Raw genomic sequence first — 57,518 nt, forward strand, 5'->3', positions numbered from 1 at the left:
TGTGGGAGCTTCACCATGTTGAACACCCTTCTTCCGATTCTCCTGTTTGCAGCCCTGGGCCTCGCTGTCCTCGGCGCTCTGCGCCGGGTGAACATGTGGCGCCGTGGCCGTGCGGCCAAGGTCGACCTACTGGGCGGCCTGCTGGCCATGCCCAAGCGCTACATGGTCGACCTGCACCACGTGGTTGCCCGCGACAAATACATCGCCAATACCCACGTGGCCACGGCCCTGGGCTTTGTGTTGTCGGCGTTGCTGGCGATTCTGGTGCACGGTTTCGGCCTGCACAATCGCATCCTCGGCTACGCCTTGCTGCTGGCCTCGGTGCTGATGTTTGTCGGCGCCACCTTCGTCTACCTGCGCCGGCGCAACCCACCCGCGCGCCTGTCCAAAGGCCCGTGGATGCGCCTGCCGAAAAGCCTGATGGCGTTCTCGGTAAGTTTCTTCCTGGTGACCTTGCCGGTGGCCGGGATCCTGCCTGCCGACTTCGGTGGCTGGCTGCTGGCCGCGCTGCTCGGTGTGGGTGTGCTGTGGGGCGTGTCGGAGATGTTCTTCGGCATGACCTGGGGTGGGCCGATGAAGCATGCGTTTGCCGGTGCCCTGCACCTGGCCTGGCACCGCCGCGCCGAACGTTTTGGGGGTGGCCGTTCCACCGGCTTGAAGCCGTTGGACCTGAGTGACAAAAGCGCGCCCCTGGGCGTGGAAAAACCCAAGGACTTCACCTGGAACCAACTGCTCGGTTTCGACGCCTGCGTGCAGTGCGGCAAGTGCGAAGCCGCGTGCCCTGCATTCGCCGCCGGCCAGCCGCTGAACCCGAAAAAACTGATCCAGGACATGGTGGTCGGCCTGGCCGGTGGCACCGATGCCAAGTTCGCCGGCAGCCCGTATCCGGGCAAGGCCATTGGCGAGCACAGCGGCAACCCGCACCAACCGATCGTCAACGGCCTGGTGGACGCCGAGACCTTGTGGTCGTGCACCACCTGCCGTGCCTGCGTCGAAGAATGCCCGATGATGATCGAGCACGTGGATGCCATCGTCGATATGCGCCGCCACTTGACCCTGGAAAAAGGCGCGACGCCGAACAAGGGCGCCGAAGTCCTGGAGAACCTGATCGCCACCGACAACCCTGGCGGTTTTGCCCCGGGCGGGCGGATGAACTGGGCGGCGGACTTGAACCTGCCGCTGCTCGGCGACAAGAAGACAACTGACGTACTGTTCTGGGTTGGCGATGGTGCCTTCGACATGCGTAACCAGCGGACCTTGCGCGCCTTCGTCAAAGTGCTGAAGGCAGCCAAGGTCGATTTCGCCGTGCTGGGCCTGGAAGAGCGCGACAGTGGCGACGTGGCCCGGCGCCTGGGGGATGAGGCGACTTTCCAGCTGCTGGCCGCACGCAATATCCAGACCCTGGCCAAGTACAGTTTCCAGCGCATCGTGACCTGTGACCCGCACAGTTTCCACGTGCTGAAAAACGAATATGGCGCCTTCGACGGCCATTACCTGGTGCAGCACCACAGCACCTACATGGCCGAGCTGATCGACGCCGGCGCGCTGAACCTGGGCCAGCACAAAGGCAACAGCGTGACCTATCACGACCCGTGCTACCTGGGCCGTTACAACGGCGAGTACGAGGCACCGCGCCAAGTGCTGCGGGCGCTGGGGATCGAGGTCAAGGAGATGCAGCGTTCGGGCTTCCGTTCCCGTTGCTGTGGCGGCGGGGGCGGCGCGCCGATCACCGATATTCCCGGCAAGCAGCGCATCCCCGACATGCGCATGGAAGACATCCGCGAGACCGGCGCCGAGCTGGTGGCCGTCGGTTGTCCACAGTGCACGGCGATGCTCGAAGGGGTGGTCGAGCCACGCCCCCTGATCAAAGACATTGCCGAACTGGTGGCGGATGCCCTGCTCGAAGAGCCTGCACCGGCCAAGACCCCGAATTTGCGTGAACCTGCGGAGGTGCATTGATGAGCGACATTATCCGCCGCGACCCACGGGCCGAATGGATCGCCCGCAACCGCCTGCACCCGCTGCATGCGGCAATGCAACCGGAGCAGCACAGTTGGATGGGGCCTAACGGCATCATCCGCAAGAATGTGCACGGCATGGGTTTTATCGGCCCCAACGGCATCAAGCGTATCGACCGCAGCGGCGCCCAGCAGGGTGGCGCCACCAAGCGCACGGCAGCGGTGCAAGTGCAGTTGCCGCTGCACCAGGTGCCAGCCCCGGCGTTCTACATCAACGTGGTGCCGGATATGGTCGGCGGCCGCCTGAGCAGCCACGACCGCGACTTGCTGGGCCTGGCGCGGCAACTCGCCGGCAGCGACGGCGCGGTGCTGGCGGTGGTGTTTGGCGAACACAAGGAAAGCGCGTTCGACACGGCCGGCGTGGACCGCCTGCTGGTGTTGGATGGCCGCGAATTCGACGGTTATTCACCGGAGCAACGGGTCCATGGCCTGCGGGCTGTGGATAACCAGTTCAGCCCGCGTCACTGGCTGCTGCCCGACAGCCGCAGTGGCGGTGGCGAACTGGGGCGGCGCTTTGCCGCGAGCCTCAAGGAACGCCCGGCCACCCGGGTCTGGCAGATTAAGGGCAGCGAGTGTATCGGCCGTGCCGGTGCGGGCCGGGAGGACCTGGCGCGAGCGCTGCCAAGGCTGATCCTGGCCGCGGTGGAATGTGCCGATCCCGTCAGCGATACGCGCCATGAAGTGTTGCCGGTGGAGTTATCCACAGCGCTGGCGCGCAGCTTGCCGCGTATCGAGGACCTGGGCGCGGTGGCGGTGGACCCGGGCGCGATTCCCATGGCCGAGGCCGAGTTTATTTTCTCGGGCGGCAATGGGGTCAAGGACTGGGAGCTGTTCCACCAGACCGCTGCCGCCCTGGGGGCTACCGAAGGTGCGTCGCGGGTGGCCGTGGACGATGGCTTCATGGCACGGGACCGGCAGGTGGGCGCCAGTGGTATCTGGGTCACCGCACGGGTGTATGTGGCCGTGGGGATCTCCGGGGCGATCCAGCACCTGCAAGGCATTGGTGCCTGCGACAAAGTCGTGGCGATCAACCTCGATCCGGGTTGCGACATGATCAAGCGCGCCGACCTGTCGGTGATCGGTGACAGCAGCGAAATTCTCCGGGCCTTGATCGCAGCGGTCCAGGCCCACCGCAACGGCGCCAAGCGCGATGCGGCTTAAGCAAAGGATATGGCCATGACGACCCATGTAATCAGCCTGGTCTCCATAGGCGCCCACCCGACCTCCGGCCGCCCCCGTCGCGCCGAACAGGATGCCCGCGCCGTGGAATTGGGGTTGCAACTGGCTGGAGATAACCTGCAAGTGCTGCATGCCGGCGACATCGCCGAACCGACCCTGCGCGCCTACCTGGGCATGGGATTGGCGCAGTTGCATGTACTGGAGCAGCCGGCCGGCGCCGATGCCTTGCCGGTACTCGGTGACTATCTACAGGACGCTGGTGCCCAGGTGGTGCTTACCGGCAGCCAGGCAGAAACCGGCGAAGGCTCGGGCATGCTGCCCTTCCTGTTGGCCGAACACCTGGGCTGGCCGCTGATTGTCGGGCTGGCCCAGGTGGAGTCCATCGACAGCGGTGTGGCCCATGTGCTGCAAGCCTTGCCGCGCGGGCAGCGGCGGCGCCTGAAGGTGCGCCTGCCGTTTGTGGCCACGGTGGATAACGCTGGGCCCAAGCCGCGGCAAAGCGCCTATGGCCCGGCCCAGCGCGGTGTGCTGCAGGAGCACGACGTGCAGGTGGTGGACGATGAGTTATTCACAGGCGCCGTGCTGCAACCGGCCAAGCCTCGACCCAAGCGTCTCAAAGTGATCAAGGCCAAGAGTGGCGCCGACCGCATGAAGGCCGCCACGGCCAAGGCCAGCGGCGGCGGTGGCCAGGTGCTCAAGGGCCTCAACCCCGAGGCGGGCGCCGAAGCCATTCTCAAGCTGCTGATCGAAGAAGGCGTGGTGCGCTGACCCCCTGTAGGAGCGAGCTTGCTCGCGAAGAACCTGAGCGCGCAGCGTTAAACCAGACACGCTGCGTTACCGTTGGCCTTTTTCGCGAGCAAGCTCGCTCCTACAAGGCGTGTGCGTGGGTGTTTACCCACAATCCCTGTTAACCCACCTGTGGATAACCTGTTCGCGGCTGTCCACACCCCATGTAAATCAAGCGCTACAGCCCTCTGTACGAAAAACAACCAACCTAAGCGCCGGTTTTTACTGGGCTTTTTCTGTGGATAAGGAAAAAGCCCGGCCCGGAGTTGCCCCCAAAGTCTGTTGGTGCTTCTGTGGATAAGATGTTCGCTACCCGCTACAGGCCTTATAAATAGAGGCGTGCAGTGGCTTGGTTGAAATATGATCAATGTGGCCGTTTCCGCTTGAATCATCGCGCTAGGCCTCGATTTTGCTCGGTTGCAGACGGTTTTCCACAGACAGGCCAAAGTTGCCCCCAAAGTCTGTTGGCGCTTCTGTGGATAAGGTGTTTGCGTTCCGCTACAGGCTATATAGAACGTGGCTTGTAGGCTTTAGGTTAAAAAATGATCAATGTTGGATAAAACCCGTTGCTTTGAATAAGTCACGGATTTTCTTGGTTTTATTTCGAGGTAAGAGCGCAGTTGCCCACAATTGCTGTGGGTGGGTTTGTGGATAAGTTGTTGGAGGATGGCTGCGGGGCAGGATAACAGTGGGCTGACGGCCCTATGCTCAATTTTTGACCAGATGCGGACCCAAATGTGGGGGCGAGCAAGCCCGCTCCCACATTTTTTGATCCCGGGTGGGTCAGTTACTCGTGTGCGGCAATGCCCTTGAGGTACGGGGCCGGTGCCGCTCCCAGGTTGTTGAGCATGCGCTCGCTGTACCAGTCCACAAAGTTCACCACGCCAAACTCATAGGTCTTGGAGTAAGGCCCCGGCTGGTAAGCGGTGGAGTTGATCCCGCGCTGGTTCTCTTCGGCCAGGCGCCGGTCCTGGTCATTGGTGGCATCCCACACTTGGCGCATGCGGTCGACGTCGTAGTCCACACCTTCCACGGCATCCTTGTGCACCAGCCACTTGGTGGTGACCATGGTTTCCTGGGCGCTGATCGGCCATACCGTGAAGACGATGATGTGATCGCCCATGCAGTGGTTCCACGAGTGGGGCAGGTGCAGGATGCGCATCGAGCCCAGGTCGGGGTTCTGGATCCGGCCCATGAGTTTCTTGCAGCCCTGCTTGCCATCCAGGGTCATGGAGACGGTGCCCTTGAGCAGCGGCATGCGCACGATGCGGTTCCGCAGGCCGAAGCTGGCGTGGGCGTAAGGGATCTTCTCGGCGTCCCAGGCAGCGGCGGATGCGGCGACGTGGTCTTTAAACGCCTGGTCGGCCCGTGGGTCGGTGACGTCGTCCCATTCCAGCAGGGTTTTCAGCAACTCGGGGTGCGAGGCGTTGCAGTGGTAGCACTCGCGGTTGTTTTCCAGCACCAGTTTCCAGTTGGCTTTTTCAAACAAGGTGGTCTGGATCGCCACCTTGGTGTTTTCCATGTCGTAGGGTTCCATGTAGTGGTTGAGCGTCGACAGAAAGTCATCGATGGCCGGTGGGTTTTCGGCCAGGCTGATGAAGATGTAGCCGCCGGCGGTCTTCACGTTTACCGGCTTGAGGCCGTACTGCTTCATGTCGAAGTCGGCGCCCATCTCGGTGCCGGCGAACAATAGGCGCCCGTCCAGTTCGTAGGTCCACTGGTGGTAATGGCAAACCAGTTTGGCGACCTTGCCCTTGTCGCTGGTACACAAGCGCGAACCGCGGTGGCGGCAGACGTTGTGAAAGGCATGCACCACGCCTTCGGCGCCACGGATCACGATGATCGGGTTCTTGCCGATCTGCAGGGTCAGGTAGTTGCCCTTGGTGGGGATTTCGCAGGTCATGCCGGCGATCAACCATTCCTTCTGGAAGATCTCCTGCATGTCGATATCGAACAGCCGCTGGTCAGAGTAAAACGGCTGGGGCAACGAAAAAGTGCGCTCGCGCTCTTGCAACATTTGCGCGGTGGCCTTGCGTGCGGGTTCCAGCGGATCGCCCAAGCTCAAGGTTGCGGTGACGTCCATCGTATGTGTCCTCAAGGCCATTCTGTGTGGCCGCGATAAGTGGCTAATCAGGTTTGCAGCAAGGCGTAAAGAAAGCGTCGTTGTTGGCTGCGAGTGTGGGCCCGGCGCTGCCCGCAACCTTGTCCATTAACGACATGGCCCACTCTGTTCCCGACGCGCAACCCCAGTGGTATGGGGGCTGGTCGCGATAAGTATGCGAATGTCGCAGATAGGTAAATGGCAGGTCGCGGCGTTACGCAGAATCGCCAGCATCAAGCCGAACTACGGCCGTGGAGAACAGCATGTCCAACACCTTCCTGAATCCTGTCACTACCCAGACCTGGGCCAATGGTCGGCACATCGTCCGGTGCGTCAAAGTCATCCAGGAAACCTGGGATGTGCGCACCTTCTGCTTTATGGCCGACCAGCCGATCCTGTTCTTTTTCAAGCCGGGGCAGTTCGTCACCCTGGAGCTGGAAATCGACGGCCAGCCGATCATGCGGTCGTACACCATTTCCAGCTCGCCATCGGTGCCCTACAGCTTCTCGGTGACCATCAAGCGCGTGCCGGGCGGGCGGGTGTCGAACTGGCTGCACGACACCCTGCATGAAGGGCAAGAGTTGGCGGTGCACGGGCCGGTAGGGCTGTTCAACGCCATCGACTTCCCGAGCCCTAAAGTGCTGTACCTGAGCGGCGGCGTGGGGATCACCCCGGTGATGTCCATGGCCCGTTGGTTTTATGACACCAACGCCAATGTCGACATGACCTTTATCCACAGTGCGCGCTCGCCCAAAGACATCATTTACCACCGCGAGCTGGAGCACATGGCCTCGCGCATCGACAACTTCAGCCTGCACCTGATCTGCGAGAAACACGGCCTGGGCGAACCCTGGGCCGGGTATCGCGGCTACCTGAACCACAAGATGCTGGAATTGATGGTGCCGGACTTCCTTGAGCGGGAAGTGTTCTGCTGCGGGCCGACGCCTTATATGAACGCGGTCAAACGCCTGCTCGAAGCGGCGGGCTTCGACATGGCGCGCTACCACGAGGAATCCTTCGGCGCCACGCCAGCGGAAGCCCGTGCCGATGCGGTCGAACAAGCCGAACAAGCCGCCGACGCGCCGCAAATCGACCAGGCGGATTTGCATCAAGTGGAATTCATTGCGTCGGGCAAGAGCATCCGCGTGGCACCGGGCGAAACCGTGCATGCCGCCGCCGCCAAGCTCGGCCTGCTGATCCCCAAAGCCTGCGGCATGGGGATTTGTGGCACATGCAAAGTGATGAAGCTGGGCGGGGAGGTCGAGATGGAGCACAACGGCGGCATCACCGAAGAAGACGAAGCCGAAGGCTACATCCTGTCGTGCTGCAGCGTGCCGAAGGGGGATGTGCGGATCGAGTTCTGACGCTCAGTACAACTGCGGCCGCCGATCCTGATGCACATGGTTGTGTGCGCTGATGAACTTGTCCCGAGCCTGGGCCAGAGGTAGGTCGACCACCAGGCACTGTGCTTGTTGATGAGAGGTTGCACCTGCCTGGGGGTAGCCATCGGCATCGACGATAACTGAGCCTCCCACCCAGTTGACGCCGCGTTCTTCGCCATGGCGGTCGCACGCGGCAATGAACCGGCGGTTGACGGCCGCATTGGCCTGGACCCGGACGATTTCTGCCGGCCTTTCGCCGGCGGGGCGCGGGCCATCTGGCCAGTTGACGGGCGCACACAGCAGGTCGGCACCGGCCAGGGCGGCCAGGCGTACCCACTCGGGCAACTCCAGGTCGTAGCAGATCATCACGGCGATGCGGCCGACGGCGGTGTCGACCACCGGCGGGGGCTGGGTGCCGGGGGTGAAGATCAACGTTTCGCGATCCCACAAATGCGCCTTGCGGTACACCGTCAGCCTGCCGTGCGGCTCTATCAGGGCGGCGCTGTTGGCCACCTGCGTTGCCGTCAGCCGCTCACAAAAGCCGGCCACGACAATGATGTTTAGTGAGTTTGCCAGGGTTTTCCACAGGGTCAGTGTCGGGCCATCGAGGGGTTCGGACACCCTGAGGGCTTCCTGCGTGTCAGTGAACACATAACCGCTTTGGGCCAACTCCGGCAGCACCACCACCTGCGCGCCCAGCGCCGCTGCACTGCGGATGGCCTCGGCGCTGAGGGTGCGGTTGTACTCGGCGTCGCCGATACGGGGGGCCAGTTGATGACAGACGACACGTACGCTGTTCATGGGGTGTTGCCTTCCAACATGGCTTCGCTGGCGGCAATCGCACGGCGCTCGGCGTTATGGTCAAGGTTGCGGTTCATTGCACAGTAGACGAGCGCGGAAACGGCCAGGCCGATCACAAACGCAATGTCGGCACCGCCCAGTGCCACGGCGACCGGCCCCACGTAGAAGCTCAACGACATGAACGGCACCATCGAGGCCATGCCCAAGCCATAGGCGACCAGGCCCGCTTTGCCCCACTGGCCATAGATGCCGGCGGAGTTGAAGATGTCGCTGATGGCGTATTGGCCTTTGCGCACCAGATAAAAGTCCGCGAGGTTGACGGCGGTCCACGGCACCAGGAAATACAACATCAGCAGCACAAACGTATTGAAGCTGGCCAGGTAGCTGTCAGGAATGCTCAGGGCGATCAGGAAAATCACCACGGCCACCAGGCCGATGCCAATGATCCGGCTCTTGAGGCGCGGCTGGATCTTCACGAAACCGTCGATGGCACTGATGCCGGTCAGCATGGCGCCGTAGCAGTTGACCGCCATGATGCCAATCAACGCCGGCACCGCGATCAGCACGGTGAAGGTGCCGAAGCCGGGGATCACCTGGTTGCCCACGGTGCGCACGCTGGTGATGGCATCCGGCGAAGGCAGCGCCGAAGCGAGGAATGCGCCCAGGGACATCAGCCACAAGGCAGAGCCGGCAGCGCCCAGGTAAGTCCAGAAAATCACCCGGCGCGACGGCGTTTGGTGGGGCAGGTAGCGCGAGTAGTCCGAGACGTACACGGCGTAGCTGATCTGATAACCGGCAGCGGCGCTGAGCTGAATCAGGAACGCCGACCACGAGAAGTGGGCATCGGCCACCGCTGCGTCGGCCGACAGGCTCATCAGGGCGGCGACGGTCAGCACCGCGAATACGCTGATCATCACGTAGGTCAACCAGCGTTGCACCGTGTGCAGCAGGTCATGGCCGATCACGGCGATTACCACCGCGAGGATGATCATCAGCGCATACCACGGCGCGCGGCTGCCCGGCAGGACCGTGTTGATGGCATCGGTGGCGAGAATCACGTTGAACACGTTGAAGCCGATGTACACAAAGATCACCGCGATAAACGGCACGATGGCCCCGCGCAGACCGAACTGGGCGCGTGACTGGATCATCTGCGGCAAGCCCATGCGCGGGCCCTGGTTGGCGTGGAACGCCATGGCGAAGGTGCCCAGGCACACACCAATGACAATCGCCAGCACGGCATAGACCAGGCTCAAGCCCAACGCAGCCCCGGTGAAGCCGGTGACCATGGTGGTGAGGACGAAGTTGCCCGTGAACCAGAACGGACCCTGGTGCCAGACTTTGCCGTGGCGTTCGCTACGCGGAACGTAGTCAATGGAGCGGGTCTCGATTTTCAGGCCGGGAGCGGCGCGGGGAGCGGTCTTGTCGGATAGGGCGTTCATAGGTTCACGGCTTGTTTTTATAGGGGCTGAGTGCCGGAGCATCGGGTAACTGGCGGGCCAATTGAATCGTGATCTATAAATAATTACTTCAGACTTTCCTTAAGTAATGCTTTTTCGTGGGCGGCGACGGAACCGCTTTGTCTTATTGCAAAGCGATATAACCAGGGTGCGGTCGGTCTTCTAGTCTGGTTTTTAGTCCCGTCGCAGTCGCCTTTAGCCTTGTCGTAAAGGGTGGACGCTCACCCTATCTGCAAGGAAGCCACCATGTCTGCGATTCCCTCCCGTTCCCAGGGGGCCCAGCGCCTGTTGAACAAAAACGTCACGGCGCTGATTCCTGATTTTCCGTTCCATTACGGCCGCTATCTGTGGCAGGCGGCGATCCTCAAGAAACCCCTGGGCCATGTCGCACCACAGCATTATGGCGAGCAGGTGTTGATCGTCGGGGCCGGCGTGTCCGGTCTGGTGGCCGCCTACGAGGCGATGCGCATGGGCCTGCATCCGATTGTGGTGGAAGCCTCCGGGCGCATTGGCGGGCGGCTCTACTCCCAGGTGGTGGGTGATCGCAACGACCCGCACGCCCGGGTGATCTGTGAGCTGGGGGCCATGCGTTTTCCCAAGTCCGGCAAGGCGTTGATGCACTACTTCAATAAGGTCGGGATGGACGCAAACTCGACGGACTTCCCCAACCCCGGCTCGCCCGCCGCCCCCAGTACGGTTGTCGATTACGAGAACGAACAGACGTACTACGAACGCAATGACCTGCCGGAAAAATACAAACGAATCGAAGACATGTTCTTCGGCGACTTCCTCGAGCAGGCTCCGATCCGTTTTACCGACATGGAAAATGCGATGCAGGAAACCGCGGTCGATCAGGGCGAAATCAAGGCAATCTGGAACACGATCCTGAGGGCGGGCTGGGATGACCTGAGTTTCTATGCGGCCATGGTCGAGCAAGCCAGGTGGAGCAGGGAGGACATTGACCTGTTTGGCCAGATCGGCTTCGGCACCGGCGGTTGGAACACCGACTATCCGAACTGTTTCCTGGAAGTGTTGCGGGTGCTTTATACCGGCCTGGATACCAACCACACGTTGATGTATGACGGCTCCAGCGAGCTGCCCCTGCGTTTATGGAGCCGCACGCCGACTTCGTTCGGCGACACCCAGGTCCATTGGCCAGCGGACGCGACCGTGGAGAGCCTGACGCGGCGGGAGATTGCCGACCCTCTCAATCAGGAAGTCCGGCAGATCCACCGCCTGGCCGATGGCACCTTCGATGTGTACCTGCATGACAACAAACTGGGTCGAGACACCCTGCGCAACTTTAAAAGTGTGGTCTATACGCCTCACGTACGGGTGCTCGACAAGTTCCGCTATATGGATGGCAAAGATCGCTTTACGCCGATGAACAGCTTGTTGCCCCAGGCTACCTGGGAAGCGGTCATGTACACCCATTACATGCAATCGGCGAAGATCTTTGCCAACACTCGACGGCCGTTTTGGAATGATGTCGAGAACGGTCGCTACAAGATGAGTGTGACCTTGTCGGACCGGCTCACCCGAGGCACCTATCTGTTGGACTATGCCCCAGGTGCTGGGGTGAACAAAGGCAGCGGCCTGTTCCTCTCCTATACCTGGAACGATGACAGCCTGAAATTCCTGGGGGACCGTAGTGCGCCGTTGCCGACCCATGTGCAGTTGTGTACGACCTTGCTCGATACGGTGTATGCCGACACACAACTGGACCTGGCGGCCGAGTTCGGCATGGTTGACCCCTTCATCGAAATCAACTGGGAAGATGAGCCGTTTTACTTGTGCGCCTTCAAGATGAACCTGCCGGGGCAGTATGAGTATCAGCGCCTGCTGTTTTCCCAGTTCATGAGTGGTGTAAGGGAAGGGGTGCCGGACGGTTTCATTCTGTCTGGCGATGATATTTCCTGGACCGGGGGCTGGGCCGAAGGCGCTGTGACCACGGCCTTGAATGCGGTGAACAAGCTGGCGGTCACGTTTGGCGGTGGGACGCTTGAACACAATCCCGGGCCGATTGACCAGTGGGATGCGTTACAGCCTCTCCAATTGTAGGAGTTTGCCGGCGGAGGCGACCTCAGGATCGCCATCGCCGGCAAGTCGGCTCCTACAAGGGGATCAGGCGCCCATCACTTCGCGAATATCCGCCGCGAGTTCACGCACCCGTTCTTCCTCGGTATCCCACGCACACATGAAGCGTGCGCCGCCCTTGCCGATAAAGGTGTAGAAGCGCCAGCCCTTGGCCGTCAGCGCGGCGATGGCCGGCTCCGAGAGTTGCAGGAACACGCCGTTGGCCTGCACCGGGAACATCAACTCCACGCCGGGAATATCCGCTACCAGGCTGCTGAGCAACTGCGCGCAGTGGTTGGCGTGGCGTGCGTGTTTGAGCCAGGCGTCGTTTTCCAGCAGGCCGACCCACGGCGCTGACAGGAAGCGCATTTTCGAGGCCAGTTGGCCGGCCTGTTTGCAGCGATAGTCGAAGTCTTCAGCCAGTTTGTGGTTGAAGAACAGGATCGCCTCACCCACCGCCATGCCGTTCTTGGTGCCGCCAAAACACAGGACATCCACCCCGGCTTTCCAGGTCAGGTCGGCTGGCGAGCAGCCGAGGAAGGCACAGGCGTTGGAGAAGCGTGCGCCATCCATATGCAGGTTCAGCCCCAGCTCCTTGCAGGTGACGCTGATGGCGCGGATTTCATCCGGGGTGTACACGCTGCCCACTTCGGTGGCCTGGGTCAGGGTCACGACGCGGGGCTTGGGGTAGTGGATATCCTGGCGCTTGAGGGCGATCTCACGGATCGATTCCGGGGTCAGCTTGCCATTCTCGGTGCGCGCGGTGAGCAGTTTGGAGCCATTGGAGAAAAACTCCGGTGCGCCGCATTCGTCGGTCTCGACGTGGGCGGTTTCCGAGCAAATCACGCTATGGTAGCTCTGGCACAGCGAAGACAGGGCCAGGGAGTTGGCCGCTGTACCGTTGAAGGCGAAGAACACTTCACAGTCGGTTTCAAACAGTTTGCGGAAACCGTCGGCGGCGCGGTGGGTCCATTCATCGTCGCCATAGGCGCGTTGATGGCCCTGGTTGGCGAGTTCCATGGCGGCCCAGGCTTCCGGGCAGATACCGGAATAGTTGTCGCTGGCGAATTGTTGGCTCTTGTCGGTCATGGCCCGTTCCTGTGGTCGATGTTGGTGCGCACTTTAACCAAGAATATCCGGCGGGCGCACGCACTGTTAATGCAAAGTCTCTGGGGAATTATGCACGGTACTGAAACGATTCCTGTAAGGCGTGGCCGCGATGGCGCGCTGGACCTGCTCAAATGGCTGGCGCTGCTGAGTATGGTGCTCGATCACCTGCGCTATGTCGGTTTGAGCCTCGATGGCCTGTACGTGCCGGGGCGCCTGGCGTTCCCCTGGTTTTGCCTGGCGATTGCGGCGAACCTGCACCGGGTCAAGGCGGGGCCGGCGACCTTTCAATGGCGTTACCTGGGCTGGTTGCTGCTGTTCAGCGTGATCAGCGAGGTGCCCTATCGGATGTTTATCGAGGATGCCGATACATTGAATGTGCTGCCGACCCTGGCGCTGGGTTTGCTGATTGCCCGGGGATGGCAGCAGAAGACGCTTTTTGATCGAGGATTGGCGTTGATCGCCTTGTTATTGGCGGCGGTATTTTCGTCGAGCCTGATGTTCGGTTTTTTTGGTGTATTGCTGCCGTTGGCGATGCTGTTGGTGTTCAGTCGCCCCTGGTATTTCAGCATTGTGCCGGGGGTGGTGTGCGTGGCTGCCAATCAATGGCAGGTTTTGCTTGATAGCGGCAACCTCGTGGCGCTGCTCGGGTTGGCGACGTGCCTGATTGCGCCATTGGCCGGGCTGGTCTTGTTGCGACAGGCCAAAAACACCTCGCCCCCGGCCATGCGCCGCTGGGCCTACGCGCTCTACCCCCTGCATTTCCTGCTGCTATTACTCGTGCGCCAGGCCATCGCCTAACCCCCTGTAGGAGCGAGCTTGCTCGCGAAAAACGTCAACGATAACGCGGGCGGCCTGATGGAACGCGGCGCCCTCAGGTTTTTCGCGAGCAAGCTCGCTCCTACAGTTTTCGACCTCCAGTCAGCATTTGCTCAGGCCATGTCGTAAACGCACCTTTGCGTGGCGTGCGTAGGCATTTGACCTGTCTGCGCCAGCCCTACCATCGCATCAAAGGGCCCTGCACGGGCCTCAACAATACGAAAGGCTGGGAGAGACGCGATGTTCAGCAAACAAGACCAGATCCAGGGATATGACGACGCACTGCTGGCGGCCATGAATGCCGAGGAGCAGCGTCAGGAAGATCATATCGAGCTGATCGCGTCGGAGAACTACACCAGCAAGCGTGTGATGGAAGCTCAAGGCAGCGGCCTCACCAACAAATACGCCGAAGGCTATCCGGGCAAACGCTACTACGGCGGCTGCGAGCACGTGGACAAGGTTGAAGCCCTGGCCATCGAACGCGCCAAGCAGCTGTTCGGCGCCGATTACGCCAACGTGCAGCCGCACTCTGGTTCGTCGGCCAACAGCGCGGTGTACCTGGCGCTGCTGAACGCCGGTGACACCATCCTCGGCATGAGCCTGGCCCACGGCGGTCACCTGACCCACGGCGCCAAGGTGTCGTCCTCGGGCAAGCTGTACAACGCCGTGCAGTACGGCATCAACACCGACACCGGCCTGATCGACTACGACGAAGTCGAGCGCCTGGCCGTGGAGCACAAGCCGAAAATGGTCGTGGCCGGTTTCTCTGCCTACTCCAAGACCCTGGATTTCCCGCGCTTTCGCCAGATCGCCGACAAGGTTGGCGCGCTGCTGTTCGTCGACATGGCCCACGTCGCAGGCTTGGTTGCCGCCGGCCTGTACCCGAACCCGCTGCCGTACGCCGATGTGGTGACCACCACCACCCACAAGACCCTGCGCGGTCCACGGGGTGGCCTGATCCTGGCCAAGTCCAACGAAGAGATTGAGAAAAAACTCAACTCCGCCGTGTTCCCAGGCGCACAGGGCGGCCCGCTGATGCACGTGATCGCGGGCAAGGCTGTGTGCTTCAAGGAGGCGATGGAGCCGGGCTTCAAAGCTTATCAACAGCAGGTGATCGACAACGGCCAGGCCATGGCCAGCGTGTTTATCAAGCGTGGCTACGATGTGGTATCCGGCGGCACCGATAACCACCTGTTCCTGGTCAGCCTGATCCGCCAGGGCCTCACCGGCAAGGACGCAGACGCTGCCCTCGGTCGTGCCCATATCACCGTCAACAAGAACGCCGTGCCCAATGACCCCCAGTCGCCGTTCGTGACCTCGGGCCTGCGCATCGGCACCCCGGCGGTGACCACACGCGGTTTCAAAGTGGCGCAGTGCGTCGAGTTGGCTGGCTGGATCTGCGACATCCTCGACAACCTCGGCGACGCCGATGTCGAGGCCAACGTGGCCAAGCACGTGTCTGCCCTGTGCGCTGATTTCCCGGTTTATCGCTGAGCGCGGTTTTGGAGTAATGACTATGCAACGCTACTCAGGCTTCGGCCTCTTCAAGCACTCACTCAGCCACCACGAAAACTGGCAGAAGATGTGGCGCACGCCGACCCCTAAAAAGGTGTATGACGTGGTCATCGTCGGCGGCGGCGGGCATGGTCTGGCGACCGCTTATTACCTGGCCAAGGAACACGGGATCACCAACGTGGCCGTGGTCGAGAAAGGTTGGCTGGGCGGCGGTAACACCGCGCGCAACACCACCATCGTGCGTTCCAACTACCTGTGGGATGAGTCGGCGCACCTGTACGAACACGCAATGAAGCTGTGGGAAGGTCTGTCCCAGGACTTGAACTACAACGTGATGTTTTCCCAGCGCGGCGTCTACAACCTGTGCCACACCCTGCAGGACATCCGTGATTCCGAGCGTCGCGTGAGCGCCAACCGCCTCAATGGCGTGGACGGCGAGCTGCTCAACGCCAAGCAAGTGGCCGACGAGATCCCGTACCTCGATTGCTCGAAGAACACCCGCTATCCGGTCCTCGGCGCCACCGTGCAACGGCGCGGCGGCGTGGCCCGTCACGATGCCGTGGCCTGGGGCTTTGCCCGCGCCGCCGACGCCCTGGGCGTGGACCTGATCCAGCAGACCGAAGTCATCGGTTTTCGCAAGGAAAACGGCGTGTGCATCGGCGTGGAAACCAACAAAGGCTTTATCGGTGCCAAGCGCGTCGGTGTGGTCACCGCGGGTAATTCCGGGCACATGGCCTCGCTGGCAGGCTTCCGTCTGCCAATCGAATCCCACCCGCTGCAAGCGTTGGTGTCGGAGCCGATCAAGCCGATTATCGACAGCGTGATCATGTCCAACGCGGTACACGGTTACATCAGCCAGTCCGACAAGGGCGACCTGGTGATCGGCGCCGGTATCGACGGCTACAACGGCTACGGCCAGCGCGGCTCGTACCCGGTGATCGAACACACCATCCAGGCCATCGTCGAGATGTTCCCGGTGCTCTCGCGGGTGCGCATGAACCGCCAGTGGGGCGGCATCGTTGACACCACGCCGGACGCCTGCCCGATCATCTCCAAGACCCCGGTGGCGAACATGTTCTTCAACTGCGGTTGGGGCACCGGTGGCTTCAAGGCTACCCCCGGCTCAGGCAACGTATTTGCCGCGAGCCTGGCCAAGGGTGAAATGCACCCGTTGGCGGCACCTTTCTCCATCGACCGTTTCCACAACGGTGCGCTGATCGACGAACACGGCGCTGCGGCCGTCGCCCACTAACAGGAGAAACTCCCTATGTTGCATATCTTCTGTCCTCACTGTGGCGAACTGCGCTCCGAGGAAGAGTTTCACGCCTCCGGCCAAGCGCATATCCCGCGCCCGCTGGACCCCAACGCCTGCACCGACGAACAGTGGGGCGACTACATGTTCTTCCGCGATAACCCACGCGGCCTGCACCACGAACTGTGGATTCACGCTGCCGGTTGCCGCCAGTATTTCAACGCGACCCGCGACACCGTGACCTACGAAATTCTTGAAACCTACAAGATCGGCGAGAAGCCACAATTCACCGCCAAGGCTTCTGGAGAGAAGGTATGAGCCAGATCAATCGCCTGTCCAACGGTGGCCGCATTGACCGTAATAAAGTCCTGACGTTTACCTTCAACGGCCAGAGCTACAAAGGCTTTGAAGGCGACACCCTGGCCGCAGCCTTGCTGGCCAACGGCGTGGATGTCATCGGCCGCAGCTTCAAGTACTCGCGCCCGCGCGGCATCTTTGCCGCTGGCGCCGAAGAGCCGAACGCGGTGCTGCAGATCGGCGCCACCGAAGCCACGCAGATTCCCAACGTGCGCGCCACGCAACAGGCGCTGTACCAGGGCCTGGTCGCCACCAGCACCAACGGCTGGCCGAGCGTGAACAACGACATGATGGGCATCCTCGGCAAGGTCGGCGGCAAGCTGATGCCGCCGGGTTTCTACTACAAAACCTTCATGTACCCGCAATCGTTCTGGATGACCTACGAGAAGTACATCCGCAAGGCCGCAGGGCTGGGTCGCTCGCCGACCGAGAACGATCCGGACACCTACGACTACATGAACCGCCACTGCGACGTGCTGATCGTCGGTGCCGGGCCTGCAGGCCTGTCGGCTGCCCTGGCGGCTGCGCGCAGTGGTGCGCGGGTGATCATCGCCGATGAGCAGGAAGAATTCGGCGGGTCGTTGCTGGACTCCCGTGAAAGCCTGGATGGCAAGCCGGCAGCCGATTGGGTCGCCAGTGTGATTGCCGAACTCAAGGCCCTGCCGGACGTGGTGCTGCTGCCTCGTGCTACCGTCAACGGCTATCACGACCATAACTTCCTGACCATCCACGAGCGCCTCACCGACCACCTCGGCGACCGCGCGCCGATTGGCGTGGTGCGCCAGCGTATCCACCGTGTGCGGGCCAAGCGCGTAGTGCTGGCGACCGGTGCTTGCGAGCGCCCGCTGGTGTACGGCAATAACGACGTGCCGGGCAACATGCTGGCGGGCGCGGTTTCGACTTACGTGCGCCGTTACGGCGTGGCGCCGGGTAAAAAACTGCTGCTGTCGACCAACAACGATCACGCCTACCGCGTGGCGCTGGACTGGTTCGACGCCGGCCTTGCAGTCGTAGCGGTAGCCGATGCCCGCCACAACCCACGCGGTGCGCTGGTGGAAGAAGCCCGCGCCAAAGGTATTCGTATCCTCACCGGCAACGCTGTGATCGAGGCCCGTGGCAGCAAGCACGTGACCGGTGCGCGAGTGGCGGCTATCGATGTCAAAGCCCACACCGTTACCAGCCCCGGCGAATGGCTGGACTGCGACCTGGTGGCCAGTTCCGGCGGCTACAGCCCGGTGGTCCACCTGGCCTCGCATCTGGGCGGCAAGCCGACCTGGCGTGAAGACATCCTCGGTTTTGTACCGGGCGAAGCCCCGCAGAAACGCGTGTGCGTCGGTGGCATCAACGGCGTCTACGGCCTGGGTGACTCACTGGCCGACGGCTTTGAGGGGGGCGTACGTGCCGCCAGCGAAGCCGGGTTTGCCCCGGTGGAAGGTACGCTGCCCAAGGCCCTGACGCGCCTTGAGGAGCCAACCCTGGCGCTGTTCCAGGTGCCGCACGAGAAGGCCACTGCGCGGGCGCCCAAACAATTTGTCGACCTGCAAAACGACGTCACCGCCGCCGCCATCGAACTGGCGACCCGCGAAGGCTTCGAGTCGGTGGAGCACGTCAAGCGCTACACCGCGCTGGGCTTCGGTACCGACCAAGGCAAGCTGGGCAACGTCAACGGCCTGGCCATTGCTGCGCGTTCGCTGAACGTGACCATCCCGCAGATGGGCACCACCATGTTCCGCCCCAACTACACGCCGGTGACTTTCGGCGCGGTGGCGGGCCGACACTGTGGGCATATCTTCGAGCCGGTGCGCTACACTGCGCTGCAAGCCTGGCACGTCAAAAACGGCGCCGAGTTCGAGGATGTCGGCCAGTGGAAACGCCCGTGGTACTTCCCACGCAACGGTGAAGACCTGCACGCGGCAGTCAAGCGCGAATGCCTGGCCGTGCGCGACAGCGTCGGCCTGCTGGACGCCTCGACCCTGGGCAAGATCGATATCCAGGGCCCGGATGCCCGTGAGTTCCTCAACCGCATCTACAGCAACGCCTGGACCAAGCTCGATGTGGGCAAGGCGCGTTACGGCCTGATGTGCAAGGAAGACGGCATGGTCTTCGACGATGGCGTGACTGCCTGCCTGGCGGACAACCACTTCCTGATGACCACCACCACCGGCGGCGCCGCCCGCGTGCTGCAGTGGCTGGAAATCTACCAGCAGACCGAATGGCCGGACCTGAAGGTGTACTTCACCTCGGTCACCGACCACTGGGCGACCATGACCCTGTCCGGACCCAACAGCCGCAAGCTGTTGAGCGAAGTCACCGACATCGACCTGGACAAGGACGGCTTCCCGTTCATGACCTGGAAAGAAGGCCTGGTGGGCGGCGTGCCGGCGCGGGTGTTCCGTATCTCGTTTACCGGTGAGCTGTCGTACGAAGTCAACGTGCAGGCCGACTACGCCATGGGCGTGCTGGAACAGATCGTCGAAGCCGGCAAGCAATACAACCTGACCCCGTACGGCACCGAGACCATGCACGTACTGCGGGCCGAGAAGGGTTTCATCATCGTGGGGCAAGACACCGACGGCTCGATGACCCCGGACGACCTGAACATGGGCTGGTGCGTTGGCCGTACCAAACCGTTCTCGTGGATCGGCTGGCGTGGGATGAACCGTGAAGATTGCGTGCGTGAAGAACGCAAGCAACTGGTGGGCTTGAAGCCGATTGATCCGAAGGTGTGGCTGCCGGAAGGCGCGCAACTGGTGTTTGATCCGAAGCAGACGATCCCGATGAAGATGGTCGGTCACGTTACTTCGAGTTATGCCCATAACTCCCTTGGGTATTCGTTTGCGATGGCGGTGGTCAAGGGCGGCTTGAAGCGTATGGGTGAGCGGGTGTTTTCACCGCAGGCGGATGGCAGTGTGATCGAGGCCGAGATTGTGTCTTCGGTGTTCTTTGATCCGAAGGGTGATCGCCAGAACATCTGATAGACCGAGTCGCCTGCATCGCAGGCAAGCCAGCTCCCACAGGGGAATGCATTCCAAAGGTGGGAGTGGGCTTGCCCGCGATGGCGCCAGTAGATTCACCACAGAATTCAAGAAAGGTGCTTTATGACCGCAGCCAATGTGTACCAACAACGCCCCACCGCCGGCGCCAAGGCCGAGTCGTCGCTGCACCATGCCGACCTCGCCAGCCTGGCCGGCAAGGGCCGCAAGAACGCCGGCGTGACCGTGCGTGAAAAGAAACTCCTTGGCCACCTGACCCTCCGTGGCGATGGCCATGACGCCGCGTTTGCCGCTGGCGTACACAAGGCCCTGGGCATCGAGTTGCCCGGCGCCCTGACAGTGGTCGTCAACGGTGAAACCAGCCTGCAATGGCTCGGCCCGGATGAGTGGCTGCTGGTGGTGCCTAGCGGTGAAGAGTTCGCTGCCGAGCAAAACCTGCGTGCCGCGCTGGGGGATTTGCATATCCAGATCGTCAATGTCAGCGGCGGCCAGCAGATCCTCGAACTCAGCGGCCCGAACGTGCGCGATGTGCTGATGAAGTCCACCAGCTACGACGTGCACCCCGACAACTTCCCGGTGGGCAAGGCGGTGGGCACGGTGTTTGCCAAGTCGCAACTGGTGATCCGGCATACCGCCGAGGACACGTGGGAGCTGCTGATTCGGCGCAGCTTCTCGGATTACTGGTGGTTGTGGTTGCAGGACGCGGCGGCCGAATATGGCCTGAATGTCCAAGCCTGACATGACCCTGTAGGGGCGAGCTTGCTCGCGAAAAACGTCAACGAAAACGCGCGCATCCTGAATGAACGCGGTGCCCTTGGATTTTTCGCGAGCAAGCTCGCTCCTACAGTAAGCAGCATCGCTGTATGAGGAGTTAACTGTAATGAGCCGCGCACCCGATACATGGATTTTGACCGCCGATTGCCCCAGCGTGCTCGGCACGGTGGACGCGGTCACCCGCTATCTGTTCGAGCAGGGCTGCTACGTCACCGAGCACCACTCGTTCGATGACCGCCTCTCGGGGCGCTTTTTTATCCGCGTGGAATTCCGTCAACCCGACGGTTTCGACGAACAGGGTTTTCGCGACGGCCTGGCCACCCGTGGCGAAGCCTTTGGGATGATTTTCGAGCTGACGGCGCCTAATTACCGGCCAAAAGTGGTGATCATGGTCTCCAAGGCCGATCACTGTCTCAACGACCTGCTGTATCGCCAGCGCATCGGCCAGCTGTCGATGGACGTGGTCGCGGTGGTGTCCAACCACCCTGATCTCAAGCCCCTGGCCGACTGGCACCAGATTCCCTACTACCATTTCCCCCTCGACCCCAACGACAAACCGTCCCAGGAGCGTCAGGTGTGGCAGGTGATTGAAGAGGCCGGCGCCGAGCTGGTGATCCTTGCGCGCTACATGCAAGTGCTGTCACCGGAGCTGTGCCGCAAGCTCGATGGCAAGGCGATCAATATCCATCACTCCCTGCTGCCGGGGTTCAAGGGTGCCAAGCCGTATCACCAGGCCTACAACAAAGGGGTGAAGCTGGTCGGCGCCACCGCGCACTACATCAACAACGACCTGGACGAAGGCCCGATCATCGCCCAGGGCGTGGAGGTGGTGGACCACAGTCATTACCCCGAGGATTTGATTGCCAAGGGGCGGGATATCGAAGGGCTGACCTTGGCCCGGGCGGTGGGGTATCACATTGAGCGGCGGGTGTTTTTGAACGCCAATAGGACTGTGGTGCTCTGACGGGCGCCATCGCAGGCAAGCCAGCTCCTACAGTAGGAATGCGTACACCTGTAGGAGCGGGCTTGCCCGCGAAGAGGCCCTTACTAACAACGCAATAACAGCATCTGCAACCCGAGCACTTAAACGCGCAGCCCAACCCAAGGGCTACGCAGTTCCATAAAAACAACAGCGAGGTGAAAGCATGTCTGGTAATCGTGGTGTCGTGTATCTCGGCAACGGTCAGGTCGAAGTACAGAAAATCGACTATCCCAAAATGCAGGACCCCCGTGGCAGGAAGATTGAGCACGGCGTCATCCTGCGCGTGGTCTCCACCAATATCTGCGGCTCCGACCAACACATGGTGCGCGGCCGCACTACCGCCCAGACCGGCCTGGTACTGGGCCATGAAATCACCGGCGAGGTGATCGAGAAGGGCAGTGATGTCGAGAACCTGAAACTCGGCGACCTGGTGTCGGTGCCGTTCAACGTTGCATGCGGGCGCTGCCGTTCCTGCAAGGAGCAACACACCGGCGTATGCCTGACTGTCAACCCGGCCCGTGCCGGTGGTGCCTACGGCTATGTGGACATGGGTGACTGGACCGGCGGCCAGGCCGAGTACGTGCTGGTGCCGTATGCCGATTTCAACCTGCTCAAACTGCCGGATCGCGACAAGGCCATGGAGAAAATCCGCGACCTGACGTGCCTCTCCGACATCCTGCCGACCGGCTATCACGGTGCAGTCACCGCCGGCGTTGGCCCTGGCAGTACCGTCTACATTGCAGGCGCCGGTCCGGTTGGCCTGGCTGCTGCGGCCTCCGCTCGCCTGCTGGGTGCGGCGGTGGTGATCATTGGTGACGTCAACACCATCCGCCTGGCCCATGCCAAGGCCCAGGGTTTTGAAGTGGTCGACCTGTCCACCGACACCCCGCTGCACGAACAGATTGCCGCGCTGCTCGGCGAGCCGGAAGTGGACTGTGCTGTTGACTGTGTGGGCTTTGAAGCGCGCGGTCATGGGCACGACGGTGTCAAGGCGGAAGCCCCGGCCACGGTACTCAACTCACTGATGGGCGTGGTGCGCGTCGCAGGCAAGATCGGCATCCCCGGCCTGTACGTCACCGAAGATCCGGGTGCGGTGGACGCTGCCGCGAAAATGGGCAGCCTGAGCATTCGCTTCGGCCTGGGCTGGGCCAAGTCCCACAGCTTCCACACCGGCCAGACCCCGGTGATGAAGTACAACCGCCAGTTGATGCAGGCGATCATGTGGGACCGCATCAACATCGCCGAAATCGTCGGCGTACAGGTGATCAGCCTGGACGACGCACCACGCGGTTATGGCGAGTTCGATGCCGGTGTGCCGAAGAAGTTTGTGATTGACCCGCACAAGCTGTTCAGCGCGGCGTAGTCACAGCCACCGATAGCAATGTGGGAGCGGGCTGATGTGGGAGCCGGGCTTGCCCGCGATGGCAGCACCTCGGTCTATCTGAAACACCGAGTCGATGCAATCGCAGGCAAGCCAGCTCCCACACCCGTCCGCTCCCACATTGGTTGTGTGGTGTTTGAGCGTTAGCGAATTGCCAGCGCGCCCTGGTACACCGTCGGGCCGGTAGGCTGCTTGCTCACCGAGCCACCCTTGGTTTCCGAACTGACCATCAACTCGACCGGCTGGCTGATGGTTTCCTGTTGGCGCGGATTCAGGCCGATGATGCCTTTGCCATCCTCCGGCAACAGACCCAGGGATACCGGCGTGCCGCCCGCCGGCAGGGCCCACAGCTCGAGGCTGCGGTCCGGCTCCGGCGCAGTGGCCGCAATCGGTTGGACTTCCAGGTAATCCTTGTGCGCCATGATTTGCGCAGCCGGTTGTTGGGTGGTGCTGACCAGGGTCGCGGCGGACTTCACGCTGTCCTGTGTGTAGAGCGCGCCGCCGATACCGGCAACCACCACCACGCAGACGCCGATGAACAGGCGCGGGCGGGTCCAGAATGAGGGCTTGTGCTCGATCACTGGGGGTTGGGACGCAGTCATAAGGCTCTTCCTGACAAGTTTTGTAGTGTGTTGATTGACCCTGTGGCGGGCGATGGGTTCCTAGTGGCAGTTTGATGGTGTGGGGCTTTGGGGCATTTCTGAACAAATCTGTGGTGTGGAACAACCTATTGGATGCTGAGTCCAACGGCTGCTTCAGCTCCTAAATTTACGAGGTTGTCTCGATGAAGATTTCACGCGGTTTTGCCCTGTCCTGCCTTCTGACCGTGGCGGCCAGCCCGGTGTTTGCAGCAGGCTTCAGCCTGGGCGATGTGGCCAACGCCGTCGCCGGTGCCCAGGGTACCAACAAGGCCGCCGCCGCTGCGCCAACGTCTCAGACCGCCGGCCTGTTGGGCGCTTTGACCAAGCAGTTGAATGTCACCCCGGAGCAGGCTGTCGGTGGTACCGGCGCCATGTTGGGCCTGGCCAAGAACCAACTCAGCAGCACGGACTATTCGCAGTTGGGCAAAAGCGTACCGGGCCTGGACAAGCTGTCGGGTAGCAACGCATTGGGCAGCCTGGGCGCCCTGAGCGGCATGCTCGGCCAAACCGGTGGCAGCAAGACCAGCGGCCTCGATGGCCTGCTGGGTAACGTCAAGGACACCAACGACCTGAACACCGCGTTCAGCGCCTTGGGCATGGACAGCGGCATGATCGGCCAGTTTGCCCCGGTGATCCTGCAATACCTGGGCGGCCAGGGTGCCGACAGCTCATTGCTTGGCAAGCTGGCCCAGGCCTGGGGTACCGGCAGCTAAGGCCGTTCGGCGCGCAGTTGGGCGATGCGCGCATCCTTCTCCATCCAGAGCTGGTTGACCCAGTTCTGGACGCTCTGGCGAAACGCCGGATCATTCTCGTAATCCCCCTGCCACAACGCTGGATCCAGCTCGCGGGTGCGGATATCCACAATCACGCGGGGCACCGCGCCGCTGATCAAATCCCAGAACCCCGGAATCTTCTCCTGTGGATACACCACGGTCACGTCGAGGATCGCGTCCAGCTGTTCGCCCATTGCCGCCAGCACAAACGCCACGCCACCGGCCTTGGGCTTGAGCAGGCGGGCGAAAGGTGAGCCCTGTTGGGCACGCTTGGCCGCGGTGAAGCGCGTGCCTTCCAGGTAGTTGACCACCGTCACCGGCTGGCGCTTGAACAGCTCGCACGCCTGTTTGGTGATCTTCAGGTCCTGGCCCGCCCGTTCCGGGTGCTTGGCCAGGAACGCCTTGCTGTAGCGCTTCATGAACGGGTAGTCCAGGGCCCACCAGGCCAAGCCCAGGAACGGTACCCAGATCAGTTCCTTTTTCAGGAAGAACTTGAAGAACGGCGTGCGCCGGTTGAGGGTCTGGATCAGCGCCGGGATATCCACCCAGGATTGGTGGTTGCTGATCACCAGGTACGAGGTGTCGCCGCGCAGGCCCGTATCGCCGCGAATATCCCATTGGGTGGGGATGCACCAGGCGAAGATCAGCTTGTCGATCTCGGCCCAGGTCTCGGCGATCCACATCACTGCGGCTGAGGCGTAGTCCCGTGAACGACCGGGGGCCACCAGCTTGAGCAGGGCGAAGACCAGCAGGGGGCCGATCAGGATCAGCGTGTTGAGTAACAGCAGCAGTGTGACGAAACAGCCGGTGAGCAGGCGGCGCATAAGGAACTCTTGCAAGCGGTTGGACGGGCCATGATAAGCAGCTTGAGTCTAGAGGCCAAATCGCAAATGGCCTGACGAATGTTTCACTTTGTGTTGCGTATGCTGGGTAACGATCCAACTTTGGGCTGCGTTTGCAGTCTAGTATTCGCCTACTTACCTCAAGGAATCCTCCTACGTGAAATCTCTCCTTGCCCTATTAGCCGTGGTGGCCCTGCCGGTCATGGCCGCCGAACCGACCCTGTACGGGCGCTACGAATACATCCAGTTGCCGGAGATCGGCGAGACCTTCAAGGCCAAGATGGACACCGGTGCGCTGACCGCGTCGCTGTCGGCCCGTGACATCGAGACCTTCAGCCGCGATGGCGAGGACTGGGTGCGCTTCCGCCTCAGCGGCAAGGATGTGAGCAACAAGGTCTACGAACACAAAGTGGCGCGCATCAGCAAGATCAAGAACCGCGCCGACGAAGACGAAGACGGCGAAGAAACCAGCGTGGCCAAGCGCCCGGTGGTGGATCTGGAGATGTGCCTGGGCAACGTCAAGCGCACCGTCGAAGTCAACCTCACCGACCGCAGCAGTTTCAACTACCCGCTGTTGATCGGCGCCAAGGCCCTGCGTGAATTCGGCGCCGCCGTGAACCCGGCTCGCCGCTACACCGCCGACAAACCCGACTGCTGATTGACGCCGCATAAGGCATGGGGCACCGTTCACCTTTAGCTCCCAGTGCTCGGACGCCATGCCTCATATCCTGATTGTCGAAGACGAAGCGGCCATTGCCGATACGCTGATTTTTGCCCTGCAAGGCGAAGGCTTCACCACCACCTGGCTGACCCTCGGCCAGGCCGCGCTGGAGCATCAACGGCAGACCCCGGCAGACCTGCTGATCCTCGACATCGGCCTGCCGGACATCAGCGGTTTTGAAACCTGTAAGCAACTGCGCCGTTTCAGCGAAGTGCCGGTGATGTTCCTCAGTGCCCGCGACGGCGAAATCGACCGCGTGGTGGGCCTGGAAATCGGCGCCGATGATTATGTGGTCAAGCCCTTCAGCCCACGGGAAGTGGCGGCGCGGGTCAAGGCGATCCTCAAGCGTGTCGCGCCGGTTGCGGCGCCAGCCAGCGGCGGGCTGTTCCAGGTGGACCACGAGCGCGTGCAGATCCACTATCGCGGGCAGTTGCTGGGCCTGACCCGGCATGAGTTCCGTTTGCTCAACTGCCTGCTGGAGCAGCCCGAGCGGGTGTTCAGCCGCGAGCAACTGCTGGATGCCGTCGGCGTGGCCGCCGATGCCGGCTACGAGCGCAATATCGACAGCCATATCAAAAGCCTGCGCAGCAAGTTGCGGGGCGTGGCCGCCGATGGCGAGCCGATCCAGACCCATCGGGGCCTGGGCTACAGCTACAGCCCGAGCCACGCCTGATGCGCATGGGGCTGCGGATTTTCCTGGTGTATGCGCTGTTCATCGGCCTGACCGGCTACTTTGTGCTCAACACGGTGATGAAGGAAATCCGCCCCGGCGTGCGCCAGTCCACCGAAGAAACCCTGGTGGACACCGCCAACCTGCTGGCGGAAATCCTGCGTGAGGACGTGAAGCACGGCACCCTCGGCCAAAGCCACTGGCCGACCGTGCTCAAGGCCTACGGCGAGCGCCAGCCCGGCGCGACGATCTGGGGGTTGGCGAAGAATCAGGTCAACCACCGTATCTATGTCACCGACGCCAAGGGCGTTGTGCTGCTGGATTCGGCAGGAGTGGCAGTGGGCCAGGACTACTCGAAATGGAACGACGTGTACCTGACTCTGCGCGGCGAATACGGCGCCCGCTCCACCCGCAGCGATGCCGAAGATCCGGCCTCGTCGGTGATGCACGTTGGCGCGCCGATCCGTGATAACGGGCAGATCATCGGCGCGGTCACGGTGGCCAAGCCCAACAGCTCGCTGCAACCTTATGTCGACCGTACCGAGCGCCGCCTGCTGTGGTACGGCGCCGGCCTGGTGGCGCTAGGCCTGTTGCTGGGGGCGCTGTTGTCGTGGTGGCTGAGCGCTGCGCTGCGGCGCCTGACCACCTATGCCCAGGCTGTCAGCGAAGGGCGGCGCGCCGAGTTGCCGCACTATCGCGGCGGTGAGTTGGAGCAGCTGTCCACGGCGGTGGAGCACATGCGCACGCAACTGGAAGGCAAGGCCTATGTCGAGCGTTACGTGCACACCTTGACCCACGAACTGAAAAGCCCACTGGCCGCGATCCGGGGTGCGGCGGAGTTGTTGCAGGGTGAAATGACTGCGGCCCAGCAGCAGCGCTTTGTCGGCAACATCGCCAGCGAGAGCGCACGTCTGCAGCAGTTGATCGAGCGCCTGTTGAACCTGGCCCAGGTCGAGCAGCGCCAAGGGTTGGAGCAGCAAGCCACGGTGCCTTTGGCCGCGTTGGTGGATGAAGTCCTCAAGGCGCAATGCGCGCGGATCGAACAGGCCGGGTTGCAGGTCGAGCGTCTGATCGAGGCGGATGTAAAGCTGTATGGCGAGCCATTCCTGCTGCGCCAGGCCTTGGGCAACCTGCTGGAAAACGCCTTGGACTTTACCCCGCCCGGCGGAACTCTGCGCTTTAGCGCCCAGGTGCGGCATCACGATGTCGATGTGTGCCTGTTCAACCAGGCCGAGCCGATCCCCGAATACGCCCTGCCACGCCTGAGCGAGCGGTTCTACTCCCTGCCGCGCCCGGCCAGCGGGCGCAAAAGCACCGGCCTGGGCCTGAACTTTGTCGAAGAAGTCATGAAGCTGCACGGCGGCTCATTGCAGATCGGCAACGTGCCGGGCGGGGTGCAAGTGGTGCTGCATCTCCACACAGTCTCCACATTGCCCTCATAAATCCCCCACAGGCTGGCGCCAGACTCTCCCCATCAAAACAGGGAGATACCCATGAACCGCAGCCTGCTATTCAAACTGGGCGCCATCGCGCTGCTGATCCTGCTATTGCTGATTCCGTTGCTGATGATCAGCGGCATCATCAACGAGCGCCAGGCGCTACGCGACGGCGTATTGATGGACATTGCCCGCAGTTCCAGCTACAGCCAGCAGGTGAGCGGGCCGTTGATGGTGGTGCCGTATCGCAAGACCGTGCGTGAGTGGAAGCTCAATGAAAAGCTCAACAAACGCTATGAAGTGCTCAGCGAAGAGCAAGGCCGCCTGTACTTCCTGCCAGAACATTTCGAGCTCGACGGCAAGGTGCAAACCGAACTGCGGGCACGGGGGATTTACCAGGCGCGGCTGTTCCATGCCGACAACCGTATCAGTGGCCGCTTTGTGCTGCCGGCGCAGATGGGGATCAAGGAAGACTTTGCCGATTACACGTTTGAACAGGCGTTCCTGGCCGTGGGGATCAGCGACATTCGCGGGATCGAAAACGCCCTGAAACTGGAGCTGGGCAGCCAGCGCCTGGAGTTCGCCCCGGGCACCCAAGTGAGTTTCCTTGGCGCCGGGGTGCATGTCCCGCTGCCCGCCCAGGACAGCAAGAACCCTGCGCCCCTGGACTTCGCGTTCGATCTGCGGCTGCAAGGTACCGAGCAATTGCAAGTGCTGCCGGTGGGCAAGACCAGTGTGGTCAAGCTGGCGTCCAACTGGCCCCACCCAAGCTTTGTCGGCAACTTCCTGCCGGTGCAGCGCGAGATCAACGACCAAGGGTTCAGCGCCAACTGGCAGACCTCATTTTTCTCCACCAACCTTGAAGAGTCGTTGTACGGCTGCGTGGTCGCCAGTCGCTGCGACGACTTCAACCAGCGCAGCTTCGGCGTGAACTTTATCGACCCGGTGGACCAGTACCTCAAGAGCGACCGTGCGATCAAATATGCGCTGCTGTTTATCGCCCTGACGTTCGCCGGCTTCTTCCTGTTCGAAGTGCTCAAGAGCCTGGCGGTGCACCCGATCCAGTACGCGTTGGTGGGGGTGGCTCTGGCGTTTTTCTACCTGCTGCTGTTGTCGCTGTCCGAGCATATCGGCTTTGCCCTGGCGTACCTGATCTCGGCCAGTGCCTGTGTGTTGTTGATCGGTTTTTATGTGTGCCATGTGTTGCGCAGCGTGGCCCACGGCCTGGGATTCTCGGCGGGGTTGGCGGCGTTGTACGGCTTGCTGTACGGGCTGCTGAGTGCCGAGGATTACGCGCTGTTGATGGGCTCGTTGTTGCTGTTCGGGCTGCTGGGCACGGTGATGGTGCTGACACGCAAACTGGACTGGTATGGCGTGGGCAAGCGCAAGGCGAGTGAACAGGAGGCGATGCAATGATCGGGCTACGGGAGGACCAGCGGGAGAGGGTGCAACTGGTGGGGAAAATCAACGCACTGTTTGCGCAGTTGCGCGATGGACTTGTGGTGGTTGGAGGGCTTGCTGTGGCTAACAGGCCTGTTGTGGCAAACGGGCTTGTTGTGGCGAGCGGGCTTGCCCCGCGCTGGGCTGCGCAGCAGCCCCAACCCCAAGCACCGAGGAGTCCCTGACACACCGCATTCTGCTGGATTGGGGCTGCTGCGCAGCCCAGCGCGGGGCAAGCCCGCTCGCCACAACAAGCCTGCTCGCCACAAGAGGCCCGCTCGCCACGGCAAGCTGGTAGCTGCAGGCCTCAGGCAGGCGGCTGGGTCGCCAGCATCGAAGGCCGCTGGCTGACTTCGGCGTACCAGGCGGCCAGTTTGGGATTGCTCGAACGCCACTGCAGGTCCGGATGGCGAAAATCCACATAGCCCAAAGCGCAGGCGACACTGATGGCTGCGATGTCGAAATGGCAGGCCAGCTCGGCGATAGCGTCCCGTTCCAGCTCGGCCAGGGTGCGGCGGATTTTGTTGCGCTGTTCTTGCAGCCAGCTTTCCCACTGCTTGTCGGCCGGGCGCAGGGCAGTTTCATAGCGCATCAATACGGCCGCATCCATGATCCCGTCGGCCATCGAGGCCAGGGTCAGGCGCCGCCAGCGGGCCGAGCCGTCACGGGGGATCAGCGGTTTGCCGACGTGCTGGTGGTCGAAGTAGTCGAGGATCACCCGGCTGTCGTGCAACACATTGCCATCGGCCAGGCGCAGGGCCGGGATCTTGCCCACGGGGTTGCCTTCGTTCAGCGCGGGGATCGGGTTGACCGGCGTGACCAACACAGTCTCCAGGGCGACCCGGTCTTGCTGGCCGGTTTCGTGGAGCAGGACCAGGACTTTGCGGACAAACGGCGAAGCGGGGTGCTGGAACAACGTCATGCTGGGCGCGGACATGGGCAATCCTCGGAAAAGGTCGGCCATAGACTAGACAGTTGCGAGGTGACTGGCGAGGGGGATCTGGTTGTTTTTACGGGCCTCATCGCAGGCAAGCCCGCTCCCACAATTTGATTGGTGAACACCATCAAATGTGGGAGCTGGCTTGCCTGCGATGGCGTCCTCAAGGCCTGCGCACCAACCCCCACACCCCGACAACTGCCGGTATCCCCAACCCCAGCCAGCTAAGGGAATCCCAAACCCCATCCCCCAACAGCGCCGCAAACAACCCCCCGGCACTGAGCAGCCCGATTGCCAGCGGCACCCCGAACACCTTCCAGAAATTCGATTGCCGCGGCCTCATGGCTTGGCCGCCTTGCGCCGCACCAGCCACAGGTACACACCGCTGCCCAGCACGATGATGGTCAGCACATCCAGCACCGCCCAGAGGATTTTCATCGGCATGCCGCCATAGTCGCCAAAGTGCAAGGGCTGGGACATGCCCATGGCGTCCATGTACCACGGCCGCCCGGCCACGGCGGTGACGCTCAGATCGCTGGCGTCGATCAGCACCGGCGTCAGCAGGTGCGAGGTCAGGTGTGTGCTGCCTTTCATAAACACCGCGTAATGGTGCTCGCTGGAAAACCGCGTGCCGGGGAACGCAATAAAGTCCGGGGTCATGCCCGGCGCGACCTGTTCGGCGATTTTCAGCAGGTCAGTGGCCGGCGCCCGCAAGGTCAGCGGCGGTGCGTTCTTGTAGGGTTCGATCATCGCGGTGAGGCTGTCATTGCGCCAGGCGGCGATGATCAGGTCGGCACAGGCGCTGATCACCCCGGTGACGCCCACCACCAGCGCCCAGGTCAGGGTGACGACGCCGATCAGGTTATGCAGGTCCAGCCAGCGCAGGCGCGTGGATTTGTCCTGGCGCACGGTGGCGAACTTCAAGCGCCGCATGAACGGCAGGTACAACACCGTGCCGGAAATGATCGCGACCACAAACAGCACACCCATGAACGCCAGCAGCAACTTGCCCGGCAGCCCGGCGAACATATCCACATGCAGGCGCAGCAGGAACATCGTCAAGCCGCCATTGGCCGAAGGCATCTCCACACTGTCCCCGGTACGCGCGTCCAGCATGAAGGTGTGCGACGAATTGGGCTCGGTCCCGGCGGTGGCCGCCATGATTGCAATCACGCCGTTCTTGTCGTCTTCGTCCCAGGCCAGGTACTGCATGGCTTCGCCAGGACGATGGGCCTGGGCCTTGGCCACCAGTTGCTCAAGGTTGAGCTGCGGGGTATCGGCCGGCATCTGCTTGAGCTCGGGCTCGTTGCCCAGCAAGTGATCGATCTCATGGTGAAAGATCAACGGCAGGCCGGTCAGCGCCAGCATCAGCAGGAATACGGTGCAGATCAGGCTGGTCCAGGTGTGGATGAAGGACCAGCGGCGGATGGTTGTGCTTTTCATTTCATAGCCTTCAGACAAGCCAAAGCCGCCCACGGGAGGCGGCCTGGCTGTGGAGCAGGTTAGCTCAGTGCATTACCACTGGTAGGTGGCGCTGGCGACGACGCTGCGTTGATCACCGTAGTAGCAGTAGTTGGCGTCACATGTGGACAGGTACTCTTTATCGAAGAGGTTGGTGGCGTTCAGTTTCACCGAGGCGCCCTTGAGGCTCTTGTCCAGGCGGCCGAGGTCGTAGTGAACCGCACCGTCGAACACGGTGTAGGCATTGGCTTTGCCCAGCCAGGTGTTGGCTTGGTCACCGTAGGTATTTCCGGTGTAGCGGGCACCAAAGCCGATGCCGAAACCGTCGAGCACACCGTCGTGCCAGGTGTAGTCGGTCCACAAGGAGGCTTGCTGGTTGGGCATCAATGTGAGGCGATTGCCTTTATAGATGCCTTTTTGTACTTCGGATTTGGCCAAGGTGTAGGCGGCGATGACCTTTAGGTTCTCGGTCACGTCAGACACGGCTTCGAGCTCCAGGCCTTTAACCTTTACTTCGCCGGTCTGGCCGTTGATTTGCTGGCCCCCTGCGCCGAGGGTCGTTACCTGCACATTCTTCTGGGTCAGGTCGTAGATCGCCGCACTCAGCAGCGTATTGGAGCCGGGCGGCTGGTACTTGACCCCCATTTCCCATTGCTTGCCTTCCGTTGGTTTAAACGTCTTGAGTGCGTTTGTATCTGCGTTGCTCGCCGGTTGGAACGATTCGGCATAGGACAAGTACGGTACGAAGCCCGAGTCGAACACATAGCTCAGTGCCGCATTGCCACTGAAGTGTTTGATGCGGTCAGTGTTGGTCGCATCGCTGTCGTTGAAGTAGGTGGTGCCCTGGTGTACCCAGTCTTCACGCCCGCCCAAGGTCAGGCGCCACTTGTCCAAGGCCATCTGGTCCTGCACGTAGAGGCCGGTTTGCACGGTTTTCTGATTGTAGTCATAAAACGGTCGGACATTCGTCGGGCGTAGAGTTGGTTGGGTGTTGATCGGGTTGAAGATGTTGATATCTGACGCCGTCCCATATATCGCTCGATAGGATGTATCGGTGCGTTGATGGTCAAGGCCCAGCAGCAAGGTATGGATGATGTTGCCGGTGGCAAAATCTGCCTGAAAATTGTTGTCCAGCGCGAACTGGCCAATGTTTTCGTCAACGTTGGTGGTAGATCGGCTGATATTGCCTGCAGCATCAGCCGGAGACCAGGTATAGGAGCCCACAGTTAGTTGCTGGAACGACAGCTCCGACTTGGTGTAACGCAAGTTTTGCTTGAACTGCCAGATATCGTTGAAGCGATGCTCAAAGGCATAGCCCAGAGCGTAGTAGGTCCGGTCGTAGAACTCATAGTCCGGATCACCGAGGTTCTTGTGGTGCGAGATCTTGCCCAGTGGTGATTTGATCTTGGTGCCCTGAATCGGCAGGAACTGGCTGGTGGTGCCGGTATCGTCGCGAGTGAACTGCGAGAGCAGGGTCAGCTTGGTATCGGTATCGATATTCCAGGTCAGGCTCGGCGCGATGTTATAGCGCTTGTTGTCGATGTGATCGACTTGTGTGCCGGCGTCCCGCACCACGCCACTGAGGCCATAGAGGAACTGACCTTCATCATCGATCTTGCCGGTGCTGGCGAAGTTGATCTGGCGATAGTTGTCGCTGCCGTACTGCACCTGGATGGCATTGCTCGATTCTGCGTTGGGGCGTCGGCTGACCATATCCAGCAGACCGCCTGGTGGGGTCTGGCCGTAGACCGACGAGGCAGGGCCACGCAGCAGGGCGAGGCGGTCGAGGTTCCAGGTTTCTGCTTTCGGGTTGGCGTAAACGCCACGCGGCAATGGCAGGCCATCGAGGAAATGGGTGGGTTCGAAGCCTCGTACGCGCATCCAGTCGTAGCGAGTGTCACTGCCGTAGCTGGCGGAAACGATGCCGGGCATGTACTTGACCGCGTCATCCAGGTTCTGCACGTTGCGGTCCAGCATCTGCTGGCGGGTCGCTACGGAGATTGAACGTGGTGCTTCTACCAGCGCGGTATCAGTCTTGCTCCCCGCCGCCGTACGCGTAGCGACATAACCCTCCACCGGGCCCCAGGCGCTTTCATAGTTGCCTTGGCCAATGATGCTGGTCTCGGGCAGGGCAACGACACCCTCCGGAACCGGCACCAGGCTGAAGGTGCCGGCGCTGCTCTGCTCCAACTGCAAGCCGCTGCCGCGCAAGGCTTCACGCAGGGCGCCCTGGGCGTCGAACTGGCCCTTGACCGGGGCCGAGGTCTTGCCTGCGGCCAGTGCTGGGTTGAGGGTCAATGCCAGGCCGGCCTGGCTGGCGATCTGGTTCAGGGTGCTGGCCAGGGGCGCGGCAGGCAGGTTGTAGGCGCGCACGCTGGACGCTTGTTCGGCGGCGATCAGCGCAGTGCTGGCCAGCGGGGCGCTGAGGGCAATGGCCACGGCTAACAGGCTGGGGCGCAACAAGGTGTCTAGCGTGCGGGACATACGGCGGCTCCTGAATGGAAATATTTCTCAATTGCCTGTGTGCCGAGCGAGAATCAAAAAGTGATAGGGCTGTGGGGAAATATTTTTTGTCTGGGAGGAAATGGGGGCTTTCAGAGCCCTATCGCAGGCAAGCCAGCTCCCACATTGATGGTATGCACAATTCAAAATGTGGGAGCTGGCTTGCCGGCGATAGGGCCCTAAGGCTTACCCGCGACCTTTGGCACCACCGTCACCCACCACGGCGTACGCTGCTGGATCTGCACTGGCAGGGTTGGCAGCAGCGCATTCAAGGCCAGGTCGGTGTCCTGCAACGGGAAGCTGCCGGTGATGCGCAGGTCGGCCACGTTTTTGTCCACACCCAGGTAGCCGCTGCGGTAGCGGCCGAGTTCCTCGACCACATCCGCCAGCCGTGCGTTGTCTACCACCAGCATGCCGCGGGTCCAGGCGTCGGTGCCGGGGCTGACGGTCAGCAGTGGGCCGAGGCCGTCATGGCGCATCAACACCTGCTGGCCTTCCTTGAACACCTGCTCCTGCTGCAACGCCTCGGGCTGCGCCGCGACGGCCGACTGCAAAACGCTGAGCCGCGTACCGTCGTCCTCGCGTTTGACGATAAACCGCGTGCCCAGGGCGCGCAGGCTGCCGTCGCGGGTCTCGACGATAAAGGGGCGGGCATCGTTGTGGCCGGTCTCGACGAGGATCTCGCCGTCCTGCAACACGATCACACGGCGTTTTTCGTCAAAGCGCACATCAATGGCGCTGTGGGTATTGAGGTTGATCAGCGTGCCATCCGCCAGTTTCAGCGTGCGCTGTTCGCCGGTGGCGGTGCGTTGGTCGGCCAGCCAATAGTTGATCGGCACGTAGCGCTGGCCGGCGAACAGCACCAGGCCGCAGACCAGCACCACACTGGCCAGGCCGCTGCCGAGCTTGCGCACCCGCTGGCGGATGTTTTCACGCGATTGCAGCAGCGCCGCCCGCGCCGGGCCGCTGGCCACGCTGAAACGCTGATCGAGCATGCCCAGTTGGCGCCAGGCACGGGCGTGCTCATCGTTGCTGGCTAGCCATTTCCTGAATTCTTCATGCTCCACGGCACTGCGCTCCCCGGAATCGAGGGACAGTTGCCAGGCAATCGCAGCATCCAGCACGCGTGCCGAAACCGGTTTGGAACTGATCTGAGTCACAGCGGTTCGCCATACAGTGCGATGTAGCACTGGCGAATGCCCTGGGCCAGGTACTGTCGCACCCGCGGCACGGAAACCCCCAGGCGCTGGGCGATTTCGGCGTGGCCCAGGCCATCGAGGCGGTTATAGAGGAAGGCGGCGCGGGCCTTGCTGGAGAGCTTGCCGAGCAGGCGGTCGATGGCCTTGAGGTCTTCGAGGATCAGATGCTGTTCTTGTGGGGAAGGGTGCTCGCTTTCCGGGATCAGCATCAGTTCGGTGAGGTAGGCCTGTTCCAGCGCCGCGCGGCGGAAATAGTCGAACAGCAAGCCCTTGGCGACGGCCACCAGGAAGGCCCGGGGTTCGCGCGGCTCGCGCAGTTCTTCACGGCCCAGCAGGCGCATGAAGGTGTCCTGGCTCAGGTCCTCGGCACGGCTGGGGCACGCCACGTTGCGCCGCAGCCATGCCAGCAGCCAGCCGCGATGGTCACGGTACAACGTGCCAACAAGCTCACTGTGGGGACTTTGGGCTGACGACAAGGCATCACCAATCGGCAAGTTTAAACTAACGAGAATTATTCGCGATTGTGGCAGAGGCGATGAGGCGGCGCAATTGGCGTTGGTCGGATGATGGCACCACAACCCATTCCAGGAGCCGGGTTGTGGTGTTTAGAAGGACGGGGCTTGCTTGCGACGTTTCCACTGGCTCAGGCGCTGCTGCAACAGTGCCGGGCTGTCCAGCCCTTGCTGGCGGGCGCGGCTGAACAGAATCAACATCAACTCGGCGGTGGCCAGGGCATCGGCGCTGGCGTGATGGCGTTCACCGACTTGCAGGTTGAAGTGGGCGATCCAGTCATCCAGGCCCGCTTCGCGAATATGCGCTTGGGGACACAGCAGCGGCGCCAGGTCTGCCACGTCGAGGAACGGATGGGCCAGGCGATAACCCAGGCTGTCCTTGAGCGCCCGGCCGAGCATGTGTTGGTCGAACGGTGCGTGGAATGCCAGCAGCGGGCTGTCGCCGACAAAATCCATGAAATCCAGCAACGCTTCGGCAGGATCGCAACCGGCGGCGATCGCACTGGGGCCCAGGCCGTGGATCAATACACTGGGGCTGAGTTTGGTGTGCGCCCGCAGCAAAGTGCGCTCGAACTGCTGGGAAAAGTCGATGGCACCGTCTTCGATCACCACCGCGCCGATCGACAGTACCAGGTCGCGATTGAGGTTCAGGCCGCTGGTTTCCAGGTCCAGGACCACCCAGCGCTGGTCACGCAAGGTGTTTTCGCCGAGTGCGCCGGCAGTTGGCAGTTGCGCCAGCCGTACTTTTTGATGCTCATCCAGCCCCGGCCGGTGAGGGCGTAGCCAACTGAACAGGCTCACAGCTGATACCTCAGGGCCAGGCTGCTTTGCAGGCGCTGGGCCTGGCGCAGGGATTCGCGCAGGATGCGCCGGTCCAGGTGGTTGAGGCTGTCAGGGTCGACCCGGTTGGAGTACGGCTGGTTCTCGCGGGTCTGCAACTGGTGCTGCTGCATGCGGGTTTGCTGGATAAAGTGGTAGGCCTCTTCATAGGCTGCGCCGTCCAGGCGTTCGATCACCTCTTTATCCACCAGTTGGCGCAAGCGTTCCAGGGTGTTGTTGGCGGCGATCCCATTGGCCAGGGCCAACAGGCGGGCACCGTCTACGAACGGTGTCAGGCCCTGCACCTTGAGATCCAGGGTGGCCTTGTCCGAGCCTTTGCGCGTCAACACAAAGTCCCGGAAGCGCCCCACCGGCGGGCGCTGGCGCAAGGCGTTCTCGGCCATCATCCGTTGGAACAGGCGGTTGTCTGCGACCTGGTCAAGAATGCCCTGGCGCAACTGGTCGCGGCCCAGTTCATCGCCCCATACCACGCGCAGATCGAAGTAGATGCTGGATTTGAGCAGGTTCTCCGGCGTCGCCTCGCGGATAAACGCAGCAAAGCGCCGGGCCCACTCGGCGCGGGACAGGCACAGCTCGGGGTTGCCGGCCATGATATTGCCCTTGCACAGGGTAAAGCCGCACAGCGCCAGGCTTTGGTTGATCTGCTGCGCCAGCGGCAACAGCAGGCCACGGATCTCGGCCGCGTGGGCGGCGTCCCGTGCATCAAACAGGATGCCGTTGTCCTGGTCGGTATGCAGGGTCTGTTCGCGGCGGCCCTCGCTGCCGAAACACAGCCAACTGAACGGTACGCCGGGGTCGCCTTTATCGGCGATGCTCAGTTCGATCACCCGGCACACCGTGTGATCGTTGAGCAGCGTGATGATATGGGTGATCTGGGTCGAGGACGCGCCATGGGCCAGCATGCGTTCCACCAGTTGGCCGATTTCGCCACGCAGCGCCACCAGGTTTTCCACACGTGGTGCATTGCGGATGGTGCGGGCCAGGTGCACCAGGTCGACCCGTTGCAGGGAAAACAGGTCACGCTCGGACACCACGCCACACAAGCGTCGATCCTTGACCAGGCACACGTGGGCGATGTGCCGTTCGGTCATGGCGATAGCCGCGTCGAAGGCGCTGTGATCCGGGCTGAGGAAGAACGGCGCCTGGGTCATATGGCGTTCGATGGCCTGGGTGAAGTCGCTGGTGCCATCGGCTACCACATGGCGCAGGTCACGCAGGGTGAAAATCCCCAGGGGCGCCTTGTGTTCATCGACCACCACGATGCTGCCGACCTGCTGCTCATGCATCAACGTGACCGCCTCACGCAGCGGTGTCAGCGGGCTGCACGTTACCGGGTGGCGCATGGCCAACTCACCCAGGCGGGTATTGAGTGAGTACTGGGTGCCGAGGTTTTCTACGGCTTTCTGCTGGACTTGCTGGTTGACCTGATCCAACAGGCTACTGACCCCGCGCAAGGCAAAATCGCGGAACGCCCCGGACAGCGCAAACAGCTTGATAAACGCCGGTTTGTTCAATTGCAGGCAGAAGGTGTCTTCGGCGGCTTTGTGCTCGGTGCGGGTGGCCCGCTCTCCCAGCAGCGCGGCCAGGGGGAAGCATTCTCCGGTGGCGATTTCGAAGGTGGTTTCGGCCGAATCCGGGCGCTGCCCGACCACGCGGCCCTGCTTGACGATATAGAAGTGCTCCACGGGGCCCGCCGACGGTTTGAGAATGCTCTCGCCGGGGCCGTAGAAGCGCAATTGGCACTGTTCCACCAGGAACGCCAGGTGGGCGTTTTCCATCTGGTTGAAGGGCGGGAACCGTTGAAGGAATTGCAGGGTGCCGTGAATGTTCTGCAACACCGCAGTTTTCCCTGCCTGGGTGAAAGCATCAGCTTTACTCATAACCATGACCGCAGTTTTTTGTCGTTATCGTCCTTCATGGTCGACCCCCACGCGGCGGGTGCCCATTGGACGTAAGTCTAGGTAGCTATAAGACCTTCGATGACTAAGGAAAAACCCTACATGAATATCGTCCAGACCCGTAGAACGCCCACTAGGAAAACTATCCGACGAAGTGCACATTGTTCGCCCTTCCGGCGATGTCTGACTAGTGTGCTGGGAGATTGAGAAGAATTGCCGAGAGACGTATGCCCGACCTAGATATTCTGAGTGACGCCGAGCGCGAAGCGCTGAGCGCCGTGATGCTGGAGCCTGATTTACCGCCGCAGCGGGTGCTGATCGTCGATGACGATAAAGACGCCCGGGAATTGCTGGCCGAAATCCTGGGGCTGGACGGCATTCGCTGCATGACGGCGGACAGTGGCGAGGCAGCGTGGGAATTGTTGAAGTCCAGCACGTCCATCGGCTTACTGATCACCGACCTGCGCATGGCCCCCAGCAACGGCCTGCAACTTATCCGCCAGGTGCGCGAATCCACCCGCGCGGCATTGCCGATCATCATCATGTCCGGGGACGCCGAAGCGCCGGACGTGATCGATGCAATGCATCTGAGCGTGGTGGACTTTCTGCTCAAGCCGATTGATAGCGTGAAGTTGGCGAAGATGGTCAAGCGCGAGTTGGGGATGGCGCAGTAGTTACCACTCATCGAAACTGTCAATTCTGACAGTCATTCGGCCACAATTTGGCACTGAGTTTGAACATGCTGGCGTACTGCTGAACGTACGTTACGCGAAGAGTGATGGTTCTCCTATTGTGCTCAATGGCACGTTCAATAACTCATCCACCTGATGGTTTTGTTGTTGGAACCACGCATTAAAAAGCCCTGATCTTTCGATCAGGGCTTTTTTACGTGCGGTTACTCAAAGACCATTCTTGGCCTTGAACTCCCGACGCCGACGATGCAACACCGGCTCGGTATAACCGTTGGGTTGCTTGGTCCCTTCAATCACCAACTCCACCGCTGCCTGGAACGCGATATTGCTGTCGAAGTCCGGGGCCAAGGGACGGTACAGCGCGTCCCCGGCATTCTGCCGATCCACCACTGGCGCCATGCGCTTGAGGCTTTCCATGACCTGGGCTTCGCTGACCACGCCATGGCGCAGCCAGTTGGCGATGTGCTGGCTGGAGATACGCAGGGTGGCGCGGTCTTCCATCAGGCCCACATCGTTGATATCCGGCACTTTCGAGCAACCCACGCCCTGGTCGATCCAGCGCACCACGTAGCCGAGGATGCCCTGGGCGTTGTTATCCAGCTCGTTGCGGATTTCTTCCTCGGACCAGTCGGTGTTCTGGGCCAGGGGAATAGTCAGGATGTCGTCCACCGAAGCGCGTTCGCGCTTGGCCAGTTCGGCCTGGCGGGCAAATACGTCGACCTTGTGGTAATGCAGCGCGTGCAAGGCGGCAGCCGTCGGCGACGGTACCCACGCGGTGTTGGCGCCGGCCAGCGGGTGAGCGATTTTCTGCTCGAGCATGGCGGCCATCAAGTCGGGCATTGCCCACATGCCTTTACCGATTTGCGCACGACCTTGCAGGCCGGTGCTCAAGCCAATATCAACGTTCCAGTTCTCGTAGGCGCCGATCCATTTTTCCGCCTTCATCGCCGCCTTGCGCACCATCGCGCCGGCTTCCATGGAGGTGTGGATTTCGTCGCCGGTGCGGTCGAGGAAGCCGGTGTTGATAAACACCACGCGCTCGCTGGCAGCCTTGATACAGGCCTTGAGGTTGACCGTGGTGCGGCGCTCCTCGTCCATGATGCCGACCTTGAGGGTGTTGCGCGGCAGGTTCAGCACCTCTTCGATGCGCCCGAACAGTTCGTTGGTGAACGCGGCTTCTTCGGGGCCGTGCATCTTCGGTTTAACGATGTACACCGAGCCGGTGCGGCTGTTCTTGCGGCTGTTGTTGCCATTGAGGCTGTGGACCGCTGCCAGGCTGGTGATCAGGCCGTCGAGGATGCCTTCTGGCACTTCATTGCCCTGGGCATCGAGGATGGCGTCGATGGTCATCAGGTGGCCAACGTTGCGCACGAACAGCAGCGAGCGACCATGCAGGGTCACCGCATTGCCGTCGACACCGGTGTAGGTGCGGTCGGCGTTCATGGTGCGGGTAAAGGTCTTGCCGCCCTTGGCCACTTCTTCGGCCAGGTCGCCCTTCATCAGGCCGAGCCAGTTGCGGTAGATCACCACTTTGTCGTCGGCATCGACGGCGGCGACGGAGTCTTCGCAGTCCATGATGGTGGTCAGCGCGGCTTCCATCAGGATGTCTTTGATGCCGGCGGCGTCGGTCTGGCCGACCGGGGTGCTGGCGTCGACCTGGATTTCGAAGTGCAGGCCGTTGTGCTTGAACAAGATGGCGATTGGCTGGGCGGCATCGCCCTGGTAGCCGATCAACTGGGCATCACTGCGCAGGCCGCTGTTGCTGCCACCCTTGAGGCTGACCACCAACTTGCCGTCGACGATCTTGTAGCCGGTGGAATCGACATGGCTGCCGGCGGTGAGCGGTGCGGCTTCGTCGAGGAAGGCGCGGGCGAAGGCGATGACCTTGTCACCGCGCACCTTGTTGTAGCCCTGGCCTTTCTCGGCGCCGTCGGCTTCGCTGATGGCGTCGGTGCCATACAGCGCGTCGTACAGCGAGCCCCAACGGGCGTTGGAGGCGTTGAGGGCGAACCGCGCATTCATCACCGGCACCACCAGCTGCGGGCCGGCCATACGGGCGATTTCGTCATCGACGTTTTGTGTGGTCGCCTGGAAATCCGCCGCTTCTGGCAGCAGGTAGCCAATGTCTTGCAGGAAGGCTTTGTAGGCCACCGCGTCGTGGGCCTTGCCGGCGTGGGTCTGGTGCCAGCTATCGATCCGCGCTTGGAAATCGTCGCGTTTGGCGAGTAGGGCTTTGTTCTTCGGTGCCAGGTCGTGGATGACCTTGTCGGCGCCGGCCCAGAACTGGTCGGCGGTCAGGCCGGTACCGGGAATGGCTTCGTTGTTCACGAAGTCGAACAGGACTTTGGCGACCTGCAGGCCACCGACTTGAACGTGTTCAGTCATTGCTTGCCTCACTCTGCGGAGCTAATTCGCTTTTCAGCTTTTCAATTTACCAATGAAGCCTCTGGCCATTTAAACCACAAACCCAAGGCACCAGTACATGCCATCAACGGCGGCTGGGTGGTTCCAATCAACGGCGCAAGGCTTGCTGACGGGCTGTTCGGGGTTCTGACGGCGCCTGGGCAGACATCGACCTAACGTTATGTAGTGCGCGCCGAGGCATACTACATGATGAGTTGCGGTTGTGAAAATTAGACTAAATACGTCGTTTAGCGACCCACTTTGGTTGTACGGTCACAGCGGGGAATGGGATGTTCTCAAAAAACCAATGGATTGTTCCATATAAATATAAAAATGGTACACGATTTGTTTTGCGGCTCGCTCCTACAGGCAGGTGCCTATAATCGAGTATTCATCACCAGAGGACTGTTGCCATGGACCATCTCGTACTCACTGTCATCGCCGCCGACAAACCCGGCGTGGTCGAGCGTGTAGCCCACTGCATTGCCGAGCGCGGTGGCAACTGGCTGGAAAGTCGCATGGCCCATATGGCCGGGCAATTTGCCGGGATCCTGCGGGTCAGTGTGCCAATGGAAAACCGCAGTGAGCTGGTCAGTGCCCTGGAGGACCTGTCCACCCATGGCATTCGTGTGCTGGTCGGTGAAAGCAGCGGCGCGCAGGCATCGGCGAGCAAGCCGATCCTGATGACCCTGGTGGGCAATGACCGGCCGGGGATCGTGCGTGAAATCACCGCGCTGTTGAGCAAGCAAGGGGTCAACCTGGAGCGCCTGAGTACCGACGTGCGCCCGGCGCCCATGAGCAGCGACCCGTTGTTTCACGCCGAGGCCGCGCTGGCGGTGCCTTCCACCCTGGCGCTGGACACGTTGCAGGCTGCCCTGGAAACCCTGGCCGATGATCTGATGGTGGAGTTGCAGCTGCGCAGCGAGGAATAACCGTCCACAGGGTTGTTCACGGAAATCTTGCATGGGCCTGTGGATAAGCTGTAGAGACTCGGCGCCAGGCCGCGCCGGCCGTGGCTTGCGGCGTGTTGAGCAAAAAACGAGCAATTTCAAAGGCTTGTGCACAAACGCCGGGGATCAGGTTGTGGATAACCTTGGGGTGAAACCCTGCAAGCCAAGCCGGCTGTGGCTTGCAAGGGTTTGTACATTATTTGATCAGCGTTTACGCAGGCTCAGCCATGCGTCGATGCTGTAGACCGCAAGCCCCGCCCAGATAAATACGAACGCGACCAGGCTGGCGGGGCTCATGTGTTCGTCGAAGAGCAGCACCGCCTGCAGCAGGACCAGGGTCGGCGCCAAGTACTGCAGGAAACCGAGCGTGGTGTACGGCAAGTGCCGCGCGGCGGCGTTGAAACACACCAGCGGGATCAATGTCACCGGGCCTGCGGCCACCAGCCACCAGGCTTCGGATGTGCTCCAGAACGCCATATTGGCGCTATGGGCAGTGGGGTTGAGCAGCAGCCACGCCAGGGCAATCGGCACCAGCATCCAGGTTTCCACCACCAGGCCCGGCAATGCCTTGACCGGCGCCTGCTTGCGGATCAAGCCGTAGAAACCAAAGGTCAACGCCAGCACCAACGACACCCACGGCAAACTCCCGACCTGCCATACCTGTTGCGCCACACCCACGGCGGCCAGCCCGACGGCGACCCATTGCAGGCGCCGCAGGCGTTCACCGAGCAGCAGCATGCCCAGCAGCACGTTGACCAGCGGGTTGATGTAGTAACCCAGGCTGGCTTCGAGCATGCGCCCACTGTTGACCGACCATACATAGGTCAGCCAGTTGCCTGCGATCAACGAGCCGCTCAACGCCAGGATCGCCAGGCGCTTGGGGTTGTCCCGCAGTTCGCGCCACCAGCCGGGGTGTTTCCACACCAGCAACAGCAAACCGCCGAACAGCGCCGACCACAGTACGCGGTGGACGATGATTTCGGCGGCCGGCACGCTGGCGATGGCTTTGAAGTAGAGCGGGAACAGGCCCCAGATGACGTAGGCACTCAGGCCCAGGATATACCCGCGACGCGGGTTGGCGGCTTGCATGCAGAATCCTTGCATAGGCAGCTAACAAAGCCGTGATTGTAAGGAAGTTTGTCTATCGATGGGTCGGCTTTTTGTAGGAGCGCGCTTGCTCGCGAAAAACCTGAGGGCGCCGCTGGGTGTCAGGTTTCCCGCGTTATCGCTAACGACCTTCGTCGGCACGCCGCCCGGAAACTAGCTCGCTCCTACATGATGAGCGAGCGTGATTTCCTAGAATAATTTCAGGGGTTCTTCGTTGAGTGCCGACAATTGCTCGCGCAGCGCCAGCACCTGGTCGCCCCAATACCGCTCGCTGCCAAACCACGGGAAGCTGTGGGGGAATGCCGGATCATCCCAGCGCCGTGCCAGCCAGGCGCTGTAGTGCATCAGGCGCAGGGCGCGCAGAGGCTCGATCAGCGCCAGTTCGCGAGGATCGAAATCGTGGAATTCCTGGTAGCCGTCCATCAACTCCGACAACTGCCCCAGGCATTCCTGGCGATCGCCGGCGAGCATCATCCATAAATCCTGGACCGCCGGGCCCATGCGGCAGTCGTCGAGGTCGACGATATGGAACATCTCATCGCGACACATCATGTTGCCGGGGTGGCAGTCGCCATGCATGCGGATGTTCTTGTGCGGCGTGGCGCTGTACACATCCTCCACGCGCTTGAGCAAGTCACGGGCCACGGATTCGTAGGCAGGCAGCAGGCTCTTGGGAATGAAGTTGCCTTCGAGCAACGTGTTCAGGGAGTCATGACCGAAGTTCTTCACCCCCAGGGCTTCGCGGTGTTCGAAGGGGCGGGTGGCGCCCACCGCATGCAAGCGCCCGAGCAACTGCCCAAGGCGGTACAACTGATCGAGATTGCCCGGCTCCGGCGCCCGGCCACCACGGCGAGGGAACAGGGTGAAACGAAAGCCCGCGTGTTCGAACAGGCTTTCGCCGTTATGGATCATCGGGGCGACCACAGGCACTTCGCATTCGGCCAGTTCGAAGGTGAAGCGGTGTTCTTCAAGGATCGCTTCGTTGGTCCAGCGCTGGGGCCGGTAGAACTTGGCGATCAGCGGCTCGCAGTCTTCGATGCCGACTTGATACACCCGGTTTTCGTAGCTGTTGAGCGCCAAAACGCGGGCGTCGCTGAGAAAATCGATGCTTTCGACAGCGTCGAGAACCAGGTCGGGGGTCAATGTTTCAAACGGGTGGGCCATGCGAACTCCTGCGCGCAGCAGGTCGCCGCGTCCGGCCGGGTATGGTAGCGCACCGGGCTGGAGATAGGTGGTGTGTGTACTATCGCCTTCGCGAGCAAGCCCGCTCCCTCACTTGGCCGGTGTACACAGAAACACTGTGGGCTTGCCCGCGATGAGGCCCTGAAGATCACCTAGACCGGCGTGCCCAGCAGCACATTGCTCGGCGCAAACTGCACCTGAACCTGCGTGCCTTCACTTGCCGCCACCGCCTTGAGCTGCTCGGGCGCCGCCAGTGCACATAGCACCAGGCCATTGGGCAAGGTGATGCGCACCTCACTGGGGCCGTCATCGGCATCAAGCATGGCCTCGATCACGCCGCCCATGCAGTTGAATCCAGGCGTCGGCGCTTGGTCAGCGGCGATCAGCTCCAGCCAACCGGCCTTGATCAGCGCGACCACTTCAGTGCCGATTTCCAGTTCCAGGCGCAGGGTGCTGTCATGGGTGATTTGCGCATCGAGGGTCAAGCCACCGGCCAGCTCCAGGCGCACTCGATCATTGCGGCCATGGCTGTCGATGGCGATCACTTGGCCATGCAATTGGTTACGCGCACTGGTGCGCAGCATCAGGCGGCCCAGCAGGTTGAAATCGCTGGCGTCTTCGGCAGCCTCCAGGACCTGGGCCTGCACGGTCTGCAGGCGCTGATACAGGCGCAACACCCGTTCACCTTCGGCCGAGAGCCGCGCGCCGCCGCCGCCCTTGCCGCCGACGCTGCGTTCAACCAGGGGCTTTTGCGCCAGGTTGTTCAGTTCATCGATGGCATCCCACGCGGCCTTGTAGCTCAAACCGGCGCTTTTCGCGGCACGGGTGATGGAGCCCTGCTCGGCGATATGTTGCAGCAAGGCGATACGCTGGGGGCGACGAACGATATGTTGGCTCAACAGAGACGGTAAAGGCATGGCGAACGGCTGCACACTGGCTTGGGATACGCGGGACGTTGCGGGCAGGCGTCGCCGGAGTCAAGTCATGTGCCGGGCTTGGGTGTGCGCGCCAGGCAATACACATCGACCTGGCGCGCGCCGGCGTGTAGCAGCAGGCGGGCCAGGCTGTGGGCGGTGGCGCCGGTGGTCAGCACATCGTCCACCAGCGCCAGGTGTTGGCCCTGCACCTGCGCGCCCGGGGCCAGGGCAAAGGCCTTGAGCAGGTTGCGCTGGCGCTGCCTGGCGTCCAGTTGCTGTTGGGCGATGGTGTCCTGGGGGCGCAGCAGCAGTTGTTCATCCACAGGCAGGTCGAGGTCCCGGCCCAGCCAGCGGGCGAGCATGGCGGCCTGGTTGTAGCCACGTTGGCGCAGGCGTTTGGCGGCCATCGGCACAGGAAGCAGGCGGTCGGGGCGTGCCAGTTCGGCGTTGTCGAAGCGGTCTTGCAGGCATTGCCCCAGCAGGCTTGCCAGTAGATGCCCCAGGGGCCATTTGCCCTGATGTTTGAAGCGGCTGATCAGGCTGTCCAGGGGAAAGCCATAGGTCCAGGGCGCCACGACTTGCTGGAATGCCGGGGGTGAGTGCAGGCATTGGCCGCAGGTCAGGCCGCTGACGGGTAAGGGCAGGGCGCACACCTGGCAGCAATCCGTCAGCCACGGCAGGTCGATTTCGCAGGCATTGCATAGCGTAGCGGGGGAGTCCGTGGCTTCATCGCAGAGCAAACAGGTCTGGTTGCTTTTTAACCAGATGTAAACCTCGTGTTTGTAGTCAGGTTGACAGTGCATGAATCTTCCTTAAATATGCCGAGCATCCGTGTCGTGCCTGTGGGTATTGCCCTTCCCACAGCGCTTGCCCAAGCATAAACAAGGAATCGCCCATGAGCGCCAGCCTCACTGCCACCTTGCGTCACGACTGGTCTTTGGCCGAAGTCAAAGCCCTGTTCGTCCAGCCGTTCAATGACCTGCTGTTCCAGGCGCAGACCGTGCACCGCGCGCATTTCGATGCCAATCGAGTGCAGGTTTCGACCTTGCTGTCGATCAAGACCGGTGCCTGCCCGGAAGATTGCAAATATTGTCCGCAGTCGGGCCACTACAACACCGGCCTGGAAAAAGAAAAGCTGATGGAAGTGCAGAAAGTCCTCGAAGAGGCGGCACGTGCCAAGGCCATCGGTTCGACCCGCTTCTGCATGGGCGCCGCGTGGAAGCATCCATCGGCCAAAGACATGCCCTATGTGTTGCAGATGGTGAAAGGCGTCAAGGCCATGGGCCTGGAAACCTGCATGACCCTGGGTCGTCTGGACCAGGACCAAACCGAGGCCCTGGCCCAGGCGGGCCTGGACTACTACAACCACAACCTGGATACGTCGCCGGAGTTCTACGGCTCGATCATCACCACCCGCACCTACAGCGAACGCCTGCAAACCCTGGCGTATGTACGTGATTCGGGGATGAAGATCTGCTCGGGCGGTATCCTCGGCATGGGCGAATCCCTCGACGACCGCGCCAACCTGCTGATCCAGTTGGCCAACCTGCCGGAGCATCCGGAATCGGTGCCGATCAACATGCTGGTGAAGGTGGCCGGTACGCCCCTGGAGAATGCCGAGGATATCGACCCGTTCGACTTTATCCGCATGCTCGCCGTGGCGCGCATCCTGATGCCGAAATCCCATGTGCGGCTGTCCGCCGGCCGTGAAGCGATGAACGAGCAGATGCAGGCTTTGGCGTTCTTTGCCGGTGCCAACTCGATCTTCTACGGCGACAAGTTGCTGACCACCGCCAACCCGCAGGCCGACAAGGACATGCAGCTGTTCTCACGGCTGGGCATCCTGCCGGAAGCTCGTGAAGAGCACGCCGATGAAGTGCACCAGGCGGCGATTGAGCAGGCGTTGGTCGAGCAGAAAAGCAGCGAGCAGTTCTACAACGCTGTCGTCTGATTGAAATGCCATCCAAATGTGGGAGCGGGCTTGCCCGCGATCAGGGAGGGTCAGTCAAGACATTAGCTGACTGACACACCGTAATCGCGGGCAAGCCCGCTCCCACATTTTTGATCGAGTTCAATCCCTTGAATATGAGGCCAGCATGTCTTTTGATCTCGCCGCGCGCCTCGCTGCCCGCCGTACAGAACACCTCTATCGCCAGCGCCCGCTGCTGCAAAGTCCCCAGGGCCCGCAGGTGGTGGTGGACGGCCAGCCGTTGTTGGCCTTTTGCAATAACGACTACCTGGGCCTGGCCAATCACCCGCAAGTGATTGAAGCCTGGCAGGCCGGTGCTGCCCGTTGGGGCGTGGGCGGAGGGGCCTCGCACTTGGTCGTTGGCCACAGCACGCCACACCATGAGTTGGAGGAGGCGCTGGCCGAGTTCACCGGGCGCCCGCGTGCGCTGTTGTTCACCACCGGTTATATGGCCAACCTCGGTACCGTCACCGCCTTGGTGGGGCAGGGCGATACGGTACTCGAAGACCGGCTCAACCACGCGTCCCTGCTGGATGCAGGCTTACTGTCCGGCGCGCGGTTCAATCGCTATCTGCATAACGATGCGGTCAGCCTGGCCAAGCGCCTGGAAAGAGCCTGCGGCAATACCCTGGTAGTCACTGACGGCGTGTTCAGCATGGACGGCGACCTTGCGGACCTACCGGCCCTGGCCCGCGAAACCCGGGCCAAGGGCGCCTGGCTGATGGTGGATGATGCCCATGGCTTCGGGCCGTTGGGCGCCACGGGCGGCGGGATCGTCGAGCATTTTGGCCTGAGCCAGGAGGATGTGCCGGTGTTGGTCGGCACCCTGGGCAAAGCCTTCGGGACCGCCGGGGCGTTCGTCGCTGGCAGCGAGGAGTTGATCGAAAGCCTGATCCAATTCGCCCGCCCGTATATCTACACCACCAGCCAACCGCCGGCGCTGGCCTGCGCCACCCTCAAAAGCCTGGAACTGCTGCGCAGCGAGCACTGGCGGCGTGAGCATTTGCACACGCTGATCCGCCAGTTCCGCCAGGGTGCCGAGCAGATCGGCCTGGTGTTGATGGACAGCTTTACCCCGATCCAGCCAATCATGATTGGCGACAGTGCGCGCGCGGTGCGCCTGTCGCAGATGCTGCGCGAGCGCGGCATCATGGTCACGGCCATCCGCCCGCCCACCGTGCCGGCCGGCAGTGCCCGTTTGCGTGTGACCTTGACGGCCGCCCACACTGAGGCGCAGGTGCGACTATTGTTAGACGCATTGGAAGAGTGTTTCCGCTTGTCAGACCCGGAGTCCGACCATGCGTGATCGACTGATACTGCTCCCCGGCTGGGGGCTGGGTGTGTCGCCACTGGAGCCCTTGGCCGCCGCCTTGCGTGGTCTGGATGAGCGCTTGCGGGTGGATATCGAACCGTTGCCGGTGCTCTCCAGCAGCGACCTTGATGAATGGCTCGACGAGCTCGATGCCACGTTGCCAGACAACGCCTGGCTGGGCGGTTGGTCCCTGGGCGGAATGCTCGCATCCGAGTTGGCGGCACGGCGCGGCGATCGCTGCTGCGGCTTGCTGACCTTGGCCAGTAACCCCTGTTTTGTGGCGCACGAGGGCTGGCCCAGCGCAATGCCGGCCGAGACGTTCGACGCGTTCCTGGCGGGTTGCCACGTCGATTCGCAAGTCACCCTCAAGCGCTTTGGCCTGTTGTGCGCCAAGGGGACGCAAGACCCACGGGGCATCGCGCGCTTGCTGGTCAGCAGCGCGCCGGCTACGGCGTCCAGTGCGCTGATGAGCGGCCTGGAGCTGCTTGCACAACTGGACACCCGCGAGGCCCTGCAGGCCTTTCGTGGCCCGCAGTTGCACGTGTTCGCCGGCCTGGATGAGTTGGTGCCCTGCGAGGCCGGCACTGAGCTGCTGAAGTTATTACCTGATGTTGAGGTCGGTCTGATTGAACAGGCTGGACACGCTTTCCTACTGGACAACCCCCATGGAGTGGCGGCGGCGATCCAGGCTTTTTTGCATGAGTGCGGCGATGACTGATTTGTCCCATCCTCCACTGCCGGGTGCCTTGCCTGACAAACGCCAGGTGGCGGTGTCGTTTTCCAGGGCGGCGGCCAGTTATGACAGCGTTGCAGCGTTGCAGCGTGACGTGGGCAGCGAGTTGCTTGGGCGCTTGCCATCGGTGTTGATGCCTCGGCGCTGGCTGGATCTGGGCTGCGGCACCGGATTTTTCAGCCGCGCATTGAATAGCACGTTCCCGCAGGGCCAAGGCCTGGCGCTGGATATCGCCGAAGGGATGCTCAGCCACGCGCGGCCCTTGGGCGGTGCCGAGCACTTTATCGCCGGGGATGCCGAGCGTTTGCCGCTACAAGAGGGTAGTTGCGGGCTGGTCTTCTCCAGCCTGGCGGTGCAGTGGTGTGCTGACTTCCCGGCGGTACTCAGTGAGGCGCGACGGGTGTTGCAGCCCGGTGGCGTGCTGGCGTTTGCCAGCCTGTGCGTCGGCACCCTGGATGAGTTGCGCGACAGTTGGCGGGCGGCGGACGCAATGGTTCACGTCAACCGGTTTCGCCCGTTCAGCACGTACCAACAGCAGTGCGCGGCCAGTGGCTTGCGCGTGGTGAGCCTGGAGCAGCGCCCCCACGTGTTGCATTACCCGGATGTACGCAGCCTGACCCACGAATTGAAAGCTTTGGGGGCCCACAATCTCAACCCGGGGCGCCCTGGCGGCTTGACGGGCCGGGCGCGGATTGTCGCCTTGGTGCAGGCCTACGAGCAGTTGCGCCAGGCCCAGGGCCTGCCAGCCACCTATCAAGTCGTGTATGCCGTACTGGAGAAGCCCTTATGAGCGCTGCCTATTTCGTCACGGGCACCGACACCGATGTCGGCAAGACCACCGTCGCCGCAGGCCTGTTGCATGCGGCCCGACAGGCCGGCAAGAGCACCGCTGCCGGCAAGCCGGTGGCCTCGGGCTGCGAAGTGACCACACGGGGCTTGCGCAACGCCGATGCTCTGGCCTTGCTGGCGGAGTGTTCGTTGCCGCTGGCCTATGCCGAAGTCAATCCACTGGCCTTTGAACCCGCCATCGCGCCGCACCTGGCGGCCCGTGAAGCGGGTGTGGCGCTGACCGTGCAAGCCCTGCTCAAGCCGATGCAGCACATCCTCGACAAACACGCGGACTTCACCCTGATTGAAGGTGCTGGTGGCTGGCGCGTGCCGCTGGCTGATCAGGACAACCTGTCGGATTTGGCCAAGGCCTTACAGTTACCGGTGATCCTGGTGGTGGGCGTGCGCCTGGGGTGTATCAATCATGCGCTGCTGAGCGCCGAAGCCATCGCCCGGGACGGTTTGCCACTGGCGGGATGGGTGGCCAATATCATCGATCCGAAGACCTCCCGTCTGGAAGAAAACCTCGCCACCTTGGCCGAACGCCTGCCGGCGCCGTGCCTGGGCCGGGTGCCACGGCTCAAGCAACCCACGGCCGAAGCGGTGGCCGAGTACCTGCAACTGGACTTGCTTGATTAGTTTTTCCTAGGGATAAGGCATTATGCCATTAGTGTTATTGACGGGCCTTTTGCCAGATTGTCTGCTTCAATAAGGATTCACGATTTATTGCAAGGCAGGTTTACGCCATGGAAATCTCTGGAAGCAGTGCGTTTTATTCAGGCCTGAGCACTATTCAGGCCGGGCAAAACCGCGTCGACCAGGCCGCCGGCAAAATCGCCAGTGCTGCCACCAGCCAGCCTTCGGATGCGCAGAATGACCGCTTGCAGGCGGTCAATCGCGGCCAGCCGACCAGCTCCGCGAGCAATATGGTGGAACTGGCTGAAGGCAAGCTCCAGGTTGAGCTGGGCGCGAAAGTCGCCAAGGCTTCCGACGAAATGCTCGGCACGTTGATCGACACCTACGCCTGATCCAGCGGGATCATTGTGGCGAGGGGGCTAGTCCCCCGTTGGGCTGCGCAGCAGCCCCAGAATCTGCCACCTCGGTGTATCTGATAAGTCTCGGTGTGTCTTATTGGGGCTGCTTCGCAGCCCAGCGGGGGACAAGCCCCCTCGCCACGACAAGCCTCTAGCCACCCCGATTTCTTCAACACACCATCTTCCAATCTTTGACCGGTCATGCGGCATCACGCTGCAGGCCTTGTCGCGCCTGCCGTTGACCTGTGTCATGACAAACGGCATCTGCGGGGCGCTTGACAAGGATTGGGCGTAAACGTATGTTTCAAACAACTGTTTGACCGCTACAACAAATCCACGCGGTTGTTCATTCCAGGATTCATCAGCAGAGGTTTATCGCTATGCCTGACTACAAGGCCCCCTTGCGTGATATTCGCTTCGTTCGTGACGAACTGCTCGGCTACGAAGCGCACTATCAGAGCCTGCCGGCTTGCCAGGACGCTACCCCAGACATGGTTGACGCCATTCTCGAAGAAGGCGCCAAGTTTTGTGAGCAAGTGCTGGCCCCGTTGAACCGCGTCGGTGACATCGAAGGGTGCACCTGGAGCGAGTCAGGCGTAAAAACCCCTACTGGTTTCAAAGAAGCCTACAAACAATTCGTCGAAGGTGGCTGGCCAAGCCTGGCCCACGACGTGGCGCACGGCGGCCAAGGCCTGCCGGAATCCCTGGGCCTGGCCGTCAGCGAGATGGTCGGTGAAGCGAACTGGTCGTGGGGCATGTACCCAGGCCTGTCCCATGGCGCGATGAACACCATTTCCGAGCACGGTACCCCCGAGCAGCAAGATGCCTACCTGACCAAACTGGTCTCGGGCGAGTGGACCGGCACCATGTGCCTGACCGAGCCGCACTGCGGCACCGACCTGGGCATGCTGCGCACCAAGGCCGAACCTCAGGCCGACGGTTCCTACAAAGTCTCCGGGACCAAGATCTTCATCTCGGCCGGTGAACACGACATGGCCGACAACATCGTCCACATCGTACTGGCCCGCCTGCCGGATGCTCCGGCTGGCACCAAAGGCATTTCGCTGTTTATCGTGCCTAAGTTCCTGCCCAACGCCGATGGTTCGGTGGGTGAGCGCAACGCGGTGTCCTGTGGCTCCCTGGAACACAAGATGGGTATCCACGGCAACGCCACCTGCGTGATGAACTTCGACGCGGCCACCGGTTACCTGATCGGCCCGGCGAACAAAGGCCTGAACTGCATGTTCACCTTTATGAACACCGCTCGCCTGGGTACCGCGCTGCAAGGCCTGTCCCATGCCGAGATCGGTTTCCAGGGTGGCTTGAAATATGCGCGTGACCGCCTGCAAATGCGTTCCCTGACTGGCCCGAAAGCGCCGGACAAGGCCGCTGACCCGATCATCGTCCACCCGGACGTGCGTCGCATGCTGCTGACCATGAAAGCCTTCGCTGAAGGCAACCGTGCGATGGTGTACTTCACCGCCAAGCAAGTGGATATCGTCAAGTACGGTACCGACGACGAAGCCAAGAAACAGGCTGATGGCCTGCTGGCTTTCATGACCCCGATCGCCAAGGCGTTCATGACCGAAGTCGGTTTTGAATCTGCCAACCACGGCGTACAGATCTACGGCGGTCACGGCTTCATCGCCGAGTGGGGCATGGAGCAGAACGTTCGCGACAGCCGCATCTCGATGCTGTACGAAGGCACCACCGGCATCCAGGCGTTGGACCTGCTCGGCCGTAAAGTGCTGATGACGCAGGGCGAAGCGCTCAAGGGCTTCACCAAGATCGTGCACAAGTTCTGCCAGGCCAACGAAGGCAACGCAGCGGTCAGCGAGTTCGTCGCACCGTTGGCGGCACTGAACAAGGAATGGGGCGAGTTGACCATGAAGGTCGGCATGGCTGCCATGAAGGACCGTGAAGAAGTCGGTGCCGCCTCCGTGGACTACCTGATGTACTCCGGTTATGCCTGCCTGGCTTACTTCTGGGCCGACATGGCGCGCCTGGCTGCCGAAAAACTGGCTGCCGGTACCAGCGAAGAAGGCTTCTACACCGCCAAGCTGCAGACTGCGCGCTTCTACTTCCAGCGCATCCTGCCGCGTACCCGTACCCACGTAGCGACCATGCTGTCGGGTGCCAACAACCTGATGGACATGAAAGAAGAGAACTTCGACCTGGGCTACTAAGCCCCGGCGGGTTCACTGCCAGGCCGCCGCTCTTTCGGGAGCGGCGGCTTTTTTATAGGCGGGTGAAAAAACCTGAGTGGCGCGCTCAGGGATTGCCCGTTGCTGCCGTTACAGTGATGGCAATGTGATACAGGTCACAGTGAGTGTGCTTAACTGTCAGCAGTGAAGGCACTGTGCCATCTTCTTTGTGGGTCGGAGCTTTACCCTTGTCGCGCGCGTCTGCTGTACGTTTCAGTCATTTCCTACCATCGTTGCTGTTATTGCTGGCGGGGTTGTCGGCTGCTTACGTCAAGGACCTCAACGTCTTCTTCACCTCGCTGTTCAACGTGCTGCCGACCCTGGTGTTGCTGCTGGGCGGTGCCTATTGCGCGGTGTACCGCCGCCAGCGTGAGCTGTTCCTGATGGCGACGGTGTACGTCGCTTACTTCCTCCTGGATACCCAGACCGATTTCTATCGCGATCATGGCCGCGTGCGCGAAGACGCTGCCGTGGTGTTTCATCTGGTGTGCCTATTGTTGCCGATGTTGTTCAGTATCTATGCCCTCTGGCAGGAGAAAACCCACCTGTTCCGCGACTTTGTCGCACGTTGCGCGGTGCTGCTCGCCGTGGGCAGCGTAGCCCTTGGCCTGGAGCAGAGTTACCCGGGACCGTTGCTCAACTGGTTGGCGGAGATTCGCTGGCCGGCGTTGCATGGCGCGTGGATGAGCTTGGTCCAACTGTCGTACCCGATGTTCCTGCTGGGTTTTGTCGCCCTGGCAGCCCAGTACTGGCGCGAGCCGCGGCCGTTGCATGCGGCGCAGTTGGTGGGGTTGCTGGGGATGTTCTGGATGTTGCCGCAGACCTTCATTCTGCCGTTCACTCTGAACATCATGTGCAGCCAGGTGATGTTGATGATCGCTGCGGGCGTGTCCCATGAGGCCTATCAAATGGCCTTTCGCGATGAGCTCACCGGCCTGCCGGGGCGTCGCGCCCTCAACGAGCGCATGCAGCGCCTGGGGCGCAACTATGTGCTGGCGATGAGCGACGTCGACCACTTCAAGCGCTTCAACGACACCCACGGTCACGACGTCGGCGACCAGGTGCTGCGGTTGGTCGCCAGCAAACTGTCGAAAGTCAGCGGCGGTGGTCGGGCCTACCGGTATGGCGGCGAAGAATTTGCCGTAGTGTTCGCCGGCAAGACCCTGGATGAGTGCCTGCCGCACCTGGAAGCAATCCGCGAGGTCATTGCCAACTACCATATCAAGTTGCGCAACCAGGACAGTCGCCCCCAGGACGATCACCAGGGGCGTCAGCGCCGTTCGGGTGGCGGCGACTCCAGCGTGTCGGTGACCGTCAGCATCGGCGTCGCCGAGCGCCAGGTCGAGCAGCGCACCCCGGAAGAAGTGCTCAAGTCTGCTGACCAGGCGCTGTACAACGCCAAGGGTGCCGGGCGTAACTGTGTGGTAGCGGCCGGCCAGAACCGCCGTGGCGCGGTGCGCATGCAGGGCGCTGCCGGTTGAGTGATGGTGGTGTATTCAGCGCCTGTACAGTGATTGTCCGGGGGCACCTACGGCAGTAGGTTGGAGTTATCTGCCGCCGGAGACATCACCATGCCTGCCTATAAAGCTCCCCTGCGCGACATGCGCTTTCTGATCGATCACGTGTTTGATTTCCCTGCTCACTACGCGGCCCTGGGCGCCACCGAGGCCAGCCCGGACATGGTCGGCGCGATCCTCGAAGAAGGCGCCAGGTTCTGCGAAAACGTGCTGGCACCGTTGAATCGCCCGGGTGATGAAGAGGGTTGCCATTTTGATAATGGCGTGGTGACCACACCCAAAGGCTTCAAGGAAGCCTTTGCGCAATACGTCGAAGGCGGCTGGCACGGCCTGGCGGCGGATCCGGCCTACGGCGGCCAAGGCTTGCCGTCTTCCCTGGGGTTGGTGCTCAGCGAGATGATCGGCTCCAGCAACACTTCCTGGGGCATGTACCCCGGCCTGACCCACGGCGCCATGTCGGCGATCCACGCCCACGGCACTGCCGAGCAGAAAGACACCTACCTGACCAAACTCACCGCCGGCCAGTGGACGGGCACCATGTGCCTGACCGAAGCCCACTGCGGCACCGACCTTGGCATCATCAAGACCCGCGCCGTGCCCCAGGCCAACGGCAGCTATGCGGTAACCGGCAGCAAGATTTTCATCTCCGCCGGTGAACACGATATGAGCGAAAACATCATCCACCTGGTGCTGGCCAAGTTGCCGGACGCGCCGGCCGGCACCAAGGGCATTTCGCTGTTTATCGTGCCCAAGTTCCTCGCCGGTTCCGGCGCGCGCAATGGGGTCAGTTGCGGCTCCATCGAGCACAAGATGGGGATCAAGGCTTCGGCCACCTGCGTGCTGAACTTCGATGGTGCCGAGGGCTATCTGATCGGCGAGGCCAACAAGGGCCTGAACTGCATGTTCACCATGATGAACCATGCGCGCCTGGGCACGGGCATGCAGGGGCTGTGCCTGGGTGAAGCGAGCTTCCAGGGCGCGATCCAGTACGCCAACGACCGTCTGCAGATGCGCGCCCTGACCGGCGCCAAGGCCCCGGATAAGCCGGCAGATCCGATCATCGTGCATCCCGATGTGCGGCGCATGCTGCTGACCATGAAAGCCTTCAACGAAGGCAACCGCGCCCTGACTTATTTCACCGCGCAACTGCTGGACACCGCACACCTGAGCGACGACCCGCAGCAGCGCCAGCAGGCCGAAGACCTGTTGGCGTTCCTCACGCCGATCTGCAAAGCCTTTATGACCGAAACCGGGCTAGAGGTGACCAACCACGGCATGCAGGTGTTTGGCGGCCACGGTTTTATCCGCGAGTGGGGCATGGAACAGTTGGTGCGCGACTGCCGGATCGCGCCGATCTACGAAGGTACCAACGGCATCCAGGCCCTGGATTTGCTGGGGCGCAAGGTGTTGGGCAGCCAGGGCAAGTTGCTGCGCGGCTTTACCAAAATCGTGCATAAGTTTTGCGCGGCGAATGCCGAGCATCCACAACTCAAGGCCCAAGTCGCGCAGCTCAATGAGCTGAACCAACAATGGGGCGAGTTGACGACCAAAGTCGGCATGGCCGCGATGAAAAATCCCGATGAAGTTGGCGCGGCGGCCCTGGATTACTTGATGTACAGCGGTTACATCATCCATGCCTACCTGTGGCTGCGCATGGCGCTGGTGGCCCAGGCGCAGTTGGATGCAGGCCAAGGCGATGCGGACTACGCCCGTGGCAAGTTGGCGACCTGCGAGTTTTACTTCAAGCGTCTGTTGCCGCGCACCAGTGCACATCGGGCGGCGGTGGAGGCGGGCAGCGATTGCTTGATGAGCCTG

Annotated in this window: 48 protein-coding genes and 1 pseudogene (1 of these 49 running past the window's edge); 30 read left to right on the forward strand and 19 right to left on the reverse strand. The window is 61.8% G+C overall.

Annotated features, from left to right (window positions below):
• Positions 1–15 precede the first annotated feature (15 nt).
• From dgcB to BHC62_RS05970, 3 genes are read left to right on the forward strand one after another with little or no spacing between them, the layout of a single operon-like run.
• Positions 16–1,959 carry a dimethylglycine demethylation protein DgcB gene (gene dgcB, locus BHC62_RS05960; RefSeq protein WP_029296992.1) on the forward strand — a complete coding sequence of 648 codons (1,944 nt, stop codon included), beginning with the start codon at positions 16–18 and terminating at the stop codon, positions 1,957–1,959.
• Entirely contained in the window at positions 1,959–3,179 is a 1,221-nt protein-coding gene (locus tag BHC62_RS05965) for an electron transfer flavoprotein subunit alpha/FixB family protein (protein WP_070994470.1), read from the forward strand. The genes dgcB and BHC62_RS05965 overlap by 1 nt, the downstream gene beginning before the upstream one ends.
• Before the next feature lie 15 nt (positions 3,180–3,194).
• Positions 3,195–3,965, forward strand: coding sequence for an electron transfer flavoprotein subunit beta (locus tag BHC62_RS05970; protein WP_070994471.1), 771 nt, complete (start codon positions 3,195–3,197; stop codon positions 3,963–3,965).
• An 805-nt stretch (positions 3,966–4,770) separates the two neighbouring features.
• Here the strand turns inward: BHC62_RS05970 and gbcA are convergent.
• Positions 4,771–6,066 (reverse strand): glycine-betaine demethylase subunit GbcA, encoded by a 1,296-nt coding sequence (gene gbcA, locus BHC62_RS05975; RefSeq protein ID WP_029296987.1) that lies wholly within the window; start codon positions 6,064–6,066, stop codon positions 4,771–4,773.
• 281 nt (positions 6,067–6,347) lie between these two features.
• Between gbcA and gbcB the strand changes: the two genes are divergently transcribed.
• On the forward strand, positions 6,348–7,448 hold the full coding sequence (gbcB, locus tag BHC62_RS05980; protein ID WP_029296985.1) for a glycine-betaine demethylase subunit GbcB: 1,101 nt from the start codon (positions 6,348–6,350) through the stop codon (positions 7,446–7,448).
• A gap of 3 nt (positions 7,449–7,451) precedes the next feature.
• On the opposite strand, the gene BHC62_RS05985 is transcribed toward gbcB, so the two are convergent.
• Both BHC62_RS05985 and BHC62_RS05990 read right to left on the reverse strand, forming a co-directional pair.
• Positions 7,452–8,267, reverse strand: coding sequence for a nitrilase-related carbon-nitrogen hydrolase (locus tag BHC62_RS05985; RefSeq protein WP_070994472.1), 816 nt, complete (start codon positions 8,265–8,267; stop codon positions 7,452–7,454).
• On the reverse strand, positions 8,264–9,709 hold the full coding sequence (locus tag BHC62_RS05990) for a cytosine permease (RefSeq protein WP_029296979.1): 1,446 nt from the start codon (positions 9,707–9,709) through the stop codon (positions 8,264–8,266). Before BHC62_RS05990 ends, BHC62_RS05985 begins: the two co-directional genes overlap by 4 nt.
• Positions 9,710–9,973: 264 nt before the next feature.
• Here BHC62_RS05990 and BHC62_RS05995 point away from each other — a divergent pair, with 264 nt between their 5' ends.
• Positions 9,974–11,788 carry an NAD(P)/FAD-dependent oxidoreductase gene (locus tag BHC62_RS05995; protein ID WP_070994473.1) on the forward strand — a complete coding sequence of 605 codons (1,815 nt, stop codon included), beginning with the start codon at positions 9,974–9,976 and terminating at the stop codon, positions 11,786–11,788.
• A 63-nt stretch (positions 11,789–11,851) separates the two neighbouring features.
• Here the strand turns inward: BHC62_RS05995 and BHC62_RS06000 are convergent, their stop codons facing one another.
• Positions 11,852–12,892 (reverse strand): low specificity L-threonine aldolase, encoded by a 1,041-nt coding sequence (locus tag BHC62_RS06000; protein WP_029296975.1) that lies wholly within the window; start codon positions 12,890–12,892, stop codon positions 11,852–11,854.
• 90 nt (positions 12,893–12,982) lie between these two features.
• On the opposite strand from BHC62_RS06000, the gene BHC62_RS06005 reads away from it, so the two are divergent.
• The 9 genes and pseudogenes from BHC62_RS06005 (at position 12,983) to fdhA (ending at position 22,965) form a co-directional block, all read left to right on the forward strand.
• Positions 12,983–13,711, forward strand: coding sequence for a TraX family protein (locus BHC62_RS06005; protein ID WP_070994474.1), 729 nt, complete (start codon positions 12,983–12,985; stop codon positions 13,709–13,711).
• 18 nt (positions 13,712–13,729) lie between these two features.
• Positions 13,730–13,822: pseudogene (locus BHC62_RS28865) on the forward strand (outer membrane lipoprotein carrier protein LolA); the annotation flags it as partial.
• 147 nt (positions 13,823–13,969) lie between these two features.
• Positions 13,970–15,223: a serine hydroxymethyltransferase gene (locus BHC62_RS06010; protein WP_070994475.1), complete on the forward strand. Its 1,254-nt coding sequence runs from the start codon at positions 13,970–13,972 to the stop codon at positions 15,221–15,223.
• Positions 15,224–15,245: 22 nt separating this feature from the next.
• Positions 15,246–16,496, forward strand: a complete 1,251-nt coding sequence (locus BHC62_RS06015; RefSeq protein WP_070994476.1) for a sarcosine oxidase subunit beta family protein — start codon at positions 15,246–15,248, stop codon at positions 16,494–16,496.
• A gap of 15 nt (positions 16,497–16,511) precedes the next feature.
• Positions 16,512–16,814 (forward strand): sarcosine oxidase subunit delta, encoded by a 303-nt coding sequence (locus tag BHC62_RS06020; protein ID WP_003194855.1) that lies wholly within the window; start codon positions 16,512–16,514, stop codon positions 16,812–16,814.
• A complete protein-coding gene (locus tag BHC62_RS06025; RefSeq protein WP_070994477.1) occupies positions 16,811–19,828 on the forward strand; it encodes a sarcosine oxidase subunit alpha in 3,018 nt (1,005 codons plus the stop codon). The genes BHC62_RS06020 and BHC62_RS06025 overlap by 4 nt, the downstream gene beginning before the upstream one ends.
• A 123-nt stretch (positions 19,829–19,951) precedes the next feature.
• On the forward strand, positions 19,952–20,584 hold the full coding sequence (locus BHC62_RS06030) for a sarcosine oxidase subunit gamma (RefSeq protein ID WP_070994478.1): 633 nt from the start codon (positions 19,952–19,954) through the stop codon (positions 20,582–20,584).
• A gap of 142 nt (positions 20,585–20,726) precedes the next feature.
• Complete coding sequence (gene purU / locus BHC62_RS06035; protein WP_029296961.1) at positions 20,727–21,584, forward strand: formyltetrahydrofolate deformylase; 858 nt, start codon at positions 20,727–20,729, stop codon at positions 21,582–21,584.
• Between the two features lie 181 nt (positions 21,585–21,765).
• Positions 21,766–22,965: a formaldehyde dehydrogenase, glutathione-independent gene (gene fdhA / locus BHC62_RS06040; RefSeq protein ID WP_029296959.1), complete on the forward strand. Its 1,200-nt coding sequence runs from the start codon at positions 21,766–21,768 to the stop codon at positions 22,963–22,965.
• A 161-nt stretch (positions 22,966–23,126) separates the two neighbouring features.
• Here fdhA and BHC62_RS06045 read toward each other — a convergent pair whose 3' ends face one another.
• The gene (locus tag BHC62_RS06045) at positions 23,127–23,585 is read right to left on the reverse strand and encodes an anti-sigma factor domain-containing protein (protein WP_029296957.1); all 459 of its coding nucleotides are present in this window, start codon (positions 23,583–23,585) and stop codon (positions 23,127–23,129) included.
• Positions 23,586–23,767: 182 nt separating this feature from the next.
• On the opposite strand from BHC62_RS06045, the gene BHC62_RS06050 reads away from it, so the two are divergent.
• The gene (locus BHC62_RS06050; RefSeq protein WP_029296955.1) at positions 23,768–24,337 is read left to right on the forward strand and encodes a DUF2780 domain-containing protein; all 570 of its coding nucleotides are present in this window, start codon (positions 23,768–23,770) and stop codon (positions 24,335–24,337) included.
• Here the strand turns inward: BHC62_RS06050 and BHC62_RS06055 are convergent.
• Positions 24,334–25,221 (reverse strand): acyltransferase, encoded by an 888-nt coding sequence (locus tag BHC62_RS06055; RefSeq protein ID WP_070994479.1) that lies wholly within the window; start codon positions 25,219–25,221, stop codon positions 24,334–24,336. The genes BHC62_RS06050 and BHC62_RS06055 overlap by 4 nt on opposite strands.
• 175 nt (positions 25,222–25,396) lie before the next feature.
• On the opposite strand from BHC62_RS06055, the gene BHC62_RS06060 reads away from it, so the two are divergent.
• The 4 genes from BHC62_RS06060 to creD are packed head-to-tail and all read left to right on the forward strand — an operon-like array spanning position 25,397 to position 29,482.
• Positions 25,397–25,897: an ATP-dependent zinc protease gene (locus tag BHC62_RS06060; RefSeq protein ID WP_070994480.1), complete on the forward strand. Its 501-nt coding sequence runs from the start codon at positions 25,397–25,399 to the stop codon at positions 25,895–25,897.
• A 58-nt stretch (positions 25,898–25,955) separates the two neighbouring features.
• Positions 25,956–26,633 carry a two-component system response regulator CreB gene (creB, locus tag BHC62_RS06065; RefSeq protein ID WP_029296950.1) on the forward strand — a complete coding sequence of 226 codons (678 nt, stop codon included), beginning with the start codon at positions 25,956–25,958 and terminating at the stop codon, positions 26,631–26,633.
• Positions 26,633–28,072 (forward strand): two-component system sensor histidine kinase CreC, encoded by a 1,440-nt coding sequence (gene creC / locus BHC62_RS06070; protein ID WP_029296949.1) that lies wholly within the window; start codon positions 26,633–26,635, stop codon positions 28,070–28,072. Before creB ends, creC begins: the two co-directional genes overlap by 1 nt.
• A 51-nt stretch (positions 28,073–28,123) precedes the next feature.
• Entirely contained in the window at positions 28,124–29,482 is a 1,359-nt protein-coding gene (gene creD / locus BHC62_RS06075) for a cell envelope integrity protein CreD (RefSeq protein WP_029296947.1), read from the forward strand.
• A gap of 331 nt (positions 29,483–29,813) precedes the next feature.
• Here the strand turns inward: creD and BHC62_RS06085 are convergent, their stop codons facing one another.
• The 8 genes from BHC62_RS06085 to BHC62_RS06120 all read right to left on the reverse strand — a co-directional run bounded on the left by BHC62_RS06085 (position 29,814) and on the right by BHC62_RS06120 (position 38,837).
• The gene (locus tag BHC62_RS06085) at positions 29,814–30,443 is read right to left on the reverse strand and encodes a glutathione S-transferase family protein (protein WP_070994482.1); all 630 of its coding nucleotides are present in this window, start codon (positions 30,441–30,443) and stop codon (positions 29,814–29,816) included.
• A 163-nt stretch (positions 30,444–30,606) separates the two neighbouring features.
• Positions 30,607–30,786, reverse strand: coding sequence for a hypothetical protein (locus tag BHC62_RS28870; protein WP_070994483.1), 180 nt, complete (start codon positions 30,784–30,786; stop codon positions 30,607–30,609).
• A complete protein-coding gene (locus BHC62_RS06095; protein ID WP_070994527.1) occupies positions 30,783–31,886 on the reverse strand; it encodes a PepSY domain-containing protein in 1,104 nt (367 codons plus the stop codon). The genes BHC62_RS28870 and BHC62_RS06095 overlap by 4 nt, the downstream gene beginning before the upstream one ends.
• A 72-nt stretch (positions 31,887–31,958) precedes the next feature.
• Positions 31,959–34,388: a TonB-dependent siderophore receptor gene (locus BHC62_RS06100; protein WP_070994484.1), complete on the reverse strand. Its 2,430-nt coding sequence runs from the start codon at positions 34,386–34,388 to the stop codon at positions 31,959–31,961.
• 197 nt (positions 34,389–34,585) lie between these two features.
• Positions 34,586–35,566, reverse strand: a complete 981-nt coding sequence (locus tag BHC62_RS06105) for a FecR domain-containing protein (RefSeq protein ID WP_070994485.1) — start codon at positions 35,564–35,566, stop codon at positions 34,586–34,588.
• Positions 35,563–36,081 carry an RNA polymerase sigma factor gene (locus BHC62_RS06110; protein WP_070994528.1) on the reverse strand — a complete coding sequence of 173 codons (519 nt, stop codon included), beginning with the start codon at positions 36,079–36,081 and terminating at the stop codon, positions 35,563–35,565. The genes BHC62_RS06105 and BHC62_RS06110 overlap by 4 nt, the downstream gene beginning before the upstream one ends.
• A 129-nt stretch (positions 36,082–36,210) precedes the next feature.
• Positions 36,211–36,918 carry a PolC-type DNA polymerase III gene (locus BHC62_RS06115; protein WP_070994486.1) on the reverse strand — a complete coding sequence of 236 codons (708 nt, stop codon included), beginning with the start codon at positions 36,916–36,918 and terminating at the stop codon, positions 36,211–36,213.
• Positions 36,915–38,837 (reverse strand): putative nucleotidyltransferase substrate binding domain-containing protein, encoded by a 1,923-nt coding sequence (locus BHC62_RS06120; protein ID WP_070994487.1) that lies wholly within the window; start codon positions 38,835–38,837, stop codon positions 36,915–36,917. The genes BHC62_RS06115 and BHC62_RS06120 overlap by 4 nt, the downstream gene beginning before the upstream one ends.
• A 245-nt stretch (positions 38,838–39,082) precedes the next feature.
• On the opposite strand from BHC62_RS06120, the gene BHC62_RS06125 reads away from it, so the two are divergent.
• Positions 39,083–39,529: a response regulator gene (locus BHC62_RS06125; RefSeq protein ID WP_070994488.1), complete on the forward strand. Its 447-nt coding sequence runs from the start codon at positions 39,083–39,085 to the stop codon at positions 39,527–39,529.
• 225 nt (positions 39,530–39,754) lie between these two features.
• Here BHC62_RS06125 and BHC62_RS06130 read toward each other — a convergent pair whose 3' ends face one another.
• The gene (locus BHC62_RS06130) at positions 39,755–41,932 is read right to left on the reverse strand and encodes a malate synthase G (protein WP_070994489.1); all 2,178 of its coding nucleotides are present in this window, start codon (positions 41,930–41,932) and stop codon (positions 39,755–39,757) included.
• Positions 41,933–42,363: 431 nt separating this feature from the next.
• Between BHC62_RS06130 and BHC62_RS06135 the strand changes: the two genes are divergently transcribed.
• Positions 42,364–42,882 (forward strand): glycine cleavage system protein R, encoded by a 519-nt coding sequence (locus tag BHC62_RS06135; RefSeq protein WP_070994490.1) that lies wholly within the window; start codon positions 42,364–42,366, stop codon positions 42,880–42,882.
• A 222-nt stretch (positions 42,883–43,104) separates the two neighbouring features.
• Here BHC62_RS06135 and rarD read toward each other — a convergent pair whose 3' ends face one another.
• The 4 genes from rarD to BHC62_RS06155 form a co-directional block, all read right to left on the reverse strand.
• Positions 43,105–43,989 carry an EamA family transporter RarD gene (gene rarD / locus BHC62_RS06140; RefSeq protein ID WP_029296920.1) on the reverse strand — a complete coding sequence of 295 codons (885 nt, stop codon included), beginning with the start codon at positions 43,987–43,989 and terminating at the stop codon, positions 43,105–43,107.
• 207 nt (positions 43,990–44,196) lie between these two features.
• Positions 44,197–45,171, reverse strand: coding sequence for a serine/threonine protein kinase (locus BHC62_RS06145; protein ID WP_070994491.1), 975 nt, complete (start codon positions 45,169–45,171; stop codon positions 44,197–44,199).
• Between the two features lie 170 nt (positions 45,172–45,341).
• On the reverse strand, positions 45,342–46,106 hold the full coding sequence (locus BHC62_RS06150; protein WP_070994492.1) for a TOBE domain-containing protein: 765 nt from the start codon (positions 46,104–46,106) through the stop codon (positions 45,342–45,344).
• Positions 46,107–46,171: 65 nt separating this feature from the next.
• Positions 46,172–46,909: a ComF family protein gene (locus tag BHC62_RS06155; RefSeq protein ID WP_070994493.1), complete on the reverse strand. Its 738-nt coding sequence runs from the start codon at positions 46,907–46,909 to the stop codon at positions 46,172–46,174.
• Between the two features lie 92 nt (positions 46,910–47,001).
• Here BHC62_RS06155 and bioB point away from each other — a divergent pair, with 92 nt between their 5' ends.
• From bioB to BHC62_RS06200, 9 genes are all read left to right on the forward strand, one after another.
• On the forward strand, positions 47,002–48,057 hold the full coding sequence (gene bioB / locus BHC62_RS06160; RefSeq protein WP_070994494.1) for a biotin synthase BioB: 1,056 nt from the start codon (positions 47,002–47,004) through the stop codon (positions 48,055–48,057).
• A gap of 145 nt (positions 48,058–48,202) precedes the next feature.
• Positions 48,203–49,381, forward strand: a complete 1,179-nt coding sequence (gene bioF / locus BHC62_RS06165) for an 8-amino-7-oxononanoate synthase (RefSeq protein ID WP_029296912.1) — start codon at positions 48,203–48,205, stop codon at positions 49,379–49,381.
• Positions 49,374–50,105: an alpha/beta fold hydrolase gene (locus BHC62_RS06170; RefSeq protein ID WP_070994495.1), complete on the forward strand. Its 732-nt coding sequence runs from the start codon at positions 49,374–49,376 to the stop codon at positions 50,103–50,105. Before bioF ends, BHC62_RS06170 begins: the two co-directional genes overlap by 8 nt.
• Positions 50,098–50,910, forward strand: a complete 813-nt coding sequence (bioC, locus tag BHC62_RS06175; protein ID WP_070994496.1) for a malonyl-ACP O-methyltransferase BioC — start codon at positions 50,098–50,100, stop codon at positions 50,908–50,910. The genes BHC62_RS06170 and bioC overlap by 8 nt, the downstream gene beginning before the upstream one ends.
• Positions 50,907–51,587, forward strand: a complete 681-nt coding sequence (bioD, locus tag BHC62_RS06180) for a dethiobiotin synthase (protein ID WP_029296906.1) — start codon at positions 50,907–50,909, stop codon at positions 51,585–51,587. Before bioC ends, bioD begins: the two co-directional genes overlap by 4 nt.
• Positions 51,588–51,694: 107 nt before the next feature.
• Positions 51,695–51,976, forward strand: a complete 282-nt coding sequence (locus BHC62_RS06185; protein ID WP_029296904.1) for a hypothetical protein — start codon at positions 51,695–51,697, stop codon at positions 51,974–51,976.
• 386 nt (positions 51,977–52,362) lie between these two features.
• Positions 52,363–54,168 (forward strand): phenylacyl-CoA dehydrogenase, encoded by a 1,806-nt coding sequence (locus BHC62_RS06190; protein WP_029296902.1) that lies wholly within the window; start codon positions 52,363–52,365, stop codon positions 54,166–54,168.
• A 206-nt stretch (positions 54,169–54,374) separates the two neighbouring features.
• On the forward strand, positions 54,375–55,667 hold the full coding sequence (locus BHC62_RS06195; RefSeq protein ID WP_029296900.1) for a diguanylate cyclase: 1,293 nt from the start codon (positions 54,375–54,377) through the stop codon (positions 55,665–55,667).
• Between the two features lie 90 nt (positions 55,668–55,757).
• Positions 55,758–57,518, forward strand: partial view of an acyl-CoA dehydrogenase C-terminal domain-containing protein gene (locus tag BHC62_RS06200; protein ID WP_070994497.1) — the 5' portion only. It continues 24 nt past the right edge of the window; the window shows 1,761 of its 1,785 coding nt (coding positions 1–1,761); the start codon lies at positions 55,758–55,760; its stop codon lies off the right edge, out of view.

Origin of the sequence: Pseudomonas sp. 06C 126, from assembly GCF_001855215.1 — a bacterium.
Lineage (GTDB): Bacteria > Pseudomonadota > Gammaproteobacteria > Pseudomonadales > Pseudomonadaceae > Aquipseudomonas > Aquipseudomonas proteolytica.

Bases quoted from the DNA above. Each gene is read 5' to 3' on its own strand.
- creD (WP_029296947.1), top strand. From the start codon at position 28,124: ATGAACCGCAGCCTGCTATTCAAACTGGGCGCCATCGCGCTGCTGATC.
- BHC62_RS06130 (WP_070994489.1), bottom strand. From the start codon at position 41,932: ATGACTGAACACGTTCAAGTCGGTGGCCTGCAGGTCGCCAAAGTCCTG.
- BHC62_RS06025 (WP_070994477.1), top strand. From the start codon at position 16,811: ATGAGCCAGATCAATCGCCTGTCCAACGGTGGCCGCATTGACCGTAAT.
- BHC62_RS06155 (WP_070994493.1), bottom strand. From the start codon at position 46,909: ATGCACTGTCAACCTGACTACAAACACGAGGTTTACATCTGGTTAAAA.
- bioD (WP_029296906.1), top strand. From the start codon at position 50,907: ATGAGCGCTGCCTATTTCGTCACGGGCACCGACACCGATGTCGGCAAG.
- BHC62_RS06125 (WP_070994488.1), top strand. From the start codon at position 39,083: ATGCCCGACCTAGATATTCTGAGTGACGCCGAGCGCGAAGCGCTGAGC.
- BHC62_RS06030 (WP_070994478.1), top strand. From the start codon at position 19,952: ATGACCGCAGCCAATGTGTACCAACAACGCCCCACCGCCGGCGCCAAG.
- purU (WP_029296961.1), top strand. From the start codon at position 20,727: ATGAGCCGCGCACCCGATACATGGATTTTGACCGCCGATTGCCCCAGC.
- BHC62_RS06050 (WP_029296955.1), top strand. From the start codon at position 23,768: ATGAAGATTTCACGCGGTTTTGCCCTGTCCTGCCTTCTGACCGTGGCG.
- BHC62_RS06170 (WP_070994495.1), top strand. From the start codon at position 49,374: ATGCGTGATCGACTGATACTGCTCCCCGGCTGGGGGCTGGGTGTGTCG.
- BHC62_RS06005 (WP_070994474.1), top strand. From the start codon at position 12,983: ATGCACGGTACTGAAACGATTCCTGTAAGGCGTGGCCGCGATGGCGCG.
- BHC62_RS05985 (WP_070994472.1), bottom strand. From the start codon at position 8,267: ATGAACAGCGTACGTGTCGTCTGTCATCAACTGGCCCCCCGTATCGGC.
- BHC62_RS05970 (WP_070994471.1), top strand. From the start codon at position 3,195: ATGACGACCCATGTAATCAGCCTGGTCTCCATAGGCGCCCACCCGACC.
- BHC62_RS06055 (WP_070994479.1), bottom strand. From the start codon at position 25,221: ATGCGCCGCCTGCTCACCGGCTGTTTCGTCACACTGCTGCTGTTACTC.
- BHC62_RS06135 (WP_070994490.1), top strand. From the start codon at position 42,364: ATGGACCATCTCGTACTCACTGTCATCGCCGCCGACAAACCCGGCGTG.
- bioC (WP_070994496.1), top strand. From the start codon at position 50,098: ATGACTGATTTGTCCCATCCTCCACTGCCGGGTGCCTTGCCTGACAAA.
- BHC62_RS06045 (WP_029296957.1), bottom strand. From the start codon at position 23,585: ATGACTGCGTCCCAACCCCCAGTGATCGAGCACAAGCCCTCATTCTGG.
- BHC62_RS05990 (WP_029296979.1), bottom strand. From the start codon at position 9,709: ATGAACGCCCTATCCGACAAGACCGCTCCCCGCGCCGCTCCCGGCCTG.
- BHC62_RS06190 (WP_029296902.1), top strand. From the start codon at position 52,363: ATGCCTGACTACAAGGCCCCCTTGCGTGATATTCGCTTCGTTCGTGAC.
- BHC62_RS06120 (WP_070994487.1), bottom strand. From the start codon at position 38,837: ATGAGTAAAGCTGATGCTTTCACCCAGGCAGGGAAAACTGCGGTGTTG.
- rarD (WP_029296920.1), bottom strand. From the start codon at position 43,989: ATGCAAGCCGCCAACCCGCGTCGCGGGTATATCCTGGGCCTGAGTGCC.
- BHC62_RS06185 (WP_029296904.1), top strand. From the start codon at position 51,695: ATGGAAATCTCTGGAAGCAGTGCGTTTTATTCAGGCCTGAGCACTATT.
- BHC62_RS06145 (WP_070994491.1), bottom strand. From the start codon at position 45,171: ATGGCCCACCCGTTTGAAACATTGACCCCCGACCTGGTTCTCGACGCT.
- BHC62_RS06095 (WP_070994527.1), bottom strand. From the start codon at position 31,886: ATGAAAAGCACAACCATCCGCCGCTGGTCCTTCATCCACACCTGGACC.
- gbcA (WP_029296987.1), bottom strand. From the start codon at position 6,066: ATGGACGTCACCGCAACCTTGAGCTTGGGCGATCCGCTGGAACCCGCA.
- creC (WP_029296949.1), top strand. From the start codon at position 26,633: ATGCGCATGGGGCTGCGGATTTTCCTGGTGTATGCGCTGTTCATCGGC.
- creB (WP_029296950.1), top strand. From the start codon at position 25,956: ATGCCTCATATCCTGATTGTCGAAGACGAAGCGGCCATTGCCGATACG.
- BHC62_RS06010 (WP_070994475.1), top strand. From the start codon at position 13,970: ATGTTCAGCAAACAAGACCAGATCCAGGGATATGACGACGCACTGCTG.
- BHC62_RS06000 (WP_029296975.1), bottom strand. From the start codon at position 12,892: ATGACCGACAAGAGCCAACAATTCGCCAGCGACAACTATTCCGGTATC.
- gbcB (WP_029296985.1), top strand. From the start codon at position 6,348: ATGTCCAACACCTTCCTGAATCCTGTCACTACCCAGACCTGGGCCAAT.
- BHC62_RS06015 (WP_070994476.1), top strand. From the start codon at position 15,246: ATGCAACGCTACTCAGGCTTCGGCCTCTTCAAGCACTCACTCAGCCAC.
- bioB (WP_070994494.1), top strand. From the start codon at position 47,002: ATGAGCGCCAGCCTCACTGCCACCTTGCGTCACGACTGGTCTTTGGCC.
- bioF (WP_029296912.1), top strand. From the start codon at position 48,203: ATGTCTTTTGATCTCGCCGCGCGCCTCGCTGCCCGCCGTACAGAACAC.
- BHC62_RS28870 (WP_070994483.1), bottom strand. From the start codon at position 30,786: ATGAGGCCGCGGCAATCGAATTTCTGGAAGGTGTTCGGGGTGCCGCTG.
- BHC62_RS05995 (WP_070994473.1), top strand. From the start codon at position 9,974: ATGTCTGCGATTCCCTCCCGTTCCCAGGGGGCCCAGCGCCTGTTGAAC.
- BHC62_RS06020 (WP_003194855.1), top strand. From the start codon at position 16,512: ATGTTGCATATCTTCTGTCCTCACTGTGGCGAACTGCGCTCCGAGGAA.
- BHC62_RS05965 (WP_070994470.1), top strand. From the start codon at position 1,959: ATGAGCGACATTATCCGCCGCGACCCACGGGCCGAATGGATCGCCCGC.
- BHC62_RS06150 (WP_070994492.1), bottom strand. From the start codon at position 46,106: ATGCCTTTACCGTCTCTGTTGAGCCAACATATCGTTCGTCGCCCCCAG.
- dgcB (WP_029296992.1), top strand. From the start codon at position 16: ATGTTGAACACCCTTCTTCCGATTCTCCTGTTTGCAGCCCTGGGCCTC.
- BHC62_RS06100 (WP_070994484.1), bottom strand. From the start codon at position 34,388: ATGTCCCGCACGCTAGACACCTTGTTGCGCCCCAGCCTGTTAGCCGTG.
- BHC62_RS06085 (WP_070994482.1), bottom strand. From the start codon at position 30,443: ATGTCCGCGCCCAGCATGACGTTGTTCCAGCACCCCGCTTCGCCGTTT.
- fdhA (WP_029296959.1), top strand. From the start codon at position 21,766: ATGTCTGGTAATCGTGGTGTCGTGTATCTCGGCAACGGTCAGGTCGAA.